General features: G+C 40.7%; 40 protein-coding genes (2 of these 40 only partly in view). 13 read left to right on the top strand and 27 right to left on the bottom strand.

Annotated elements, in window-relative coordinates:
- The 3 genes in view from FAZ15_RS11005 to FAZ15_RS10995 are tightly spaced (at most 12 nt apart) and all read right to left on the bottom strand, a layout consistent with a single transcriptional unit that may run on beyond the window.
- On the bottom strand, positions 1–229 hold the start of the coding sequence (locus FAZ15_RS11005; RefSeq protein WP_136901367.1) for a RagB/SusD family nutrient uptake outer membrane protein. 1046 nt of this gene lie to the left of the window's left edge; 229 of the gene's 1275 nt are visible here — the first part of the coding sequence; the start codon lies at positions 227–229; its stop codon lies beyond the left edge, outside the window.
- Positions 230–241: 12 nt separating this feature from the next.
- Positions 242–3448: a SusC/RagA family TonB-linked outer membrane protein gene (locus tag FAZ15_RS11000; RefSeq protein ID WP_136901366.1), complete on the bottom strand. Its 3207-nt coding sequence runs from the start codon at positions 3446–3448 to the stop codon at positions 242–244.
- Positions 3445–4299 carry a TlpA family protein disulfide reductase gene (locus tag FAZ15_RS10995; protein WP_136901365.1) on the bottom strand — a complete coding sequence of 285 codons (855 nt, stop codon included), beginning with the start codon at positions 4297–4299 and terminating at the stop codon, positions 3445–3447. The genes FAZ15_RS11000 and FAZ15_RS10995 overlap by 4 nt, the downstream gene beginning before the upstream one ends.
- Before the next feature lie 617 nt (positions 4300–4916).
- Here FAZ15_RS10995 and FAZ15_RS10990 point away from each other — a divergent pair.
- Positions 4917–5558, top strand: coding sequence for a hypothetical protein (locus FAZ15_RS10990; protein ID WP_136901364.1), 642 nt, complete (start codon positions 4917–4919; stop codon positions 5556–5558).
- Positions 5559–5837: 279 nt separating this feature from the next.
- On the opposite strand, the gene FAZ15_RS10985 is transcribed toward FAZ15_RS10990, so the two are convergent.
- Entirely contained in the window at positions 5838–6740 is a 903-nt protein-coding gene (locus tag FAZ15_RS10985) for an Rpn family recombination-promoting nuclease/putative transposase (RefSeq protein WP_136901363.1), read from the bottom strand.
- 1267 nt (positions 6741–8007) lie between these two features.
- Positions 8008–8274, bottom strand: a complete 267-nt coding sequence (locus FAZ15_RS10980; RefSeq protein ID WP_136901362.1) for a hypothetical protein — start codon at positions 8272–8274, stop codon at positions 8008–8010.
- Positions 8275–8563: 289 nt separating this feature from the next.
- Between FAZ15_RS10980 and FAZ15_RS10975 the strand changes: the two genes are divergently transcribed.
- The 4 genes from FAZ15_RS10975 (at position 8564) to tnpB (ending at position 10710) form a co-directional block, all read left to right on the top strand.
- Positions 8564–8830 (top strand): hypothetical protein, encoded by a 267-nt coding sequence (locus FAZ15_RS10975; RefSeq protein ID WP_136901361.1) that lies wholly within the window; start codon positions 8564–8566, stop codon positions 8828–8830.
- An 11-nt stretch (positions 8831–8841) separates the two neighbouring features.
- The gene (locus tag FAZ15_RS10970; protein ID WP_136901360.1) at positions 8842–9870 is read left to right on the top strand and encodes a hypothetical protein; all 1029 of its coding nucleotides are present in this window, start codon (positions 8842–8844) and stop codon (positions 9868–9870) included.
- A gap of 221 nt (positions 9871–10091) precedes the next feature.
- Positions 10092–10289 carry an IS66 family insertion sequence element accessory protein TnpA gene (tnpA, locus tag FAZ15_RS10965; RefSeq protein ID WP_238387222.1) on the top strand — a complete coding sequence of 66 codons (198 nt, stop codon included), beginning with the start codon at positions 10092–10094 and terminating at the stop codon, positions 10287–10289.
- A gap of 121 nt (positions 10290–10410) precedes the next feature.
- On the top strand, positions 10411–10710 hold the full coding sequence (tnpB, locus tag FAZ15_RS10960) for an IS66 family insertion sequence element accessory protein TnpB (RefSeq protein ID WP_136901359.1): 300 nt from the start codon (positions 10411–10413) through the stop codon (positions 10708–10710).
- A gap of 204 nt (positions 10711–10914) precedes the next feature.
- Here the strand turns inward: tnpB and FAZ15_RS10955 are convergent, their stop codons facing one another.
- Genes FAZ15_RS10955 through FAZ15_RS10945 form a run of 3 tightly spaced genes read right to left on the bottom strand, consistent with a single transcriptional unit; the run spans position 10915 to position 16700 of the window.
- Positions 10915–11826, bottom strand: coding sequence for a hypothetical protein (locus FAZ15_RS10955; protein WP_136901358.1), 912 nt, complete (start codon positions 11824–11826; stop codon positions 10915–10917).
- A gap of 8 nt (positions 11827–11834) precedes the next feature.
- Positions 11835–13514 carry a SusD/RagB family nutrient-binding outer membrane lipoprotein gene (locus FAZ15_RS10950; protein WP_202912375.1) on the bottom strand — a complete coding sequence of 560 codons (1680 nt, stop codon included), beginning with the start codon at positions 13512–13514 and terminating at the stop codon, positions 11835–11837.
- A 12-nt stretch (positions 13515–13526) separates the two neighbouring features.
- Positions 13527–16700, bottom strand: coding sequence for a SusC/RagA family TonB-linked outer membrane protein (locus tag FAZ15_RS10945; RefSeq protein WP_136901356.1), 3174 nt, complete (start codon positions 16698–16700; stop codon positions 13527–13529).
- 303 nt (positions 16701–17003) lie between these two features.
- Between FAZ15_RS10945 and trmD the strand changes: the two genes are divergently transcribed.
- Entirely contained in the window at positions 17004–17681 is a 678-nt protein-coding gene (gene trmD / locus FAZ15_RS10940; RefSeq protein ID WP_136901355.1) for a tRNA (guanosine(37)-N1)-methyltransferase TrmD, read from the top strand.
- A 540-nt stretch (positions 17682–18221) separates the two neighbouring features.
- Here the strand turns inward: trmD and trpC are convergent.
- Genes trpC through FAZ15_RS10920 form a run of 4 tightly spaced genes read right to left on the bottom strand, consistent with a single transcriptional unit; the run spans position 18222 to position 21267 of the window.
- A complete protein-coding gene (gene trpC / locus FAZ15_RS10935; RefSeq protein WP_136901354.1) occupies positions 18222–19010 on the bottom strand; it encodes an indole-3-glycerol phosphate synthase TrpC in 789 nt (262 codons plus the stop codon).
- 1 nt (position 19011) lies between these two features.
- Positions 19012–19581 (bottom strand): anthranilate synthase component II, encoded by a 570-nt coding sequence (locus FAZ15_RS10930; protein ID WP_136901353.1) that lies wholly within the window; start codon positions 19579–19581, stop codon positions 19012–19014.
- Positions 19571–19867 (bottom strand): chorismate mutase, encoded by a 297-nt coding sequence (locus FAZ15_RS10925; RefSeq protein WP_136901352.1) that lies wholly within the window; start codon positions 19865–19867, stop codon positions 19571–19573. The genes FAZ15_RS10930 and FAZ15_RS10925 overlap by 11 nt, the downstream gene beginning before the upstream one ends.
- Complete coding sequence (locus FAZ15_RS10920) at positions 19864–21267, bottom strand: anthranilate synthase component I family protein (RefSeq protein WP_136901351.1); 1404 nt, start codon at positions 21265–21267, stop codon at positions 19864–19866. The genes FAZ15_RS10925 and FAZ15_RS10920 overlap by 4 nt, the downstream gene beginning before the upstream one ends.
- Before the next feature lie 399 nt (positions 21268–21666).
- Here FAZ15_RS10920 and dusB point away from each other — a divergent pair, with 399 nt between their 5' ends.
- On the top strand, positions 21667–22662 hold the full coding sequence (gene dusB / locus FAZ15_RS10915; RefSeq protein WP_136901350.1) for a tRNA dihydrouridine synthase DusB: 996 nt from the start codon (positions 21667–21669) through the stop codon (positions 22660–22662).
- A 65-nt stretch (positions 22663–22727) separates the two neighbouring features.
- On the opposite strand, the gene FAZ15_RS10910 is transcribed toward dusB, so the two are convergent.
- The 9 genes from FAZ15_RS10910 to FAZ15_RS10870 all read right to left on the bottom strand — a co-directional run bounded on the left by FAZ15_RS10910 (position 22728) and on the right by FAZ15_RS10870 (position 40797).
- The gene (locus tag FAZ15_RS10910; protein ID WP_136901349.1) at positions 22728–25214 is read right to left on the bottom strand and encodes a sugar-binding domain-containing protein; all 2487 of its coding nucleotides are present in this window, start codon (positions 25212–25214) and stop codon (positions 22728–22730) included.
- 147 nt (positions 25215–25361) lie between these two features.
- Complete coding sequence (locus tag FAZ15_RS10905) at positions 25362–28553, bottom strand: glycoside hydrolase family 2 TIM barrel-domain containing protein (RefSeq protein ID WP_136901348.1); 3192 nt, start codon at positions 28551–28553, stop codon at positions 25362–25364.
- A 12-nt stretch (positions 28554–28565) separates the two neighbouring features.
- A complete protein-coding gene (locus FAZ15_RS10900; protein WP_136901347.1) occupies positions 28566–30458 on the bottom strand; it encodes a family 43 glycosylhydrolase in 1893 nt (630 codons plus the stop codon).
- 188 nt (positions 30459–30646) lie between these two features.
- Positions 30647–31843 (bottom strand): hypothetical protein, encoded by a 1197-nt coding sequence (locus tag FAZ15_RS10895; protein ID WP_136901346.1) that lies wholly within the window; start codon positions 31841–31843, stop codon positions 30647–30649.
- A 60-nt stretch (positions 31844–31903) separates the two neighbouring features.
- A complete protein-coding gene (locus tag FAZ15_RS10890) occupies positions 31904–33136 on the bottom strand; it encodes a DUF4998 domain-containing protein (protein ID WP_136901345.1) in 1233 nt (410 codons plus the stop codon).
- Between the two features lie 34 nt (positions 33137–33170).
- Positions 33171–34385 carry a DUF5000 domain-containing lipoprotein gene (locus FAZ15_RS10885; protein WP_136901344.1) on the bottom strand — a complete coding sequence of 405 codons (1215 nt, stop codon included), beginning with the start codon at positions 34383–34385 and terminating at the stop codon, positions 33171–33173.
- A 17-nt stretch (positions 34386–34402) separates the two neighbouring features.
- Positions 34403–36307, bottom strand: coding sequence for a RagB/SusD family nutrient uptake outer membrane protein (locus tag FAZ15_RS10880; protein WP_136901343.1), 1905 nt, complete (start codon positions 36305–36307; stop codon positions 34403–34405).
- Positions 36308–36339: 32 nt separating this feature from the next.
- A complete protein-coding gene (locus FAZ15_RS10875; protein WP_202912374.1) occupies positions 36340–39537 on the bottom strand; it encodes a SusC/RagA family TonB-linked outer membrane protein in 3198 nt (1065 codons plus the stop codon).
- Between the two features lie 126 nt (positions 39538–39663).
- Positions 39664–40797 (bottom strand): LamG domain-containing protein, encoded by a 1134-nt coding sequence (locus FAZ15_RS10870; protein WP_136901341.1) that lies wholly within the window; start codon positions 40795–40797, stop codon positions 39664–39666.
- A gap of 462 nt (positions 40798–41259) precedes the next feature.
- Here FAZ15_RS10870 and FAZ15_RS10865 point away from each other — a divergent pair, with 462 nt between their 5' ends.
- Positions 41260–45372 (top strand): hybrid sensor histidine kinase/response regulator, encoded by a 4113-nt coding sequence (locus FAZ15_RS10865; RefSeq protein ID WP_136901340.1) that lies wholly within the window; start codon positions 41260–41262, stop codon positions 45370–45372.
- A gap of 57 nt (positions 45373–45429) precedes the next feature.
- Here the strand turns inward: FAZ15_RS10865 and FAZ15_RS10860 are convergent, their stop codons facing one another.
- From FAZ15_RS10860 to FAZ15_RS10850, 3 genes are read right to left on the bottom strand one after another with little or no spacing between them, the layout of a single operon-like run.
- The gene (locus FAZ15_RS10860; protein ID WP_136901658.1) at positions 45430–46896 is read right to left on the bottom strand and encodes a lipopolysaccharide biosynthesis protein; all 1467 of its coding nucleotides are present in this window, start codon (positions 46894–46896) and stop codon (positions 45430–45432) included.
- Between the two features lie 40 nt (positions 46897–46936).
- Positions 46937–47215: an acylphosphatase gene (locus FAZ15_RS10855; RefSeq protein ID WP_136901339.1), complete on the bottom strand. Its 279-nt coding sequence runs from the start codon at positions 47213–47215 to the stop codon at positions 46937–46939.
- A gap of 27 nt (positions 47216–47242) precedes the next feature.
- The gene (locus tag FAZ15_RS10850) at positions 47243–48412 is read right to left on the bottom strand and encodes an amidohydrolase family protein (protein ID WP_136901338.1); all 1170 of its coding nucleotides are present in this window, start codon (positions 48410–48412) and stop codon (positions 47243–47245) included.
- A 322-nt stretch (positions 48413–48734) separates the two neighbouring features.
- On the opposite strand from FAZ15_RS10850, the gene FAZ15_RS10845 reads away from it, so the two are divergent.
- The 3 genes from FAZ15_RS10845 to FAZ15_RS10835 are packed head-to-tail and all read left to right on the top strand — an operon-like array spanning position 48735 to position 52013.
- Positions 48735–51188, top strand: coding sequence for a TonB-dependent receptor (locus FAZ15_RS10845; protein ID WP_136901337.1), 2454 nt, complete (start codon positions 48735–48737; stop codon positions 51186–51188).
- A 36-nt stretch (positions 51189–51224) separates the two neighbouring features.
- On the top strand, positions 51225–51683 hold the full coding sequence (gene dtd / locus FAZ15_RS10840) for a D-aminoacyl-tRNA deacylase (protein WP_136901336.1): 459 nt from the start codon (positions 51225–51227) through the stop codon (positions 51681–51683).
- Between the two features lie 3 nt (positions 51684–51686).
- Positions 51687–52013: a nucleotide pyrophosphohydrolase gene (locus FAZ15_RS10835; protein WP_136901335.1), complete on the top strand. Its 327-nt coding sequence runs from the start codon at positions 51687–51689 to the stop codon at positions 52011–52013.
- Position 52014: 1 nt separating this feature from the next.
- On the opposite strand, the gene FAZ15_RS10830 is transcribed toward FAZ15_RS10835, so the two are convergent.
- Positions 52015–52773: an endonuclease/exonuclease/phosphatase family protein gene (locus FAZ15_RS10830; RefSeq protein WP_136901334.1), complete on the bottom strand. Its 759-nt coding sequence runs from the start codon at positions 52771–52773 to the stop codon at positions 52015–52017.
- A 63-nt stretch (positions 52774–52836) separates the two neighbouring features.
- Between FAZ15_RS10830 and ggt the strand changes: the two genes are divergently transcribed.
- Positions 52837–54525 (top strand): gamma-glutamyltransferase, encoded by a 1689-nt coding sequence (ggt, locus tag FAZ15_RS10825; protein WP_136901333.1) that lies wholly within the window; start codon positions 52837–52839, stop codon positions 54523–54525.
- Positions 54526–54566: 41 nt separating this feature from the next.
- Here ggt and rmuC read toward each other — a convergent pair whose 3' ends face one another.
- Together rmuC and FAZ15_RS10815 are read right to left on the bottom strand one after the other, a co-directional pair.
- On the bottom strand, positions 54567–55889 hold the full coding sequence (gene rmuC, locus FAZ15_RS10820; protein ID WP_136901332.1) for a DNA recombination protein RmuC: 1323 nt from the start codon (positions 55887–55889) through the stop codon (positions 54567–54569).
- A 13-nt stretch (positions 55890–55902) separates the two neighbouring features.
- Positions 55903–57090: a formimidoylglutamase gene (locus tag FAZ15_RS10815; RefSeq protein ID WP_136901657.1), complete on the bottom strand. Its 1188-nt coding sequence runs from the start codon at positions 57088–57090 to the stop codon at positions 55903–55905.
- A 165-nt stretch (positions 57091–57255) separates the two neighbouring features.
- On the opposite strand from FAZ15_RS10815, the gene FAZ15_RS10810 reads away from it, so the two are divergent.
- Positions 57256–57671: the start of an NAD-dependent epimerase/dehydratase family protein gene (locus tag FAZ15_RS10810; protein ID WP_136901331.1), read on the top strand. 562 nt of this gene lie beyond the right edge of the window; only the first 416 of its 978 coding nucleotides appear in the window; its start codon is at positions 57256–57258; its stop codon lies off the right edge, out of view.

The following is a 57671-nucleotide window of genomic DNA, read 5'->3' as shown; positions in this document are numbered from 1 at the left end:
TTTCCCAGGTTTTTCCGGGTAGCGTATATTCATCAGTACCCAAACAGACCAGTTCAAAAGAACCCGCATTATTCATTACCGGATTATAATCCAATAGTGCCTGGTAATCAGATATATTTTTGGGAACAACCTGATTGGAATTTCTCTTTATATCCAGAAATTCCTTTCCACATCCTGTCAATGAAAAAAGCAATAACAGGGTTTTAAAATATCGTTTTATCGTATTCATCGTTTACTTTATTTAAAAGTCCATATTTATTCCGATAGAATAACTCCGGGGCGCCGAATATTCTACATCAACATAATCCGGGTCGATACCGAGCTTATTGGTCTTCCAGATTACGCCCAGGTTTCGTGCATAAGCATATAGCCTGATCTCTTTAATTCCCAAAGATTGTAACCTGGATGGCCGGATACGATAAGAAAGATTCACATCCTGAAGGCGCACATGGTTACCTTTGACCACCAGCGCCTCCGAATCCTTATATATACTGCTTGCATAAGCTTCCGTCTCTCCGATTTCGCGCGCGGCTGGAACATCTGTCCATATTTCATCGCCTGGAGTACGCCAACGTTTAAGGTAGTCCATGTGATATAATGAACTGTATTCATTACCGGAGCTTATCGATGATCTTCGAAAAACATATCCTCCTTTCCAGCTCAGCATCAGGTCGAGTACGACCCCCTTAAACGATACCGCATTTCGCATTGAACCGTAAAAAGGGGGGATACGGACACCGGATACCACCAGATCATCTCTAACAAGTCCGAGATAGTATGTACGGTAATCCTGACTTTCATTTCCGTCGAGAGATACCAGCGGATAGCCATTTTCAGGGCTTAGCCCCTGCCATGGAATGGAATAGACGACATCTCTACTGCTTCCCACGACGGGCGTAGCCGGTGAATCAAAATAACTGTACAATGCGGTACTTTCATTTGCCTTATAATTGGTTACCTTATTTGAGACATAGTTCACAAGCACCGTCGTATTCCAGTTGAGAGTACCTGTGAGGTTTACGCTCCGGAGCTGTATGTCCACACCCCGTGTTCTCAGATCGGCGTAATTGACGAGGTTGGAATTTATAGCTGTCCCGCCTGTAATTATCCCGGTACTGGGCGGCAGCAGGTCTGCACCGATCAGATCTGTGGATTTCTTCGTAAAATAGTCAATATTACCCGAAACGCGACCTTTCAGCATTTCAAAATCAGTCCCGATATTGACTGTATTTACCCTTTCCCAGCGCAGCGACGGGTTTCCTATTGTCCTAACATCTGCATTGTTAAAGCCGGTTATCCAATCATTCGAAAAATGGCGTATGGTCGGATAGGCACTGACGGATTTATTTACATTCCCTGCACTTCCATAGGTCGCCCTTACCCTAAGATAATCCACTTCCTGCAATGAAAACCAGTGCTCTTTGCTTATGTCCCAACTTCCACCGAGTGACCATAGGGGCGTTCCCTTTTGATTAGTCTTCACACCGAAAAGATTGGAACCGTCCCAACGTAACGAACCGGATAAGATATACCGCTCCTTAAAGGTGTAACTGGCGTTTCCAAAATAGGACAGATAGCGGTCTATATAGCGTTGTTTTACAAAAGACGGTGCTGTGATACGTGAACGGCCGCTTGGCCTTACCGTGTAATTTTGCGTATAGTTATAGTTTGCACCACCTGTCATTAACTCTGCGTCATAGCCGTACAGGGTATGGCCCGGCAATGTGTTCTGCACAAACTCACGGATCTCTCCTCCGGCCAAGCCAATAAACTGATGATCCTGACCGATATGTCGTGCATAGTTCAGTTGGGCACGTCCGGAATGACTTGCGGACAGGCTCGAATTTAACTGTTGATAAACACCTAAATGGGGAATGACCAGACTGCCGTCAGGCTGTGTAAACCTGTTGACTAAATCGCGTACGTAATAGCTGTCCTTATCATATTCTACCGTTTGCTGATTATTGCCCTTGATATATTGATATGTCGCATTTAAATTAAAGTAATGCAGAAAGTCGAATTTTAGATTTGCGTTCGCACGAAGTTCGTCCCGCCTGCCTCGTCGGTCTATCAGATCATGTTCATCCAATGGGCGGTACTCCCAATCCAATAGGCCCTCCGCTTCAGCATTATCGATATAGGTCTGCCGGTAGTCTTTAACAATGGCCAGCGCATTGCCTTCTTCATCCTGCAATCTGCTGTAGGGAGAAAGCCCTACATGTGCCCCATCGCCGCGAAGATCGTGAAGTGTCAAACCATTATTCTGTACGCGTTGCTCACTGTACCATATAGCCGTACCAATTTCAAGGTTTTTAAATGGTTTAAAGGTATTATGGATGTTCAGGTTCATCCGGCTGCCACCGTTACCAATCACGTCCTCCCTGTTCATATCGTAACCGCCAGAAAGGTAATAGGTAAACCTATCTCCCCCTCCCCTCGCATTGAGTGCATATTGCTGGTAGATGGAGGGCTCATAGAGGTATTTTAATGCTTCCTCACGCACTTCGGTCTCCTTCATGGTTGCTTCCCGCTGAGCAAATTCTTCGGGATCTAACGATCCGTTATCCAGTGCGATCAACATCTCCACATATTCTGGAAATGGCACCTGTTGCGCGTTTTGTATATAGTATCCTCCGTGCTCATACTTTTGTTTCTCGACCTCCATTACTATTGCGCTCGGCAGGCGGTTACGGCTGTACATAAAATCGGGTTTGCCTCCAATCGTCACATTACTGTTCAACGACAGCTGGCCTTTTTGGTTATAGCGACCCTGCTTCGTCGTTATAACAATTACGCCGTTCCCGGCCCTCGCACCCCAAATTGAGGATGCTGCAGCATCCTTTAATATGGTGACGTTCTGGATATCATTGGGATTGATCGAGGTAATATCGCCTTCATAGGGAAAATTATCGACCACGATCAACGGCGAAGCATCGGACTGTATTGTTGCCAGCCCCCGCACCCGGATATCCGAGGCATTGGTACCTCCGGGATTGACGAACTGCACGCCGGAGGCGATACCTTCTAAACGCTGCAGGATATTACCCCCTACCGACCGGTTGAGCAGTTCATTATCGACCTGGGTAAACGCCCCTGTAGCGCGTTCCTTCGGAATCTGATAAAAACCGGTATTGATAATTTCCACTTCCTCAATAAATCGTCCGTCCTTCTTGAGATTAATTTTTAGCATATCCCTGCCCTGGGTCAGTTCTACCGTGCGGGGATGATAGCCTAGATAACGTACCGAGAGCGAGTCTGGAAGACTGACATGATCGAATGCAAAATTTCCTTCAGCATCCGTTAGTACAGATTGCTTCCCCCGAAGTGTAGAGACCGTTACTCCAGGCAACGCCGCTCCATTTATATCCAGCACATGGCCTGAGAGTTGTGCCTGTGCTGCCGAAAGTGCAATAATAGCACAGTATAGCGTAAATAGTATTTTTTTCATCGTTTGTTGGCTTTTTGTGTATATGTCCAGTCAGATACCGTTGGGATATCTACATCTTTACCCGCTATCACGTCTCTGATGAGCTGCAGGTCATAACCCTCGGTTCCCGTAATAGCGATAAGCCGGCCGTCTTTTATCCAGACTATCCGGCTTACCGCCTGTCTGTCAAAAAAGAAACTGTTCATGATATACGCCTGCGGACCAAATACGATCGGTATCTGCCAGTTTCGGTCCTGTCCAAATCCCTGAGCCTTGTAATCGTAATCGAGCATAACACCAAAAACCATGATTTCGCTACCAATCTCTTTGAGATAGGTATTCCACTTTTCCATGGATGCCACACAGGGCGAACACCAGGTAGCCCAAAAATCCAGTATGATAAGTTTATCTTTCGGGAAGCTTGAAAGACTGGCGATATCCCTTTTCCCGACTGCGTCTACAACTGGAAAAGGCATAAGCATTACTTCCTCAGGAAGAGCAGCGCCGATCGCAACATCCGGAGTACTTGAATAATCCAGATCGTAGGCAATTAATGGAAATCTTTCCAGATCGGCCCAGGGATAAATACGCATTACCTGCTCATTGGTATATCTGTCAAACCTGAATTTATACGTAATATTTACGTCCGTCAGCTTTTGACCCGTTGCTGCAGTCCGCTCTCCAGCCGACTGCGCCTGGGCATCACTAAACATTGAAACAAAAATCGTGGTAAGCAAGAGAAACCTGCCGGGCATTACCAGTCTATGTCCTTTAGAGGCAGGCGAAAATATTCTTTGAGGTATTCGGACTATATCTGAAAGTGTCAAGATATTGGCAAAGAAGCGCCCTATGCAGCTGTAAATTAGCTTCATTGATATGTAGATTTATAACATTCATAATTTTGTTAATTGAAAAAATCTATCTATGTGCGGGCGCCACGCATTGAGATATTAGAGAGCTATAGAATAGCTGTTTTATCCTCACACAGGAGCTTTGATCACATTCTTGAACCGGTTTTTTAGGTTCTTAGGACGACCTGAAATTGAACCAATACTAAAAAATCCCTGCCGCTTGCCAAAAGGCAAGTGAACAGGGATTTTCAATATGGTTATTGTTTTGCTCATTATCGTTTTTGATAACGAGTCTCAAATAAGAAGGGGCACATCGCTCCGCCTATCCCCCCGGGCCTAACACCGTTGAACTCAGCGGAAACAATAGTGCCCACATTCTTAATGCTACGAAGGTAGCAAATTAAGAGATGCAGGCATAATCTATCGTCCTCACAGTTCTAAAACATTGTTAGGCAATGGGAGAAGTGAGACTCTTTAATTATACCTTTTTTTAATTAAAAATTACTTAACTAATATCTTGTCTAAAATTTATTCATATAAAATTTGATTATACAATAATAAAACATATAACACATAAATGCAAATTTATATAATCGTATACGATTAAATTAACAAAAAATATTGTGGTTCTTTTAAATATGGAAAGCAAACCACGAAAAATACTTCGGCCTAGAACAGTTAAATTGTTAAAAACACTTGGTCAGGCCTTTAAATCTTTAAGAAAAAAATCTGGATATGGCAATTCAACTGCTTTTGCAATAGCTAAAGATTTACCTGAAGGCAGCTACGGCAAACACGAGGCGGGCAGCGAAAATATCACACTGGATTCTATTGTTGGAATAATTGAAGCCAATGGTTTGGCTAACGACGATATATTCAACAAAGACTTCCTCGCCCTAGGCGAAGCGGGTGATGAAAATATGCTGACCGAGAAGAGTGTCAACCATTTGATTGACCAACTTCGATACCAAGTAAAATTGGTCTCGAACGAAGCGAAAGCATACAGCTTCGATGATAACGATATCAAAGACATGCATAATATGTTGATAACCGGTTGGTCGCCGGCGTCTAAACGCGAGTTGTTCAAGAAAATCGGCCTGAATTCCAAGACGCCACGCTTCGAAGACATATTGGATTTCCTGAAAAAAGCAAAGTGGATGACCATGACCAACCCAGACAACCTAAATGATCCTGGACAACAATACTACACCACTGAAGTTGGGAAGAAAGCGTTGGCCGCCAATGAACCTGCGGCGACGAGACCGGAAAAAATGTCCTAAAGAATGTCGTAGCCCAATTTGAGAAAAAGCACGGCTCCGCCTATGAGGTGAAGGTGAGTAAGGCTGCAAAGCTGAAGAGTATTGTGGGCATGTAGATAAAAAGCCCTATCCTCCGGTTTTTGGACAAGATCGACGTATTACTCTGTACAGAAACGGAATCGCACAATCGCCAAGTACTCTATACTGATCGAAAGCAAACGATCCTATTTACAAAATAAAAACAGCCGCTCGGAATATCCGAACGGCTGTTTACCTAATATCTGTAAAATAAAGTATTACCTATTTTTCCCCTTTAGCTAGATCTACACGTACTTTCTTGACAAATTCAAGAGATACCTCGGCAAAATCTACGATAGATTCATCAGACCAATCGTGTTGAATAATAAGCTTTTTGACAATCTCATAGTTCTTAGTCCCAATTCCTTTTTCAATTCCTTGTTGTATCCCCTCTTCATATCCTTTCTGACGAGCCGTCTCTCGTACGCTATACTCGTCCCATCTGCGTTTTAAACTTACATCGTACATCTCGCGTTCCTCCTTATTCAATTTACTATATTCGGCTATCTGAAATAGCTTTTCAAAAATAGACTTCCTCAGATACAGCGGAATCTTGTCCATTCTTGACATGTTCTTCAACACATACAGCCATTTGTCCAGATCGGTCTGTAAATCAGATTCATCTTTAACAAAGTTAACCAATTCAACGTAAAAAAAACCTAATTCTTCGTAAAATATTTCACCCGAATCTCTATTACATAAGCAAACATCATGCAAATATCTACCATCACTCCCTCCCGGCATCGGAAAACCATCCATCAAAACAATCACATATACCTCGCTAATGTCATAATTCCATGATGCCCGCTTTCCCTTGGGCGCCTGGTCAGAGATTAACTTACTGGAATAATAAAGCATACGTCGTTTGAGGTATATCTGCTCTGTACGTTGTACTTCTATCAGGAATTTAGACCCGTCATCCCCGGTACAGCTCAGATCAAATATGACCGAACCAATCGCTTCCCCATCCCCCACATGCTCATTTTTGTTGTAAATAAGGTCAACTATTCTCTTTCTGCCCCGGAATATCCCATTCAAAAGATCGATCAGTAAATCCTTATTTGGTTCAGAACCGAAAAGACGTTTGAAGGAAAAGTCGGTCAGTGGATCAATATATCTTATCATATTAAATTGTTTATAATTAATCAAACCTTAGTAAAAGTATTCAATCAAAAACATAAAAACTAATTTTTTTAGTAAAAAAGTGCTAATAACGATGATGTATAGCCGACATCGATAATAGTTCAAAATTTTTCATATTTCTGTCCATAATAGCTGTAAGAGTCCCCGATGAAAAAAAAATATTTTACTTGAGGCCATTAATAAAATAAATTATAGCATACCTTTTGGAAACTTTGAAATGGACTTTCAACATGGCGATATAAGATTCAAAACTGGCGTATTATGTAGAGGTATTGAATTTAATTTCATCCTCTAACCAACTGCTGGGGGTGCCTCAACAAAACAAGTTCTGCGAAGCAAATGCTTCCGGTATCCAATATTGCTTTTTAATAAAAATCTGATTATCTTAGATCGAAGAAGTTGCAGATTTTACCGCGATTTAAAAAACGATTTTTCTGACCTAAAAGGGTATTTCGAAAAAGACTTGGGACAGATACTGGCATTATCAAAACTGCCGTCAATAAGATGGGGACAACGTGAAGCGCCATTACCACTTCACGTAACCGCCAATTTTAATATCAGAGCAATGGAAACAGACAACACAAATATCTGCCTTATCTTCCGACCGAGGAAGAACTCGCAGCGGAAATAGAACGCGAGAAGAATATATTGCGCGAACGGGTTGTGGTATATGGAGAGGAGAAGTAGATTTGACGCGTTAAATAAGTGCAAAAAAAGCGATCCAATTCAAAACGATAGCAGGGCGATTTCACAAAAACTTAATCAAAGATTTTACTGGGTGTAGATGCGAATGGCTATTTTCGATAAAACTATTATATTATGCGAATTTTAACCAGCTGGTATCTTTTTACACTGACTATTCTAATTATATATAACGTTCATTCCGTTTTCGAAGTAACGGCACTATTCCCCCTGTTTTTTTTGGATAAGTCGCCAAAGCGCGTGGTTGAAAAAGATACCTGAATACCATAACATACCATTTGGGATTACATTGTACATTTCTTTTAGACTTTCAGAACTGTCTTTTAAAAACCTGATGGCTGACCATCTAAGCGAAAATTTGACGCTTATATTTATAATGATAAATATACCAATAGCTGTAATTATATTCTGGAGGGATATCCATTTGCGATTATCCAAAAAATGATAAAAAAACAGATTTTAAATGACGCCTTTCGCTCAAGAACAGCTTGCAACCTATCGTCCGTTGAGAACGCATTGCCATTATCGCGGTACTTTTGAATTTCACTTAAATACTCCTCTTCCAGTGCTTTTCTATCCATACTGCTCCAATTAAGTCTTTTTCCAACATAGTATTTAATGCCTCTTCTATAACTAATATGGCCGGTTGGTTCTGCGGTGTAACCGTCAGGTCTTCCAGCCACTCCCACACATTGTCTACCTTCTCCGGCATGTAGGTGGGGTTATCGTCGTGAACTGTGTTAACGGATGTCAGCACATTATACCCGTCACTTTGCAATTCCCTTAATACGGCGTGTGTAAGCTTAACAAACATCTGCTTAATAATTTGCTATATAAACACTAACTGAATTATTTTGTTTTACTGGCTACGATATAGTTTTTTTGTGCGTGATGGCTAAGGCTAATGCGTTTCGTCAATGGCATGTGTCTTCCGGGCGAAAATTCTTTCCGAATAACATACAATATCTGTATGAATTGCAATCCTTTTTGACACACTGTCAATCCTTTTCAAAACAAGCTAACCTGTAACATTCGTGATACTTTTTTTTATTCCAAGATATTTTTTATATATTACTAATGCAGTAAACTAACTACAAAACACTATGAAAAAACTCCTTTATTTATTCTTGGTATTGGGACTAAGCTTGAGCTCCTGCAAAAAGGAAGACTCTAACGGAAAGCCAGAAAACATCATCACCCTAGATGGAAAAGATTACGAACTGGAAGCTGTAACTCGCGAAATTTCTAGATTTACAGGAATTGCTGTAGAAGACCTTGTATTTGACAAAGAAAACCTCTCCTATACACACGTACGATATAGTGACATGGTTATAAAGATCAGCGATTACTTACCTCATTTCGAAATATAAAGCCCGCTATTATGAAAGTTTATCAATTTATTTCAACCTTCCTTTTTTTACTTATTTTTAGTGGCTGCTTATCTGCACAAACTATCACTATAGGCCAATTTGTTGTGGCGAACACCTACCTAGACAATAATAATAAAATTGAAGTTACAGATGATGCAGACGCACCAATCCTAATCGCATTATCTGCAAGTAGACCTTCATTCTTCGATAAACCTGTGCAACTCGAGGCAAAACTTGTATTTATTGGACAAAATGGAGAATACGATGCATCCTCAATTGTAACTTTTAGCACGGCCGATTTTGTAGGATCAAGTGCGTTCTCCATTAATAAAGAAAATATTTCCGCCACCATCCTTAGTACAAATAATAATGGACAGTTAAAAGTAAAATATCGTTACTATGCTCAGGGCTATTCTGGTGAACCTGATGGTTGGACAGAATGGTTTACAAAAACGGATAAACATTATACTACAGTAAATTTAACTCCAGTACCTGTAACAACATTCGTTGGTCCTGACCAAATATGTGATGAAGGCACATATACGATTACTAATCCAGGTGTGATAACACTACAAAACGCAACAAATATTGCGACATTGACGAATTTAGGAAATAATCAATGGAAAGTTACTAGAGAGGTAGGTGCAAGCGGTATAGTGAGGATCAAATCAATGGTAAGCAATAACGTATATACAAAAGATGTCATAGTTGGTACTCCACTGTCAGCAATTAGTGGTCCATCTAACATCTATGCTTTAAGAGGCGCTGGTATTCAAGACGCTATTTTTTCTGTTAGTTTGCCTATACCAGGTGTGACATATACTTGGTCAGTAGTAGGAGGTAGTCCCGGTCGCGTGATTTTCCCATCAGGCACCACCGGCACTTCCGTGATCATACATGTCAAGAATCACGACAACTTAGGAACTAATCCTTTTAACTATACTATGAGACTGACAACTACAAATACCTGTGGTACGTCAAGTTATTCGACACATAGCTTAAAAGTTCATCCTGCTCAACCTGGAGGTGGACCATTATAAAATATATAGTACAAGTGGCCGATCGTGCGCTTGTGCTATAAAACTTTTATACATGTGATTTCATCTTACGTCTAAAAAATTTCAATACTATAATAAGATACTTTTCGGATCCGGTGTTAGATGGAAATTCGTCCTATGGTTTCAATAGCTAGCGCCTATATACGTATCTGCCTTACCAAGTACATATTTTCTGAGCGTCGTATAATGCAGAGCTTTGCTAAATGAGCAAAGAAGAAAAAAGAATACAGATGTTTGCCATGATAGCAGACTGGCAACAAAGCGGTATGAGCAAGAAACGATACTGCGCGGAAAAAGGGGTAAATGAAGCTACCTTTTATTATTGGTATGCGCGCAGCAAAGAAAAACGTTTCGGCTCTGGAGAGTTTTATATCCATCGACAAGGCCCGCAAAAAAAGTGAAGTTGAGGTTATCTATCCCAATGGTGTGCGGATCAAGGTAGATATCAATCTGGGCCTTCCGTCCCAGCTGATCCTCCTTTACTGATGTTCTCACTGGGGTCCTCGCACCGATTTTATATTTATGATGGACATTGCGATGCGCAAGAGTTTTGACGGACTGTGCGGCCTGGTCATTTCGTTGATGCAGCGCCAGACCATCAGTGGCGAGGTATTTGAGTTCCTCAACCGGAGCCGTACGCATATCAAACTGTTGTACCAGGAGGATGGAGGCTTTGTACTCTACTACAAACGTTTGGAACAGGCTACTTTTGGATCACCGGAGCTGAAAAAGGGTGAACTTTCCTGGAGTGATCTGGTGCTGCTGGTCGAGGGAATACGAGTGGTAATGAGCATACAGAAAAAACATTATTCATTGCAATGATACTTCTTTCTTGCTGCGAGATATTTTTCATACATTTTAGCATTATAAATTACTCACCCAGTAAATCTAACTGCAAGCACTATGAATGATACACCGCTTTTAGGTGAAATACCAGTCGTGAGTCTGTTCCTGATGCATATAAAAAAGAGCTGTTTGTAATTAACACAAACAGCTCTCTTCTGTAAACCAACAGTTAAACTAGCCTTAGTTAACTTTTTTCAATTTTAACAAGTAAGCCCCTTGATTACCATATTTCGACAAAACATACTGAATATTAAGTTGAATTTCATTATTACATGGATTTACAAAACTTGCAGATACTGCGCCACCCGTGCTTGCGGACAGTGATCCATAAGCGCCTCCTCCTCCATAAACACTAGTTACCGCCGCTTCACTACCAAGCAACTGACTAGCAATTGTTGCGGAGTTATCAGCAGGGTTTACTTTTACAGAAAAATCAGCGAATGCTGCTGCACTTGATTCAACAGAAAAATCGTTAGCACCAGTCTTAGTAACGGAAACTACAGTCCCTGCTGCATAATCTCCCCAAGCGTCACTTATTACTTCAAACTGACCGTCGCCTAAAAAATCATCGATAATAAACCCACAAATTGCTGAATAGCTAACAATGGGAGATGCCCCAGGCTGAGAAGTTACGGTTGCCCCATAACTCTGACCTACCTCTGGAAAAACAAGATATGTTTTACCTCCTGTAACATAATTTGCTCCAATATCAAATTTATCACCACTAACAATGGTTTCTCCGAATAAATCAGTTAACATCTGACCAGTCAGTTCGACTTCCGAAGGATAGGAAGAAATATTTCCTTTAACCGTTTGAACATTCGTCTTATCACCATTTTTAACAACTACAAGATCCAAATACTGTGGCTTCTCTGAATCTTTAAAAAAAAGATCAACACTAACTTTTGCGGTAAATGCTAACGGATCTGTATCCAAAATCGCAGGGTCAGTCCCAGCAATTTTTTCAATCTGAGGCTGATTCAAATACACGATTCCATCAGGCATCGTTGCATTATCACTCTTCCTACATGCTGACACCACTACTAATGACATCAACATACATATATTTAAAAAATTTCTCATTTCAATCATTATTTTAATTATGGCATCCAAAATACTTTTGCCGATGTAAGGTCTGTTTTCTGTTGAGGAGCATTCGGATTTGTGTTTATCTCATCACTAATATATGGTAAAGAGAGTGGAAATCCTCTGCTCGAACTGACAGGAACTGCTGGTAAATCGTCTCCTCCGTTTCCTCCTGCAGGAGGAGTTACCGTCCCGTTTGGAGCAAACAAAATTGGATAACCAGTACGTCGGTAATCGTTATATTGATCTATCCAAGTTCCTACAGAAGATAACCATTTTTCTGTCATGATGTATTCCAACTTTTTAGCAGCAGATGCACTATTAAACTTAACTAAGAGAGCATCGATATAAGTTGTTTCCGCCGCAGTACCCGACAAAGCAGGTATAGTTTGCGATGATCCATTATTAGCAACAACATAGTCAACCATTTTAAAAGATTCTTTAACTGCCGCTTCCAAAACTTCATCTGCATTACCTGAAATAACACTTTCATTGATTAACTCTGCTTGTAAATACAAAATATCAGCATAAGTAATTAACCGATAAGGAGCTGCACCGGTGCCACTATTCGCATTTGCTGTGCCACCTTGACCATCATCATATCTTCCACCTACTGGATAAATACCAAATAACGATACTATGTTTTGTACATTCGAACCCCTATTTGTTCCCTGAGAACCAAAATATTTTGAAACAAATCCACCATCTCTGTATTCAACAATGGGATTTGCTGCTGCATTGGCTTTGATTTGGTTATAAAAATAATAGGGAGTACGAGGATCTTCAATACCCGTTAAAATATTCGAGTTATAACCTTTCATAATCTCGTATAACCACGGTGATGGATGCATTGTACGCTGTGTAGCGAAATACTCAGAAAACCCTGGGTTTCTATCATCAGTTGCTTCGTTTTTCCCATATCGAATCATAAATGATTGTTCTGTAGAAGAAATCAAATCAGAAGGATTAGCAAGTAGAGCGTTTACTTCCGCGGAAACATCCTTAATTTTTCGCTGCTGCACTAATAATTTTAGTTTGATAGAATTAGCGGCTCGTACCCAATTTGTGGCATTGCCTCCATAAATTACATCATCCGTGCTTGGAACACTCAAATTCGTCGCATCCGTATTCTGCAAATCAGCAATACCTTCTTCCAAGAGAGTAAACAATTGGGGATATATTTCGCTACCACTATCATATTTGGGGTACAAGATACCTCCAACCGATTGGTTGGCTTCTGAAAACGGAACATCACCATACAAATCTACTAGTACAGAATAAGTATACGCTTTCATTATCTTAGCGATACCAACATACCTTAGGTTATCATTTGACACTCCTTGTTCAATGATGGAATTCAAATTCGTTAAAACATCTCTATAGGAAATGTTCCATCCTTGACTCCAATAGTAATCATTTGCTTGAGCACCATAATCATCCGCGTTACCATAATGTGACATCTGATGCATGTATGCGGACAAATTCGTCCCAAAACCACCTTTAGAAACGTTAAGGTCATCCGTATCTCCACCCATGCCTAATGCGAAGCCTAAATATTTTTGTATTCTTGGCAACAACGCTGATTCCTGAAGAGAAGTTGGATCGTTGGGATTATCGTTTATATCGAAGTGCTTTGAACATGATGCTAGTCCTGCAAGCAAAGCAATTACTATAATATTTTTAATTTTTTTCATAATCATAAATCTTTAAAATCTTGCAACTAAATTAAATCCGTAACGACGGGTTGTAGGAGCAGCTGACAGATCAAAGCCTTGTGTTGTAGAGGAGCCATAACTGTTAACTTCCGGATCAAAGTTAGAATACTTTGGAAAATTAGGTGCAAAGAACCATAAGTTTCTTCCTGTCAAACTAACGTTAACCCCCTTAACGAATGAACCACTAAACAATCTCTTTGGTAGTTCATATCCCAGGGATACTTCACGTAAGCGGTAAACCGTAGCATCATAGATATTCCACTCAGTTGCCGTGTTTATTGCAAATGTTTGGCCCGCCGTAGCATTTGGTGAAAAATAAAGATCATTTACTGTAATCTTAGTCTGATTCTGGATCTTATTGCCGTTTGCGTCTAAAATAGCTTGTCCTGTATTAGGATCACCGTAAACACCAGGAATAATAGCATTATATTCCCTGCCTTCAGTATCCCGTGTTACACCACGGCCCAATAATGATGAGTTCGTAACAGAATACATATCTCCTCCTTTGGTAAAATCAAATAGTGCACTGAATGTAAAGCCCTTATATGAAACAGTATTATTAATACCTAATTTAAAGTCAGGATTCGGATCTCCTACCATTCCCTCTTCTGTATCCTCAATCATCGCTCCATTGGCAGGATTTATTAATAAATTGCCTTCATCATCACGTAAGGATTTTGTTCCCCTAATATAACCATAAGGTAAACCCGGCTCAAGATATGGAGAAACACCAGTTAGAACTCCTCTTAGTTGAATACGATCCGTACCTTCCAAAAGCTCTTCTACTGTGTTTACATTCCTAGTGAATACCGTGTTAATATTCCACTTCACAGAAGATTCAGGAGACAAAGGCTTAATTCCCAAAGATATCTCAACACCTCTGTTACGGATCTTGCCAAAATTTGTAAAATAATAATCATAACCAGAAGAAGTTGGCGTGGCTATACTAGCCAATAAGTCTGTGGATATTTTATTATACCAAGTGAAGTCTAAGTTGATCCTACTTTTCCAAAATGCTAATTCAGCACCTAGCTCTACTTCATTCGTAAACTCTGGTGTTAAATTTGGATTATTCGTAGTATAATCATAACGTCCTGTGGGCTGGCCCTGAAAGTTTGGAGTGATTAGAAACACATTCTGTAAGTTGTACGGATCCGTATCTCGTCCCACTTTTGCCCAAGCTGCACGAACTTTAGCATAGCTCAACACATTACTCTTAAGGGATTCTACTGCATCCGTTAGGATAAACGATGTGGAGACTCCGGGGTAAAAATATGATCTAGAATTAGATGGTAATGTTGAAGACCAATCATTACGACCGGTAGCCTGAACAAATAGATAGTCTTTATATCCAAAGGTAGCTTCCGCAAATACTCCCATAATACGACGTTGAAAATAGTCGTCAGTATCAAATATTTGTTGAGCTGTATTTTTTAAAGTATATATATCAGGCGCAATAAATCGTCGCCCCTCATTTACTACCCGATCTGTTACACGTTGGTTGTAATTATGTCCTATTGACCCACTCAAAGATATATCTTCTCCAATATTAGGTGTAAAAGTCGCTACAAACGTCGATTCTAGTTCTTTATGATCTCTGTTATCTAATATTATTGCTCCAGCACCTTCATAAGCACGTGAACTGCGCTCATAAATTTCCTGCCTATCTAGGAAACTGATATTTGTTCCTAAATTGTAGGAAAATCTTAGCCAATCTGTCGCCACATAATCCAATGCAGCAGATGCTAAAACTCTATTTTCCCGCGTTGTTCCATAATTGTTGTAAGCCGACCATGTGGGATGATCGAATTGCCCAGCACCAAGCCAATTTAAATTATCTCCGGTGGAAGTTTCCCAAGGCAAAGATCCGTCCCAGTTTCTCGCTAAAAAAAGTGATCTTGCAAATTGCGAAGCAGCTCCAGAAACCTGATTTTCACCAAAGTAACCACCTATTTGATCAGAATTCGCATACGAAACATTCGCTCTAGCATTTAATCGCTCCGAAATTTTAACCGTTCCACCTGCAGAAATATTATAGCGTTGATATCTGGAGTTAGGCACATACCCTTTATGATCCATCTGTGATGCCGTTAAATTAAATCCTGCAACATCAGATCCACCATTAATTCCTATGGAATTTTCGTAAACAACACCTGTATTAAATAAATCTTTAACATTTGTCGGATAAGCTTGATACGGAACTTTGCTTCCCGGCTCAAAAATACCGGCCCCTATATACGGATCCCAAGCGGGAATACTATCCAGATTGTTGAAATTTGGTCCCCAAGATCCATTCGAATTGGAATAACCAAACTGTGAACCTGCGCCATAGGAGTTTTGATAATCTGGTAAATTAGCAATATTTTCCGCAGAAATTGAACTCCTGAAAGTAATCGATGTCGGTGCTCCTAACCGGGCGCTCCCAGATTTTGTTGTAATTATCACCGCTCCGTTGGAGGCTCTAGAACCATATAGTGCCGCCGCTGCCGAACCTTTAAGTACTGTCATGGAAGCTATTTCATTCGGATCTAACATGGCTATACCTGAAGAATAAGCTCCACCTCCTGAAGTCTGACTACTTGTTACAGTGCTTGAATTATCAAATGGCACACCATCCACAATAATTAAAGGTTGGTTATCACCAATAAAAGAGGCATTACCGCGAACTTGAAAGCGGGTTGCCGCACCAGGAGTACCTTGCGATGTACGAATATCAACACCTGCTACTTTTCCTTGCAATGACTTCAAAAGATCCGGTTCTGAGTTCTGTAATACATCTTCTGGATTGATACTTTCCGTTCCATAAGTCAAGCTTTTAGACTTACGTTGAATCCCCAAAGCCGTTACGACAACCTCGTCCAATGAAGTCTCATCGGATTCCAATTGTACATTTAACACCGTTTGATTTCCTACAGGAACACGTTGCGACGTATAGCCGATGTAAGAAAACAGTAATGTTGAATTTGCCGGAACAGAAAGTGAGTAGTTTCCTGATCCATCCGTCTGTGTAGCGGTAGTAGCACCGATAACAGCAACTGACGCCCCTGAAACAGGGCTTCCATCAGCTGCTGATGTCACTTTACCACTCACTTGACGATTCTGTGCAAACGACACCCCTACCAGGCATGTAAACACAAGAATAAAACTGAGTAATTTTTGTTTCATATGTTTGTTGTATTTAGTTAATATATCCGAATATAATAAAATATTCGGATTGTTAAAATATGTTAAAACGTTCAAATATAACTTAGATAGGTTGTCTATGCAAATATTTTTAAAAAAAACTATGTTTGCATATTAATTTTTTATTAAATCTGTACTATTTTTCAATTTCATTCGATTAACTTATCATATTCCAAGATTCTACCAAATGGATGATAAGTATTATTTAATTTTTTGGCTGTGTTCCTTTGTAACAACTAATTCAATAAATTGTTCTTACTCGCTCCTTTTAGCTAACTTTGCACCATGCGATTTGACATCATTACCGTATTGCCTTCATTACTAGAAAGTCCTTTTGCGCATTCCATCTTACAACGCGCACAGAAAAAGGGGTTAACAGAAATACATGTTCATAATCTACGCGAATATGCGCATAACAAACAAAAATCTGTAGATGACTATCCATACGGAGGTGGGTCGGGCATGGTGATGCAAATAGAACCGTTCGCATCCTGTATCGAAAAACTGCAAAGTGAGCGTGAATATGATGAGATAATTTATATGACGCCTGATGGGGTAACTTTAAATCAGGAAATCGCCAACGACCTTTCGACAAAAGGAAATATTATCATATTGTGTGGACACTATAAAGGTATAGACCAACGTATCCGCGATATCTTTGTAACGAAGGAAATATCCGTAGGCGACTATGTGCTCTCCGGAGGTGAACTCCCCGCTGCGATAGTTGTTGACGCAATTGTTCGACTGATACCGGGCGTCTTATCTGATGAAACCTCCGCATTATCGGATTCTTTTCAAGATGGTCTCCTCGATGCGCCTATCTACACGAGACCTGCAGAGTGGCGCGGACATAAAGTACCTGCTGTATTATTAAGTGGCCATGAAGCTAAAATTGCGGAATGGCGTGATGAGCAGCAGTTATTAAGAACCAAGGAGCGTAGGCCTGATTTATTAAAGGATTAAGGTTTTTTGATTGGTATTGATTGAAATAATAGCACCTATTTTCTAATCACCTTTTTGATTAGTCCATCGCATTACCTTTCCGTCGTTACCACGACAGGGCCTTCATTTTTTTCTTAATAAAAAAACGAAGCAAAAAAATCAAGGCTTTACCGTATTTGTCGTTCCGGCGACGCGATGATGCATTGCGCAGCTCTTAGGCCTCCAACGCACGATGCCACCTCAAGGGCTGAGATCTGCTTGGACAGTACAATTTGAACCTTTCTGCAGCACACCATTCGCTGCCTGCTCGTTCAAATCCGATAAGGCCACTTTTTTAAATTCCGCTAAAACTTGTAGCTGTAGACAAGAGATGCACTATCCTTACAAATTCGGCAAATGTCGCCTTTGAATTATTTGGCAATAGTAGTGGGAAGCACTGTCCGTACAGCCAAATGATTCCAGCGACGATTTTTTGTTTCTTTTTATAAAAAAAGAAAGAGCCCTGTCCGGCGGCGAGGATAAAAGAAATTGATTAAGAAAATCCTTCTTTTATTATAAACACTACAACTCCTTTACAAATTCCTTAATAGCCTCCGCAGGATTATCTGTCTTCATAAAATTCTCGCCGATCAAAAACGCCTGATAGCCGACCTGTTTTAATGCACGAATAGTGGTTGGATCGGAGATCCCACTTTCGGAAACTTTTACAAAACGATCGGGGATCTTGTTGACCAAATCATAAGAATGATCGAGCGATACCGAAAAATCCTTCAGGTTTCTGTTATTGACACCAATAGCATCTATCGTATCAAAAATACTCCGGTTCAGTTCTTCCTCATTGTGCACTTCTAATAGCACATTCAAGCCTAGCGATTTAGCATAAGAGGAGAAATTATTAATTTCCTCGGATGTGAGACAAGTGGCTATTAAAAGAATGATATCAGCACCATAGGCTTTTGCTTCGGTGATCTGATACGGATCTACCACAAACTCCTTTCGCAGTAACGGAATAGTCAATACTTCGCGGGCAGCAGTTAAATCTGCTAAATTACCTTGAAAAAAATCAGGATCCGTTAATACCGAAACCGCAGATGCTCCAGCATCCTGATAGCCCTTTACCACCTCTTGAACGGAAGATACCGCATTGATGATGCCTTTGGATGGAGAAGCTCGTTTGTACTCTGCTATTATTCCTGTTCGATCTGCCCGTAACACCGATTCCTTCAGTGAATAGCAGGATCGGTCAAACAGTGGGTACTTCTCTAATTCTGATAAAAAAACGTTTGCTTTTGCAGTAGCAACTTCTATCTTTTTTTTAGCTACAATTTTATCTAAAATAGTTGTGTTCATGTTACTTCAACCAGTTAGCAATTAACAATTTACCATTATCCGTCAATATCGATTCAGGGTGAAATTGCATCCCTTTGACATCGTATTCCGTATGCGATAGCGCCATAATAATTCCATTGGAATCCAATGCCGTAATCTTAAGTGAAGGAGGCAGTCCTTCTTTCTCTACAGCCCACGAGTGGTAACGGCCAATCTTCGAATCCCGGGGGAAATCCTGAAATAATTTTTCATTATCATCCGTCACGATGATATCCGTTGCTACGCCATGCAATGGCTTTGGCATATTGAAAAGCTTGCCACCAAATACTTCGGCTATAGCTTGCTGACCGAGACAGATACCCAAAATACGTTTCGTGGATGAATACATACGGATGACATCCAGCAGAAGCCCCGCCTCTTCCGGAATCCCAGGGCCGGGCGACAACAAAATCTTATCGTACGCTTCCACATCTTTTAATTCGAACTTATCGTTGCGCACGACTACATAGTCTTGCTCCAACTCTTGTAAGAGATGAACTAAATTATAGGTGAAGGAGTCATAGTTATCGATGACTAATATCTTATTGTTCATGTAATAGTTCTAATTCTTTATTCTTAAAATGGTTAATGATCGTTTGAAAGACCGTATGTACAGTCTCCTTATCTAATGTCAATTGCGCCGCCCAGTTGTATCTGAGCTTTAACATTTTTTCAACTTGATCGCGGGCATCCGCTTCTGGCGGCACAGACTCAAAATGAGTCGCTTTGTCCACATAAGCCTTACGAAGGGCTATCAACTCTAAAATACGGTAGTCTATAGTGTCTATCGATTGAGCGATCTGGTCGCCGTTTTGACAATATTCTAAGGGCCTGATCATATCGTTTCGGCTATTTTTAATGCACTACGCAACGCAGCAATTTTATTATTTACTTCTTGCAATTCTTTTTCCGGGTCCGAATCCAATACAATACCTGCTCCTGCTTGATAGTGTAACAAGTTACGCTTACTCAGAAAAGACCGGATCATAATCGCGTGATTAAAATCGCCATTGAATCCCATATAACCCAGTGCACCGGAATAAAAAGAACGCTGCTGCCCTTCATACCGATCAATCAATGTAAGTGCCATATGCTTGGGAGCTCCGGACAAGGTGCCTGCAGGGTAGGTATCTCCAACCACATCAAAGGGGTTGGCTGTTTTGTTGAGTTTGCCCGAAACCTTGGAAACTAAATGGATAATATGCGAATAATATTGTGCTTCTTTATACGACTTAACCTTCACATTTGTACAATGTCGGCTTAGATCGTTGCGTGCTAAATCTACTAACATGACATGTTCGGCAGATTCTTTTGGATCATTCTTTAACTCTTCGGCTATTTTTTCATCCTGCTCCATGTCACCTGTTCGTTTAAATGTACCGGCAATAGGATAAATCGTCGCTTCCGATTTTTTAATGGTAAGCTGTGCTTCTGGAGAAGATCCAAATAATTTAAAGTCACCATAATCAAAATAAAACAGATAAGGTGATGGATTGACAGACCGCAGCGCACGGTATACGTTAAATTCATCTCCGTGAAATGGGGTAGTAAATCCCCTGGAAGGCACGATTTGAAAGACATCGCCACGTTGGATATGTTCTTTCATCTTCAAGACTAGATTTTTAAAATCTCCATCCGACATATTGGAAGTTTCTTCTCCCTGTACTTTAAAAGAATATTCGGGGAAATTTTTATTCTGTATCAGATATTCCATGCGCTCCAGATCAGATTCTTCATGATCCAGGAGGTGCTCGAAAATATACAACTGATTCCGGAAGTGATCGATGGCAATTACATATTTGTATATATGATATTGAAGATGCGGGATATCCCGTCTTTCATCCACAGGCGTTGTTAATCTGATATCTTCAAAATGTTCTATTGCATCAAACGTGAAATAACCAAAAAGCCCATTAGATATAACATTAACATCTTCCAAAAGATTCGATTCAAAAGATTTTCTAAAATCGGACACTTCATTCCGAAGTGTGATCTCAGTGGCATCTTTTTTGATTTTTTCTTTATTAGGATAAGAGATCTCTAATGTTTCTTTTTCGAGTTTGATTCCCGCAATAGGCTGGCAGCAGATATAACTAACATTATTATCTCTACTATGGTATTCTGAACTTTCCAACAGTAGACTGTTTGGAAAAGAATCTCTCAAGCGTAAATAAATACTTACAGGTGTTGTGGTATCTGCCAGTATCTTTCTATAATTCGTTTTAAATATATAAGACATACTTCTAATAATTACTCAATAATACAAACACTTTAAGAAAAAAAGCCCGACAAATTTTGTCGGGCTTAGTTTTCAAATGGTTTTGGTTGATTATGAAATTCTTTATCTATATACCAAAAAGATTGTTCCCGACGCGATTTGCTTCAGGCCACCACCATAATTGATATGTATTCATTATTGTCATTGCATTGCAAATTTAAAATAATTTTTAAATAAACAAACAAAAATTATAAAAAAAACAAAAAAGACTCTAATTTATTAGTCATTTGACAAAAAAAATAGTTCTTCCGTGTCATACAATTCCTTTCTTCAAGCGAATTTTACGTCTACATTACATCCTAATGAAAGAGGAAAGAGCACCGACTTGCATATAAACCGCAAGTTAGCTAATTTTGCATCATGTCTATAAAAATTGGAGAAAATATTGATTTAGGTGAATTCCCGCTCTTATTAGCTCCTATGGAGGATGTAAGTGATCCGCCATTTCGTTATGTATGCAAACAAAACGGTGTAGATATGATGTACACCGAGTTTATTTCTTCGGAGGGATTGATTAGAGATGCTGCTAAATCACGTCAAAAGCTCGATATTTTCGAATACGAACGTCCTATAGGCATCCAGATTTTCGGATCGGACATTGAACATATGCGCCAATCTTCTGAGATCTGTTCACAAGCCAATCCAGATTTAATTGATATCAACTACGGTTGTCCGGTAAAGAACGTAGCCTGCCGTGGGGCCGGTGCCAGTTTATTACAAGATATTGATAAAATGGTCGCTATGACGAAAGCCGTAGTGGAAGCGACTCATCTACCCGTGACGGTGAAGACACGACTCGGATGGGATGACAGCACCAAAAATGTATATGAGGTAGCAGAGCGTTTACAGGATATCGGCATCAAAGCGCTATCTATTCATGGTCGTACACGTGCCCAGATGTACAAGGGGCAGGCAGACTGGTCGATGATCCGTGACGTAAAACGTAATCCACGTATTCATATCCCCATTTTTGGGAATGGCGATATCGATTCCGTCGAAAAAGCAGCAGCTTGGCGTCAGGAATACGAAGTAGATGGTATTATGATCGGCAGGGCTTCTATCGGATATCCTTGGATTTTTAGGGAAATAAAGCACTTTTTTAATACAGGAGAAAGATTAGAAGGACCAACCATTGCAGAACGTGTGGAGGTATGCCGCACACATCTTACCAAATCCATAGAATGGAAAGGTGATAAGGTGGGAATTTTTGAAATGCGCCGACATTATGCCAATTACTTTAAGGGCATCCCTAATTTTAAGGAATACCGTATGCAATTAGTTACTTTGCAAACTTTCGAAGAGATTCAAGAGGTGTTGGATGAAATCCAGCATAGTTTTTCAGAAGTAGTTGTCTAGATAAGATCCAATAGCAATCGACATTACACGTGTTGTAAGCAAAATGCAATGTCGATTGCTCCTGGCTATTCTATCGTAAAATTTACTTCAACAGGGGTTAACCAAGTGGAAGTAAAACGTACAGATACTTTTTCTCCGGCATGACCCGAAACTTTTAGATAATTGATAATCTTCCCATGGAAAACACGTTGACGGTTATCGGTATAATCGGTCATATCCGAATTATTTCCTGCTTCCATGCCCAATAAACGTGCTGGTCCGGAAATCTGACAGACAATCTCTTCGTCGGACAACAGCACAGGCACGCCGTCCTCATCGACTACTTGTAGCTCCACTTGTACGACATCGTCCGTTTTCTTTGCAGACGCGACCGGGTTAATTAATTGAAGTGCATGGGGCCGTTTGCTGGACTGGATATGATAACGTGAAACTTCCTTATTTTGTGCATCAAGACCAACGACTTCCAACTTGCCTGCCTTGTAAGGAATATCCCAATGGATAATTCCATCTTTCTGATTATATGGTTTTAGTTCACCTACGACTTGACCATTCAATTCTAATCGAGCTTGGTCGGCATTGGTGTAACAAACGACGCGAATTTCTTGTCCATCTTGGTAGTTCCAAATTGGCCAGGCATCCATGGAGGGAGCTTGATCCTTTTTCTGTCCTTGATCGGCTTCCAATACCGACCAGACGTCTGTCGCGGCACCACCTCCCTGCAAAGGGTATGTGCCTAGGTATGCCATCGGTACATCAGACCACAGCGATTGACGAAAATACCCCCTCGGCTTAATGAAGCCTCCAAAGTCGAGAAGTCCGGAATAAAATCCTCTGGAAGGCCATCTTCCGGATTCGCCCAGGTAATCAATCCCGGTCCACAGGAACTGCCCGAAGATATGTTCTTGATCTTTCACGGCCCGCCAAGCACCGAAATCATGTCTATTTTCGCTCCCGAAAATAACCCGCTGCGGGTAGCGGGCATGATCGCTCCCGTAACGGCTCTCGGTGTAGTTATAACCGGTAATATCCAATGCCGCGGGATAGGCCGTTTCATTCGACATGGCAACGCCAGCTAACCCTGCCGTAACCGGTCTACTCGTGTCATACTTTTTGACAACAGCGACGAGGCGCTTTGCGATATCACCTAACCGCATGGCATCTGGAGCATCTTTTTTATAGCCCCCAAAAATAGGCTGGGTAAAACCTCCTTCTTTACTACCTGCTAATACCGGATGCGAATACGGATCATTCGGATAATCGACCTCATTACCTATACTCCATGCAAATATCGAAATATGGTTTCGGTCTCTTTTTACCATATCTGCCAGATCACGCTCTCCCCACTCTTCAAAAAAATCATATGTCCCCTGGAATCCAGGAGTACCTTGATTCCATCCCTGTAGCCATTTACGTTTGGGAAATTCCCATTCATCAAAAGCTTCATTCATTACGAGAAGCCCCAGCTCATCACACAACTCATACAGACTGCTTGCTTGTGGATTGTGGCTGGTACGAATCGCATTTACACCCAACGATTTTAACGTTAACAAACGGCGCCTCCACACTTCCGGATAAACCTCTGCCCCTAAGACGCCAGCATCATGATGCAAACAGACACCTTTGACTTTCATCCACTCGCCATTTAATGCAAATCCCTTATTCGCATCAAAGGTATAGGTTCTAAAACCTGTTTTTACCTCCGACGCATCAATGCGTTTCCCGTCTTGCAACACACTGGTCTTCAACGTATACAGCTGCGGATTTTTCAAGCTCCATAGCTGTGGATTTTTAACATCAAAAGACAACTTGGCCTCGTGCTGCATTCCCGGAGCAATAACGCACTTCGTCGTTTTTTTAGCAACAGTCTTCCCATTAGAGTCAACGAGTTCATTGGCTATGGATACGGTGGCTGAAACGGCAAGTTCATTTTTTAAATCGACCTGAACATGTAGTTTTGACTTATTGCCATCAACGCTCGGGTAGGCATACACACCCCACTGATCGATATGAACAGGATTGGCAGTTACCATCCATACATCGCGGTATATACCTGAACCGGTATACCAGCGCGAATCTGCATCTTGACTATGATCGACACGTACAGCGATCACATTCTCGCCACCAAATTTGATGTAGGGTGTTGCGTCGTACATAAAAGAGATGTATCCATTTGGACGTTTTCCTAACGACTGCCCATTGACGAAAACCTCGCTCCTATTATATACCCCTTCGAAGTATAGGTAGATTTTCTCTCCCTGCTTATCTGCAGCTACATCGAACTGCTTGCGATACCAACCGATCCCTCCGGGCAAATAACCCGTCGCACTTGCTAGCGACGGACTCAAGGTCTGTTTTACAGTCCAGTCATGGGGCAGGGCTACTTTTTTCCACCCACGTAAATCCAAATCAATCTTGGCTCCATCTTCGATATCGCCCAATCGGAACGCCCAATCATTGTTTATTTTTTCAGCTTTTCCAAACCCAGGTTGAGCGAGTAACGCCATAGGCGTAACAAGCACCATAAAAAGCGTATAAAGTATTGTTAGTTTCATTTTATTGTTCATTATAGATTCTTATCTTCAGTTAGGCTTATTTACAACCCTAAAATTAAAACTTTCTCCTCGGATTAACATATACAACCCCGTCTATTGTAGTCTACATACTCATCAATACGCACCGAATAGCTTGATACGACGGGATTATATGGGCCTAAGTACAAATGAAAAGGAATAGTCTTGGTAGGGAAGCAAATAATCTTTTAATGGCCAAGCTCCCCAACTGTTCACCCCACCAACGCCCATCTGTTTGAGATCAATATTTAACTGTGTCTGTTCTCTCCGTACCAAGTCGGCAGCATGTCTTTGGGCGCGTTTTGAACCATCGTCGAGGTCGCTATCAAAGTAATGCAGTGCACTCATGCTCAACAGGGTATCTGAGGTTACCAACAATCCCTTACCTTTTTTATTCATCAGCTTCCACCAGCGAACATCGGTCTTATTACCCGTTTCATTGGGCATGACATACGGAAAATATTGATCGTCGACCGTCTGCCTGTAAAGACCCACGGGCGAACCGAAATTTCTATCGCTATAGTTTTCATGTGGCCCTCTGCCATAATATTCCACCTGTTCGAACCCTCCGGGTAGAATCAACTGCATACCAAACCGAGGAAGAACATCAACCTTGTGATCGGTACTGGCCTTAAATAGTTGCGTAATACTTATTTCTCCCCGACTGTTGATGATATATTTCATCTCCAATATAGCGTATACCTGCGGAAGTTCGTAAGTTGCCGTTACATACGCTAGATTATTTATCACTTCGTACCTCATATTTTTTAATATGGTTTGGTTCGTCACTTCTTTCCACGCTTTTAATTTTTCCGGTGTATTGGCCCCAAAATCATTATCATTAGGTGCTCGCCAAAAATTAGCTTTCAAGGCATAATTTTCATCAGCAAACCATGTACCTTTATAAACGTATTTCGTTAACCAGCCCGTCTGTTTGTCAAATACCATATCTAGATCCTTACTTTGGACATGTATTCCCAGATCATCCTGGAAAGTTGCTATTCCTGCTTGCCTATCTAAAGTTGTAAATGGCGTGTAACTCCCTCCCAAGGATAATTGTTCTGTCGCAATAATATGTCCTGCAGCGAGCAATGGCTCGGCCTCTTTTAGTTTATATGTGACGTTTAAGAATGCTTCTCCTGCCGCCAGAGGCTTATACTGTATTGGCACCCGAACTGTTTCCTGTGGCCCGACAGAAATATGATCGAACATACCATTTTGTACTTTTTTACCATCTAAAATAATCTCCCACTCCATGCTGATATTGGACAGATCGGTAAAAAACTTCTCATTGTAGATGGCAAGTGTATCGTTACCGATTAAAGTGGTATGGACGTCTTGATAGACTTTCTTCATTTCCCAGGCATGCGGATAGGGTGTACGATTGGCATAAAAGATTCCTTTTGACGCATAGTTCCACCCCGTTATCGCTTCTTTTGGTTCGTAGTCGCCGCCATAGGTATACACCGTATCGCCCTTTTCATTTATTTCAATAAAACATTGATCGACAAAATCCCAGATATACCCTCCTTGAAAAAGACCTTTATTATCACGGATAATATCCCAATAGTCTTTGAAGCTTCCTAAGGAGTTTCCCATCGCATGTGCGTATTCGCACTGTATGAAAGGTTTCTCGGGTGTAGGGTTGCGTTTTGCGTAGCTTTTCATCGCATCGGGACTGGCATACATCGGTACATTTAAATCTGTATTCCAGTCAAAGCGCAATTCGCCATAATTGTTAACGGCCCGCTCGTATTGTACGGGTCGTGTTGTATCGCGCTCCTTCATTTTCACGTAACTTCTGTAAAAATTATAGCCGTTACCTGCTTCGTTGCCCATACTCCAGATAACCACACTCGCATGATTTTTGTCCCGCTCGATCAAACGCATCACACGTGAAACGTGCGATTCTTCCCATGTAGGACGATTGGCCATGGTATACGAGAGATCGTAGCCCATACCATGCGATTCGATATTTGCTTCGTCGATCACATATATACCATATTCGTCACATAGTTCCAACCAGTATTCGGAATTGGGGTAGTGACTGGTGCGAACCGAATTGATGTTAAACTGTTTCATCAACTGCACATCTTTCAGCATGGCCTGCTTGGAGATCACATGTCCGGTCAACGGATCTGTCTCATGTCTATTGATCCCTTTAATTAATATAGGTTGGCCATTGACCAAAAATTGTCCCCCTTTAATTTCAATTTTCCGAAAGCCGATCCGCTGGGGTATGATCTCTAAGGTTTCTCCTTTCTCATTCTTCAGCGTGGTAACAACCTCGTACAAATGCGGCGTCTCCGCCGACCACAAGGCAGGACTTTCGACTTGGATCACCGATTCAACGGATTGTTCCCCCTTAAATGAAACCCGATCTCGCTGGATAGTTTCGCCGCCCCTTTTTAGTTCGATCTCGGCGGTTAGATTTGTTTCAGTAGATTTGTTTAAACTGAGCGTGGTATGTAATACGCCTTTCGAAAACGTATTATCTAATAGAGGCGAGATATCCACATCATAGATATATTGTGGATGCCGTGCGATCAGGTAGCAATCTCGTGTAATTCCACTAAGACGCCACATATCCTGATCTTCTAAGTAGTTTGCTACGCCCCAACGCATAATCTTCAGGACGATGCTATTTTTACCTTTCTTCAGAAACGAGGTCACATCAAACTCGGAAGGCAATTTACTATCTTCACCGTAACCGACATAACGACCATTTACCCATACTGATAAATTAGATTTGGCGGCTCCTATGTGAAGAATAACATGCTTTCCATCCCAGTTATCATCAATAACCACCTCTCGTCTATACACTGCGGTAGGATTGAAATGCATGGGTATGATGGGAGGATTGGCACGGCCTCCATCTAACAGATACCGAAATTCAAACCCCGAAGTCGTGTACATCCGAAATCCATATCCGTTCATTTCCCAATTTCCGGGGACTTGGAAGGTAGGCCATTGACTGTCATCATAATCAGCGGCCTCAAAATTGGCAGGGAGATCCGCAGGTGCTTCTACCCATTTAAATTTCCACGAACCATTGAGACTCTGATAAAAAGAAGATTTCCTCCAATCGCTTTGTGTGACTTCTTCTTTATCTGCATAAACAATATAGTCGCTCCGCATTGGCAGCCGATTTTGCTCGACGATGGTCTCGTCAAGCCATGGAATTCCTTTGCGGTCGTCGGATTGTTTTATATTTTCCACACGCCCGTCATTGGATAATGTTACGCTGGACTGTGCAACCGCAGCTTGAATACCTAAGCCGAATAACAATAAGGAAAAGGTACTTTTATGGAGAAACTTCATATTATAATAGTTCTAATCGAAAACGCTTAAATCCCATTCTTCCTTCCAGTGAAGGCTCAATTGGTTACCGCTGAAGGTAACCGGAAGCCAGAGATACCGGCTATCAATTAAATTGCGCGGCTTCCAACGATCGGCCATAAAAATAAAGGCATCTTTCTTACCTTGCACAGGTAGTAAATGTGTTCCCTGTCCGCGAAATGTAAGATGTGCATCCTTTCCCACACAAGGATTAGGTAACAATGTCCAGTCTCCCAACATATCATCCGCAATCAGCAGACGCGCCGCATTGGGATCCCACCCTGTACAGCCGGAGGTAACCATATAATATTTACCGTCTTTTTTCAAGAGCGTAGGAGCCTCATTATGTCCGCCCGGCGCGATGCGGGTATATTTACCGGTATAGCCTAAATAATCGTGGGTTAGTTCGGCGATATGTAGTGTAAGATTTTCTTCTGAAGAATAAATATGGTAAGCGGTGCCATCGTCATCGACAAATAAGGTCATATCGCGACACATCTGACCTCCTAAGAAATCCCTTCGCACAAATAATCCCTCTTCAACCGCTTTCCGCCATTCTGGTGTCCACCAGGTACCATGATCGCGGGGATTGACATTCGACTCCCGTTGGCCTTTGGTCATATTCAACGGCCATACGCCCGCATTGACCCGGGAAGATTCCAAAAACGTAAAATTCCCAGTTGGCGAATTAGACACTGCAATACCAACTTGGGCAGCAGCATAGCCTTGACCTTTCAGCTCCAAATGAAAAAACATAACAAATTTCTTAGTCTTTTCGTTGAAGATTACTTTAGGACGCTCGATTATACATCCCCAGCTAATTGGGCTGTTTGGATCAGACGCTGGTGAGAGTGCTAAACCTTGGAATTCCCAATTGTAAAGGTCTTTGGATGAATACACGTTAACCCCCTGGGATTCACGCCCGCCTCTCTTCTCGCCATACCAATAGTAGGTACCGTCATGATGGAGAATTCCACCTCCATGTGCGTTGATATGGGCGCCATTTTTATCAAGCCAGCGATCACCAGGTGTAAACTGTGAACTGCGCGGCTGTGCCGCAGTATTTTTTTGATAAACACGTACATAGTCGATTTCATATTTTGCTGGCAGCAAACTATCATCGATTTTTCCGCCGTTGATACCCCCCAGTGCAAAGTTCAACAAGATGTAATGCGGCTGTTGGAAGGGATTGAAACCGCTTCCGTCTTTATTTACCAATCGCTGCAGTGGTACACGATTCAGCAATTGGTCGTCTACGTACAACGCAATTTCATTTTCATCCCAATCCATGCGCCACACATGAAACTGTGCCGCCCATGCTTGTCCGCCAAGCTCTTTAACAGACTTCGTGGTGCTGTGCCATTCGGCGTTCCATTGTTTGGCGGTCCCTGTCGCGATATTGGCCAGTATATTGCCTTTGTAGTATTCCATAATGTCTATCTCACCATTGGAAGGCCATTCTTTATCGACACCTAATGTCCAAAATGCTGGCCATAATCCAGACCCAATAGGAATGCGGGCCCTCATCTCAAAGCGTCCATATTTCCAGCTATGCTTACCTTGGGTATTTATCGATGAGGAAGTATATTGGATATGTGGACGTGACTCTGCCCAATGGTTGCTCCCTTTCTTAAAAGTGGGGCTGGGCTTTGTTTCTTTACGGGCTTCGATAACCAGTAAACCATCCTTGCAATAGGCATTTTCCCGTTGATACCATTGGTCTTCATTGTTTCGTTTAAAACCATCTTCGAAGGACCAGTTTTGAGGATCTACTTTTCCTTCGTTATTAAACTCGTCTGACCATACGAGCGTGTAGATGTCCATATCATCTTGTGCATCGGCGTACTGAACTAGAAGTAAGCAAAAAAAAAGCAAAAGTCGATTCATAAAAATTTATTCATACGTTGATTAAAAGGTATCCACATGGGATCCGATCACAAAAATATTTGCGGAATTGACTCGAAAAGAGGGGCAAATTCGTCTAAAAGGTCGGGTATTTAGATATTTAGGATTTAAACCTGCTACATCTTCGTTACAAAACAAGTATTACAATCCCTTGCGGCCTGACTAACCAATTATTGAATAGGAATACCATCTCTCTTAAATCCCTCCATAATGAGGGTCGTAACAATATAATCAGATTCCTTTCCCGTATCTTCATGGGCACCATTAATACCGTAGGGCCACCAATGTTGTCCATCTCCTCTTAGATAGGCTGCTGGATCATTGATTGCTTTCTGCAGGGCCAAATTAGCACTCGCTCCCGTATAAAGTCCATTTTTAAGTAGTGTACCAGTCCAATAACTGGTCGTACCAGATCCTATTGTATGTGAAAATTCATGCAGAAATGTTCCTGCCTTTTGATAAGAGATATTCGATCCCCAACGCATCCATCCGGTGAAACTCGCATCAGCCGTAGCAACGCCTGTATTATACTCAATGGTGACAGTTTTAACAATGCTTGTATGTTCTTCTAATAACTTTACCCCTTGGTCGGCCATTGCTTTCAAACGCGAAAAAACTTCAGCCGGAATACTAGCTTGATTGTGATAATTAACTGTTATTTTTCCCTTGTTAAACGTTTGAAAAGAGGCTTGGCTACCATAATAAGTCCCTTTCGCCGTCTTAACATACGATTTTGCATAGAAGGTCTTTCCTAGAACTAAATTTGTCACATCTACCTTAAATGCTCCATTGCTTATACTAGTAGCCTTTGCTATGTGGTTGTCAATAGTAGGATTTTGCGTTTCGGAGAAACAGATTCCTGCTTCTAAAACAGCTGCGCCACCATCTGTCTCGATCGTCGCGGAAGCTTGCATACTATTAAGCTTATAGAAGGTAACAGAGGTAGCCGAGACCTTTGCATCTTCGTAGCTTTCGGTAGTAAATTCTAGGGTATTGCCATAAGCTCTCCCGGCCGAGTTGGATGCAAATGATCGGGCGTAATATGTCTTTCCTCCTACGAGTCCCGTTAATTCGACTTCAAATTCACCAGATCCGGATACGGTGCTAGGCGATGCTTTAAAATCACTAACTGTAGGAGTACTATGAGTCGCCCAACAGATTCCACGCTCGGTAATAGAAGCACCTCCGTTATGCTCGATCTTAGTTTTCAACAAGGCTTTCGTAGTAGTGACCTTGTCTACTAGGGCCACAGCAAGTGTAGGAATCACAACGACCTGCTCTTCCTTTCCGGGTTGTTCGGGCGGATTTGACGGGGCTTTTCCACATCCAAACATGAATAAAAGGGAATAAAATATGTATTTAATCATAAAATGTCTTTAGTAAAGGGGCTGCCTTAAGAGATTTAGACAGCCCCGGTTTAAATATGACTACTCCACTAGGGTAAGTGACATTCCCCGCACATTAAAATACTGATTACTTGAGCTCATTAGATTGGCCACGTATCCTATCGTTACCTCCTGCGTCACTGGATTATCAAACTCAAAAGAGACAACCCTGTACGCGTCATTAATCCACGCTAAATTATAATAACCCAAGCTATTGGAAGATGGTACATCTGCAACATTCGGAATAGTACCATTGTTAGTAACAACAAAATAGATTAAGTTATTAGTGGCATCAACGTTAGCCGTAACATTGTTTCTACGGAATTCGATATCTACCTTATATTTTCCCGCAGGCAAAGTAGTAGACTGATATATCTTTCCATTGTTAATATTAGGTGTTCCCCACCCGGCTTCCGCAGCAAGCACACCAACACCGGTGTTGGTATCCCAACTACCTCTACCGCTTATAGCATTAGCAGCAGCATTGGAGTTCCAATCTTGTAATACACCCCAGCGACCGGATATATTTGTTGCAGTGAACGGATATCCCAGATTTCTATAGTAGGTTAATGAAGGATTAAAATCCGTATAGGGCGTATAGAATGTGTCCAAACATAAAGTATCTGGCAGATAGAGACTCCTAAGAACCATTTTCTCGTCGATCTTTACGTTCTCAAAAGCGACATCTTTATCATCGATAGATAACCTTTTAGTATGAGTTATACCTTCAGTATCAACATATTTGATCTCTGTTGCAAAAATTCCAAGGGTACGATCCACATTTCCAAACGTAGCCGTAAAGGTATTGTCGTAGGCTTTCAAACTATTAACTACGATTGGTCTATTAAATAGTGACTGCTGGTAACGTTCGCCGTAGACGGTTCCTGTACCATATACAGTGACTGACTTATTTCCCTCGTTGTCAAAAGTGACCACCTCGAAATTATGTACGTTTTCAGCCATATTTTCTAGCAACAAACGTAATGTATCGGTATTTTGGGTTCTTTTAATCGGTACTGAAACAGAATCTTTCCGACCGTTCCAAAATATACGACATTCCACAACTTTAGGATCCGATATAAATAGTCCTTCAATTTTTACCCGATTTTTCCCGGAATAGATCCGAAGGGAATCCAGCTTTCCTGTATACGAAATCTCACCATCTTTAACATGTTCTTTCCACTCGTCCATCTTGGAACATCCCGCTGACCCTATGATCAATAGTAGTAGGAAAACAAAGATTGCTATTCCACTATTTTTTTTATAAATGTTCATAACTCTTTTCTTAAGTATGTAATCAGTTTGTTATTTATCGAGGATCTCCATATACCTGTATTTCAGCGATACCCATATAAGACGTCCCCCCCCAATTTTTTGTGCTTCGAATACGTAAATACCGTGCTTTTGGGGCGGTTACTTCAAAGTCCCAACTAAGCCCCGCGTTCGCCGATTGATAATCCTCGTTATTCTGCTGTCCAAATGGTAAACCTGAGGGCTTAGTTGCATTATATTTACCCAACAGATGCCAGTTGTCGAAGCTTTCATCTACAGGAGGAATATCCGATCCCCATATTTCAAATTCCTTGAGATTTCCTAAATAATAATAGGTACGTGCAAATCCACCACTGCTGTAATACTCAGGATAATCCCAAATTACAATCCGGCTTAATTTAGCCAAGCGTCCAATATCAAAGGTGATCACATGGACCCCTGGGTGTGCATTCCGCGTTTGGTAGACGCGAGGCCAGTCCATTATATTATTATCCCACATACCACTCATAGACGTGGAGGGATTAAAAGGCGCATCTCCGGGCGTATTACTCATGCCCACATAATTAGACTTGGGCAGAGCAGCTTCGTATAGGGGCTTTAAATTCGCATATAGCGTATCTGTATAGTTAAGCCAACGATCGCGTACGGTAAAAGCAAATGTTTGATCAACTGTATCTAACTTGGCATCACGTAAAATATAAGCAATAGAATCTGTAGAAGTATACAAGCTATTTGGGTGAGTTAGCCATTCCCCATACTCATCCAATTGCATAACCTGTATCGCAATATCGCTTCGTTCAGGATTATCCGTACGCAGTCTCACACCGCTAAATGCTGGACTAACTTCTAAATTTCGAAACACGTCCCAAATTGGCGATTCAAGTGGATGTATTTTCACCAGTACAGGTTCTGAAGCAGTCTCACTCCGGTTTACAGCAAACAGCTGCACGTCGTATTCGCCTTCATTTGCAAATCCTTCTACAAGCAGCCAATTGTTATAATAGGAGGATTTAACTTCCATTTTCCGTCCCGTTGCTAACGTATAAACGGCTTTAACATATAGAAGATCTTGTTGTTCAGGCACCGTATAGGTGATTTTTGCCTTTCCAGCTAAATTTTCGACATGTATATTTGTTACGGGGCCTGGAGCAGTTCCATTACCCTCTAAAGGCGAACGGAGTCCGTCCTCACCGCAACCCCAGTGAATTCCGGCTAGAGTAACCATTAAAAGTAGTTTATATATATTTTTCATAACTTTTATTTATTATTTTACCATCCAGGAGATTGTACCAAGTTTTTATTTTGTATAACAGCATTCTCAGATAATGGCCAAAAATAATCTCTTGGGGTAATGAAACGCTGTTGGTAGAGTGTATTAATCTGATAATATGATATAGCATTTTCGCCCTGCATATTCCATCCGGTAATAGCTGAATTCATATATTCCGCAGCCTTCTTCCAACGTCTTATGTCCCAAAAGCGATGCCCTTCAAACGCTAGTTCAATCAAACGTTCCTGCCGTATTATTTCTCTAAATCCTTCTTTTGAGGAGAACTTTGAAGCATTAGTAGAATAATTTGTCCAAGACTCTTCTACGCCTTTTAAACCCGCACGTTCACGAACTTTGTTTATATAGGTAAACGCATCAGCATGATCTGGCCCGTATGCTTCATTTACAGCTTCAGTATATAATAAATATAGGTCTGCTAGTCTAATCTGTGGCCATGGGTATGAACGATACGATGCTCCAGATGCACTCATAGATTGGTTCCAATCCACCAATTTTTTTATGAAATATCCAGTCACGTTAAAGTGAAAGGCATGTGTACTGCCTCCATAGTCCGTTCTTTTACTACGCACAATAAAAGTATTTACATCAGAATTACCTGGGCTATCGTATTTATACCAGGTCGAGCCGTCGAAAGCTAAACTGGAATAGAAACGTGGCTCACGATCAAAATGTAAACGAGCTGTTTGGAAACCCTCTTCGATGTAAAAACGCTCTTGACGGATAGCTGTACGTAGTTGGGTGTCATCCGTAAAAGAAAGCGTCTTGTCTTCATTAATGGGCACCCCATTTCGTGTATAAAACTGCCTCGCAATCTTCAATGGTGGTGATAAGATTTTTCTCGCATTATTGTGATTGTGATCTAAATGAAGTGGTGCCATAGCCTGTAACTGTAGATCGGTCGTCGTACTATTCGGATTGGCCCAAAGGTGTTCTGGATTCCATCTCTCGCAAACAGCTTGTCGAAGGTCCAATTGAAGTATAGTCGTATCGGACAAGGAAAATGGTGTCGCAGGCATCTTGAATAGCATATGTCCCGCTTCCTCTGCTAACAAAACAGCTTCCTTGGCTGCTGTAGCAGCTATTTCCCATTTAGATATTTCAAATGTAGAATTAAATAATGCTTCGCCGTCCTTATTCTGATAGTCCGCATAATCTGGGTTACCGTTGTATAACGGACTAGCAGCGGTAATCAAAACTTTGGCTTTAACAGCTTTGGCAATAGGTCTCGTCAATCGTCCCAGTTCTAACGTTCTGTCGGTGATCAACAAAGGCAATTTATCCGCGGATGCATCTAATAGCTCGACAATATAATCTACGCATTCATCGACAGAATTTCGGGGAACAGCGACCTCCTCTTTTGTAGCGTCTATATCCAAATTTGTTTTTATCAATGGGATTGGTCCATACATCTGCAGAAGTAGAAAATGATAATAAGCCTTAAGAAATTCGGCTTCTCCTATCCACCTTCTACGTTCTACCTCTGTGATGTCACGCACTTTAGTGAGATCGTTTACATTTTCCAAAAATATATTACAATGCCGAATGGCTTGGTACATATTGGACCAAGAACTGCGGTACGTATTGGACACACTTTGGTTACCACGAGCGATCTCAAATGCATCGCTATATATACTGGTTTGATATGGTATCCAAATCTCATCGCCAGCCAACATCCCTATATTGTTAACGCTGCCGTCTTTGGGCAGGTAACTATATAAAGTGAACAAGTACTTCTCCGCCTCATTCCGCAACTTAAACGCGTGTTCTATAGTTGATACGTTATCGGGCACAACGTCCAAATAACTATCGCAGGACTGCGAAGACAACATTACGGTCATCATAGCGCCAGTAATTATTGTATTTTTTATCTTTCTAAGTTTCATCTTTTGAATCTTCCTATTTTCAAATTTTATAACTAAAAATCCAGCAACAAGCCCACATTGTACACAGATTGCACGGGATAACCTAATCCGCGGCCGCCCATTTCAACGTCCCACATCTTGAATTTACTCCACACCCACAGGTTGGAACCGCTGAGATACGCTCTCAATCTGTTGACACCAAATCGGGTGGTTTTTTCGCTCGGTAGATTATAGCCAATCTCCACGTTCTTTAGACGCAAGAAGGTTCCATTCCGCATCCACCATGTGGATTGATATTGATTGCTTCCAAAACGTAATGTATTATTCTGTACAAATTGTGGACTTAACCTCGGCCATAATGCGTAAGAATCTCTGTTCTCTTCTGACCAGTGGCTTTCCGCTACAACATCTAGCAATCCATTTTGTGCAGATCCATTAATTACAAAAGGTGCAATATTTTCTGCATTAATAAAGAAAGAAGAACGTGCTGACCCTTGAAAGAATAAACTTAAATCAAAAGCTTTATAACCGATAGTTCCACCAAAACCATAAGTAATTTCCGGTGTGGTCGGATAACCGATAGCAACCATATCATTCAGTGTAATTTGCCCATCGTCATTCATGTCGCGATATTTGATATCTCCGCCCATATAGGTACCAAACTGTTGGGGCGAATTGGCGACTTCTACATCGTCAACAAATAAACGTTCAGCAATCAGACCAAAAGTCTGCGCGACAGAATGTCCCGTTCGATATAGATAAGACATATTTTCCGAATATTCGAGTTCATCTTTCTTCAAGATTTTACTGGTAGCATATGTAAAGTTACCTCGAATTGTTGTCCACCAATTCGGCGACAAGGTCTTGTTAAAGTTAACCGAAGCGTCTAATCCCCGGCTTTCTGCCTCCGCGGTATTCGCTTGCGGAATCCCTCCCATCAATCCCATTGTAGCACTCAGAAAAGAACGGTCCTCTAATATATTATATCGTTTCTGATGAAATGCGTCCATAATAATCTCAACCGACCGATTGAATAAAGATACATCAAGCCCTAAATTGACTTGTCTTGATTTTTCCCAAGTAATACGTTCATTCGCATAACGCGATACAGAAATTCCCGGGCGTGAATAAAAATTGTTTTCTCCAAAAGTAGACCCAAAGCCCGCATTATTGAGGTTCACTTCTGACAAATAGAAGAAGCGGTCTTCCCGTCGTCCAATCTGATCATTTCCGACCCATCCAAAAGTACCTCGTAATTTTAAATCATTTATCGTATTTAATAAAGGCTCAAAAAACTTCTCATTGGATACTCTATATGCTAAGCCAAAGGACGGGAAAAATCCAAATCGATAACCGCTGGCAAACCGCTCTGTTCCGTTATAGCCAAAATTAAATTCCGCCAAGTATCGATCATCGTAACCGTATGTAAAACGCCCCGATAAACCTTGATTCCGTTGTTCCAATGAGGATTGTACACTTCCTGCGTTGCCTGTTTGATAACTAGAAAGGATCGTGATTAACATCCCTGACACGTCATGCTTGTCTCCAAATCTTTTAGCATAATTTAATGCAGCTTCCATATACAGGCGTGAATCTAAATTTTTACTGCCTTCGGAATAATTCAGGTATTCTGATCCTGTAACACCTATAGACGAAGGCCCTCCATCATTTAATACCGTTAAGTCAACATTTCCTGATACCGGATTTAAATACGAACTATAATAAAATGGATTGTATTGCCGAACTACGTTGAAATAGGAATATCTTTTTAAGTATCCCATTGCACGGGCAGAAAGCCCATCCAGTAAAAAGCCAAAATTTTGCTTAATTTCTATCTGGGGTTGTAAAGTGGAGGTTTTGTAAACTTCGTAACCTCTCACCATTTCTGCGTAGGGATTCGAAAGCAACGTAGTACTTCCTGCTCCCGTTACAGCCCCACCAAATAGGGGGTGCTCTGTATAGGGAGAAAACGAGGCGGGGTATACAGCCGGAAACATCACTGGGTTAGACCATATTGCTCGCTCGAATATATGTCTCCCGCCATGTATACGATTCCCATTATTATCGTAGCTACCTACTGGACCGGTATAATCATCAAATTGTCCATACATACGAACAGTCGCATCCGTAGTAGGCGTTAAATTAATATCTAAATTAGTACGTACAGAATAGTTTTTCAGTTTAATGTTACTATTAAAGTTGTTTCTTCCATCTACCTTTAATACACCATTGTCAATATTATATGTACCCGCAACATAGTAACGGGCTCTTTCACCACCGCCGCTAGCACTTAGATTATACCCCTGATTAACTGTAAAGTCTTTGATGAGCATATCGATCCAGTTGTTATCTGGGTATATGAGTTGATCTGCGCCTGCGGCCGTACGATCTATTTTCGTTTGCGAATAGGGAAGTATAGCAAGTGGGTTCCGGGTTAAAGCAGCCTCGTTTGCTAATGTCATATACGTCACATTATCTGCGAATTTGAAATTTCGTGTGTTGGACGACATTCTGTTTTCTGCACGAAAACTGAATTTAGTCTTACCTGCGGTACCCGATTTTGTTGTAACCAAGATCACGCCGTTCGCACCTCTTGCTCCGTAAACCGCAGCTGCAGTTGCATCCTTCAAAACCGAAAAAGCAGCAATATCATCGGCCTGCAAGCGAGCCAAATCATTTGTGGTAGATTCTGCTCCGTCGATTAATATTAGGGGATCAACCTTTCCTGCGCCGAAAGATCCTAAACCACGAATAAAAAATTCGGCATTATCAGCACCTGGTTCCCCACTCTGCTGATAAGCAATCATGCCGGAAATACGTCCAGCCATCATTGTTGTTAAATTTGATGTGGGTCCTTTTAATTCCTTTGGATTCACAGACGTAATTGAGCTGACCAGCGACGCTTTCTTCTGCGTACCAAATCCGACCACGACGGCTTCTTCTAATTCATCGCCTATCCTATCGTCAAGCTGGATTTCAATGGCATATACTCCGAGAGCATTCTGTTGATGATCCTGCAATCTCGCTTCCAAAGATTCATAAGCAATGTGCCTAAATGTAATAACGGCATTTCCGGGCACTTTGAATTCATAGTACCCTTTATCATTTGTAATGCCTAATGTTTTGCCATCCTTGATGGCAACGGTAACGCCCGATATCGGCCCTTCTCTTCCTGACACAATACCTGCTACACGGACTAAATCGTCTTGTGCAAAAGCGCTAACAGCTATCAGCATAATGCATACTGACATTGATAGTCGTTTACCTAAACATGTTCGTAAATTAAATAACACTTTCATACTGGTTAATAAACATTTTTGGTCCATCTAATAATTGTTTTCATAATTTATCTTCTTTCTAATTTAAAATTCATTATATCAAGGTATTACATCATAGGCTGCTAAATATATATTTCGTGCTTGCATTTCGGCTGATTGAGGGCCGCTGGCATGTCCGCCACTAGCGCCTTCCATCTGCATGTTAATAATCAACCAAAAAGGTTTTCCGACAAAATCTCCTGTGTGAGTGGCTTTTTTCTGTCCATCAATATAAAGTTCTGCTGCTACATGCGTTGCAGAGGTCTTATACATGATCAACTTGTAATTATGCCAAGAGCCTGCATTTTCTACTACTGTTTTCGTGGTTTGCCATGAGGTATTTTGCCAATCTGGACCGGTTACTGTATTTTGCCAATTCGTATTATTCCCTTTAAATTCCATAATATCTATTTCTGGAGGCCAAGTCCATGCACCCGTAATCCAGAATGCGGGCCAACTGCCTACCATAGTGGGCACTTTGAAGTCGCCGCTTACAACCCAATAAGGTCTTTCATCATTTACCAATATTTGCTGCTTAGCATGTATAGCTCCGGAATGATAAAAAATGCGGAGCCATGGATCGGCTGTGCTGTACCCTTCCCAAACCTCAGTCCGATCTGCTTTTATCTTCAACATGCCGGCACCATCCAAACTAACCTGACCTTCGTACATACGTGCTGAACCATTGTGATCTGTGCCCCAGGGATAGAACATCTTCCAATAAGTTTCAAATGTTTGTTGATTGAGAAAAGTCAGGGAATCTAAATATACGGTAGGCTCGGGATAACTAACCGTCTCAAACTTTTGCTGATCGCCATAGAAAAAGATTCCATTGGTTTTTTCTGCAAATGGTCTCACATAGTACGTCTTTCCTTCGGACAATCTGTCCAGTTGCACCTCGAAAGAGCCACTTCCCGTAGTGCTGGCCGCTAAAACCAACTCATCTTCCTTAGTGGGACTCTCCTTTGTACTATAAACAACTCCACGTGAGCGTATATTCTTGTTCCCTGCGGTAACGGTAAACTTTAAAACAGCGTTAAAATAACCGACCCCCTCAAGCGACTCAAGCTTAAAGGTGATCACCTCTTCTTTTGGCGTCGGTATTTCATCCGTAGGATATTCTCCACTGGGATTGCTACTCTTTCCGCAAGCAAATATTATAATACATGTAAGTAATATGATATATCTGTTCATAAAATATGCAATTGGGTTAATTATGGGGCTATTGTAAACTTGTATACTATTCCATTATTCCATAATCTGACATTATAATTTCATCCTTCTCGTCGAACTTCTTTGGTTAGTTTTTAGCAAGCCGAAACAATAACGATTTATAGTTTGACAATTTCGACTTTACAATTATAGGCACTTGATGAAATGAAATAGAGGGGGCAATTCACTAAAAAGAGGGGTAAAATTCGTCGTATTGCAGAAAATACGCACCCTATCTAGGGTTTTTAGGCGGGAATCTCTTATATGATGCCTAAAAAGCAGCTTAATCTTAAGGTATCAGAATAGCTCAAAACAACGATCATAAACTAGCTTATGCATACCACCAAAAGCAGGCAATATTAAAATTGTTAAATAGACATTTGCAAAAAACATGAGATAACTGTATCTTTATTTTGAGTTTCAATTATACCAACGTCCTCAATTATGAAATGTACAAAACTTCTCGTTGTTATATATGTGTTATGCGCCTCTTTAAATCTGTATGCACAGACAAATACGGGCTACCTCGGCATTGAGCATGGTCTTTCTAATAATTACGTCACAAAAATCTATCAGGACAAGTATGGCTTTATGTGGTTTGGCACCTATGGAGGCCTCAATAGATTCGATGGCTATACCTTTAAAGTATATAAAAATCAACCTCATAAACAAGAATCTTTACCCGACAACCGCATCACCGATATCATTGAAAATACAGAGGGAACGATCTGGGTAGCAACGAAGGTAGGGGCGGCACTTTTGGAAAAAGATGGCCTCAACTTCCAAAGACTCCAATTAAAAAAAGAAAGCGGGCAGTTAGAGCACATCGATTTTGCAATCAATCAATTTGCACGCTACGACGACAAAATACTCTTCGCAGCGAGTGAACGTGCCGGACTTCTCAAACTAAATCCGTCTGAAGAAAACAACAGTGCTTTATCGTATACCATACCGGCCCTAATAGAAGGAAATAATTCATTTTCGTACAATGTGAGTTCGCTCGCAGTACATAAGGACACGCTCTGGCTAATCATTCAGCATGTTGGTATATGTTTTTATGACGAAGGTAAGGGGATCGTCCGGGTGAAAAAAGAAGGTAACATTACAGCTTCTTCTATGGCTATTTCTGATGATGGAAATATCTGGTTTGCTAACAATCAAGGCGTAACTCGTTTTAACAAGATCGAGAACAACTTTACGTATTACACGGAAGACAACGGGCTGTCGAGTAATCGTGTAGTGAACCTGCATTTGGGCAAAGATCAGAAAATATGGGCGTGTACCGATGGTACTGGTATTACGCGGATCGATCCCCATACGGGAAAAATGGATTATATAGCTAGCCAAAAGGGCCAGAATATGCTAACGAGTGATGCCGTCTTCGCTGTTTACGAAGACCATCAATCACGAACTTGGATCGGCACCTTACGTGGAGGGATTAATATTCTTGACACCAATAAAGGAAAGTTTCAACTTGTAAGAAGTAATTTACAAACAAAAAAAATAAACCCCAGTGATTTTATACTCTCCTTTGCTGAAGGAGAAAATCAAGATGTATGGGTAGGCACCGATGGGTCTGGACTGATGAAATGGGATAGACGCAAAAACAAATTCAGTGCTTACACTAATTTTACAGCTCTGAATGCTGTGTCGACACCACTAAATAACGGTTTTATCACTGGTATTGTATTAGATGGACATAGCGACGTCTGGTTAAGTACATATGGTGATGGCATTATTAAATTAAATAAAAAAACAGGACAAACCTCTCGCTACAACTGTTTTTATCCTAACAGTACCTATCCCAATCAGGCGGTATGGCAGCTTTATAAAGATCGTCGCAACAATATTTGGGCATCTACACTTAACGGTGGATCGGTCTTTATACTAGATCGTAAAAAAGACCAGTTCATCCCATTAGGTGTGGATATATATGACGTGATTAGTATCTATGAAGAAGACGACGATACATTTTGGTTTGGAAGCTGGGCAGACCTCACTCGACTTGATTTATCAACAATGAAAACCAGTTCGTTTTCGATTGGAAGTCCGATACGATTTATACACAAAGGAAAAGACAATACGCTGTGGATAGGAACAGAAGGGGGAGGTCTTTTGAAATTTAATAAAATATCAAAAAAATACACACGATTCACGGATACAGACGGTTTGGCTAGTAATACGTTGCTCAATCTTTTGGAAGACGAAATCGGTAATTTTTGGATATCTACCTATAATGGCATATCTAAATTTGATCCGGTTCGTCAAACTTTTCAAAACTTTTATGAATCAGATGGACTCCAGAGCAACCAGTTTAGCTATAATGCTGCATTAAAATTGAAAAATGGGGAGATGATATTTGGAGGTATTAGAGGATTCAACGTTTTCCAACCTTCACAAATACAGCTCAACATTAAACCGCCTCGGATAGCAATAACGAACTTATTGATAAACAACAATTCTTTCCAACTTTATGATGAAAATAAAAAGACAGATCTGTCGGCTATCCAACGCTTAACTATACCCTATGACGAAGCTGTAGTCTCCGTTGGTTTTGCGGCATTAGAGTATTCCTTTCCAGACAAAATAAAGTATGCTTACTTTTTGGAAGGGTGGGATAAAGACTGGAATTACGTGGATAAACAGCGAAATGCATACTATTCTCATCTCAACGAAGGAAAATATACGCTTCGCATTAAATCTACAGATGCAAGCGGCATCTGGAACAACGCTGAACGCATCATTAAAATTGAAGTATTGCCCCCTTGGTGGCGTAGTTGGTGGGCATATACGGCCTATACCTTGTCGGCAATTTTTGCACTATCGCTATATTTTGTCTACGTGAAACGCCAAACAAAACTTAAATACAGAATTAGGTTGGCGAATTTGGAAACGGAAAAGGAGCGTGAACTCAATGAAAAGAAGCTTTCGTTTTTCACCCATATCGCACATGAATTCCGAACACCCCTTACATTAATCGTAAATCCAATAAAAGAGATTTTGTACAGAGGAACAACAGACGCACATGCCGACAGCAGAGAGCTGACCAATATCTATAATAACTCAAAGAGATTACTCAGTTTAGTAGACAAACTGCTGCTTTTCCGAAAGGCCGAAAGCGATTTTGATACGCTACGACTGGTTAAAATAGATATTGTTAGCTTATGCCATGAGGTGTTTCTATGTTTTAAGCAGCATGCTGTCTCTAGGCAAATAGATTATCAGTTTTTATGCGATTTTGAGCATAGTGGAATTTTGGGAGACAGGGACAAACTGGAAATCTGTCTATTCAATCTGATCAATAATGCTATCAAATTTACTCCCAGTGGAGGGAAGGTGACGATGCTAATAAAACAAACGGACGATAAACTGACCATTCAAATCATCGATACGGGATGCGGCATACCTAACACGGTAGGAGACAGCATCTTCAAACTTTTTCATCGCGATTATGCGAGTAACAGCGCCGGTAAGGAAGGATTTGGCATCGGCCTGTTTTTAGTTAAAAAGTTCGCCGAAACACACAGAGGATCGATCTCCTATAGCAGTGGAGAGGACATAGGAACCTGTTTCACACTTACATTACTAAAAGGTGAAGCACATTTTGCAGGTAATCTTATTTTTGAGGACGTTACTGAACACTCCGTATTTCTAGACGAATTGATGAGCGATGTGCAACAAGATGATTTGGACGAGATACAGACAGATATAGAACAGATAGCGGAAGCAAAAAAAGAACTCAATGACCTCGCTGAAATTGTCACGGATAAGCCGATTATGCTCGTCGTCGACGACAATCAAGATATACGTAAATATATAAGAAAGACATTTGAAAGCGAGTTTGAAGTACACGAAGCTGCTGATGGAGAAACAGCTCTCACGTACTTAAGTAAAATTGAACCACAAATTGTTATTAGTGACGTAGTCATGGGATCGATGTCTGGAATCGACCTTTGTGCTACCCTAAAAAAGGATCCTGCGTTGAATCATATCCCCGTTATCCTACTTACCGCAAGTTCCTCCCCAGAGATCAAGCTCAAAGGACTGGAGGGAGGAGCAGATGATTACATCACAAAACCTTTCGATAAGGAAATATTGGTGGCTCGGGTCACAAATCTTATTAAAAGTCGAAACAGATTGCAAACATACTTCTACAATGAGATTACCTTACAAAGTAATAACCATAAAGTCTCTGACGAGTACAAAGAATTTCTTCAACGCGCTATAGCGATTGTGGAGCAGCACCTAGATAATCCAGATTTCACCGTTAAAATGTTAGCTGAGCAGATCGGTATGAGTCATTCTAACTTGTACAAACGTATTAAGTCTATTTCGGGTAAATCGGCGAATGAATTTATTCGCTATATACGGCTAAGAAAGGTTGCTCAATTGCTTATAAACACCGACCATAACATAAATGAGGCGGCATTCGCCGCAGGATTTAGCGATATTAAATACTTTCGCGAACAATTTCAAAAGCTATTTAGACTCAAACCCTCAGAATATAAACGAAAATACGGTACGCTGCGAAATAAACACAAATTGAATATGAAATAACTGCAAAGTGCAGATTAAGTAGTTAATGTATTAGATCTACTAATTCCAGATCTATAATTATTTTTTCAGAAACCTTAAAAGTTGTTTCTTTTCCTTAAACAAGACGACAAATAAGAAGAGAAATAACAGCATATTTCCGATAAAAATACTTCGATCAAATAAGCTATATATAAGCCAGGACAAAACGACACCAGTAATCAGATAAGATAAAATCTTTTTGAGATTATAAGGTATAGGGTAATTTTTTTGTCCCCAATAATAAGATAATCCTACCATGAGGATATAGGCTACCGTAGTCCCAAAAACGGCGCCTACATAAGAATATAGCGGAATTAACCACACATTTAGAACGATGGTACACAATGCACCAATACCTGAGATATATAATGCGTAGCGAGTTTGATCGGATAGTTTATACCAAATAGAAAGGTTCATATATATACCAAGGAGCACATAGTTAAACAAAAGTATGGGTATAATAAACAAGCCTGACCAATAGATCGCCTGCTCTACTTCGGATTCCCCTTCGATAAAATATTTCAGCCATTCGATATTTGCGCAAATTCCAACCATTACGATCACCATAGCAATGACAAAATAGTCCATGATAAGTGCATAGGTCTTTCTTGCATTCTCATTTTTTGAATACGAAAAGAAAAAGGGCTCAGCACCTAAGCGGAATGCCGTAATAAACAAGTTCAGAAACACGGCAATTTTTGCTACCGCTCCATATACTCCCAAATCCCGATCGCCAGCCTCACCAATTAAAAGCTTTGGGAACAAGATCTTGTCCAAATTCTCATTAATAATAAATGAAATATTAGCAATCAAAATCGGAAAACTATACCGCAACATATTGTTTATCAGCACAGGATCTGGCTTTAGTTTGAAGTGCATCAATTGTGGAATCAATAATACCAACGTAATCACACTGGCTATTAGATTGGAGATAAACACATTTCCTATCCAATCATTCCGATACCATCCTGACGCAAAGGAATTCCAGAACAGACTTGTTTCTTTCCACGAAGGCAGCCAGTACAATAAGAATAAATTACAGCTTATCAATATGAAGATGTTGATAAGCTTTAGCATACCATACCGTATAGGCCGCCCTTGAGCGCGTAGCTTAGCAAACGGTATAACTGCCAGGGCGTCCGCCGTAAGTATAATAGCAAAGAACTTAACAAATTCAATATATTGACCGACTTCATTTCCGTCATTTAGCCATCTAGCGATAGGCTCAGACATCGAAAAAACAGTCAGAAGAAATAGTATTGCCGTTATGATGGTAATGATAAAGCTATTGTTAAACACCTTATCCTTATCCTTCTCTTCGACCTTTTGCAGGTAACGAAAGTAGGTCGTTTCCATGCCAAATGCAAGAATCGCATTGATCATCGAAGCGTAGGCATACAGGTTTGTAAAGATACCATATACCGTAGCAGGAAATTTACCAACAAAAAGTGGTGTCAAAAGAAAGTTGAGCATTCGGGAGATAATGGTACTCATACCATATATCATTGTATCACTCAGAAAACGCTTAACTACCGACACAGAAAGACTATTTAATTTTTTTCAGTACCTCAAAATTGGTGAAACCTCTAACAGCAGACTCTTCGCAAACTACATGCTCTACTTCTGCCCTATCCGGCCCCTCGCGGCAAAATTCAACTAACGATTCCAACGCAAAATCATCACCTTCGGCTTCTATATATACCTTTCCGTCAGGCTGATTCATGACAAATCCTTTTACACCCAACTGGTCGGCAACGGCTTTTGTAGTGGCTCTAAAGTATACACCCTGCACTTTGCCCGTAATGATGATATTCCAATGGTTCATTGAAACAAAAGTAATGAAATTTATGATTTACACGATACGCTCGACCTGAACATTTTTTGTAAGTCTGAGTTGATTCATGTTTTTCAGCAACACCAGTCCAGGCGCTTTGCCAACTTCTATCGATCCCAATCGAGATTCCAACCCCAGTGCTTTAGCACCGTTAAGTGTAGCCCATCGTATACTGCTATTGAAATCAATATTAGGATAATGCGTATGTATCGTTTTAAGTTCTTCTAACATATCCAATGTATCATTCGATGCTAAGGAATCCGTTCCTATGGTTATATCGCGATTATCCTGTTCAAAAACGGGAATTTTTGGTAAGGTATTCTCAATATATAAATTAGCTTTCGGACAAAGACACAGCACCACTTTTTTGTTCATGCGATTGATAAAATCGAGGTCTTTTAAAGAGGTAAACGTATTATGAACCAATATGATTCTGTTATTTGTAGGCAGATAAGGAAGATAAGATTGGAGCGAGTTTCTTGCTTGCGCCTTGAATCCCGACATGTCAATCCCCTGTTCAGCATAAAACGTTAAAAAGTCTCCTGTTTTGTACCGAAATAATTTATTTTCCTCGTCGCTTTCTTGATTATGTATACTGATAATATTATCTTCTGAAATAGCTTTCTTGAAAGCTTTAAACATCAGCTTGGTACACGAATAAGGAGCGTGAGGAGTGATAGATGAATGATTTGCGTCAAAATGGAATTCGAGATCCCTTGCATGATCTATTTTTTCCTGTAATTGTGTATTGTTAACTCCAATAATCTCTACGAAGGTGTGGTAAATAATTTTACTTTTTTCTTTTATTGGAGCAGAAATTACTGAATTAACATGGTCCCCTACGGCTTGAATACCATTCTTAAACATCATTTCATCAGCTTTCTTCATAGCCGACACCATATCTTTTTCAGTATGGTTGCGATCACGCATTACATTAGATAGAAAAGTTGGAAGACCAGTATGCTGTGGAATTTTCCCAAGCATATGCGACAATTCCAAATGACAATGTGTATTCACAAATCCGGGAATTAGAACACCAGCTAACCGCTTAACTGTCACTCCATCAGGAACAGAATGACTATCATATACGCCCTCAATAACACCCTCGTCATTAACAGCTACGACACCCTGTTTTAAAGGTGTAGAACTAACTGTTATTACAATATCAGCTGAATAATAATTAACCATTTACTTTACTTAATAGTCGTTGTGATGTATTTAATATCCACTTTCTAAACAAATCGTATAAAAAGAGAAATTGAATTTTATAGTAAACTTACAAAAATGATTCCAAAATTAAATTTTATTTTAGGAATAAAAAATAATACCTTTGCGGCATCGATTAGGGGTGCCTTGTTCAAAGAACATGAAGTAAGGCTGAGATTATACCCAGTCTCATTTAAATGAGACGTACCTGATCTGGATAATGCCAGCGTAGGGAAGGGCGGTTAAATGAAAGCTATTGTAACCCCTTGCAATAGTATGTTTAACTCAAAAATTTTAATTCTATATGTTTAAGCAACTTATTGCCACTTTGGCATTATGCCTCGTGGTATTGTTAGGCTTCTCGCAAGATCGGCTAGTTATCAAAGTCATTGATGAAAATCAAAAACCATTACCCGGAACTACCGTAACATTGGATCAAGTTAATTCCGTAACAAATGAGGCGGGGATTGCCGAGTTTCGAGTACCGACTCAAAAGAATTCCACAATAAAAGTAAGTCATGTTGGTTATACTACCGCAATACAGGCAATTCGTCCGAACACGGCTTTACAAATCACTATCCAATTGAAAATGGCTAGTATTCAAACCGGGGAAATATTTGTCTACGGCACGCGGGCCAAAGAAAACTCCGCTACAACCTATACAAATATCAGTAAAGAAGAAATCAAAAAGAAGAATCTCGGACAGGATATACCCTACTTATTGGATCAAACACCGGGCGTGGTCATTGGATCGGATGCCGGAGCGGGCATTGGTTATACCAATATGACCATACGGGGTTCGGATAACCAACGTATTAATGTTACCCTAAACGGTATTCCGCTAAATGATGCGGAAAGCATGGGCTCGTTTTTCGTCAACTTACCCGATTTTGCATCCAGTACACAGAGTATTCAAGTACAACGAGGAATCGGTACCTCCACGAATGGTGCTGGCGCCTTTGGCGCTTCACTGAATATACAGACTGATATCTTGGAATCAGAACCTTATGCCGAACTCAATAATTCTTTTGGTTCTTATAATTCATGGAAAAACACCTTAAAAGTGGGTTCGGGTTTGTTACATAATAAGTATGCTTTTAATGCCAGATTGTCCCGAATTGCATCAGATGGTTATATTGAACGTGCTTCATCAGATCTAAAATCTTTCTATGTAGACGGAGGGCTTTATACCGATAAACACATCTTGAAGGCCACCCTTTTCTCCGGAAAAGAAAAAACATACCAAGCCTGGTATGGCACTCCTGAACCTTTGATAAAGGGAGATCGCGCTTTATTAAGCGATTATGCTGGAGCGATGGAAATATACGGCGGAGCAGAATTGGACCGTCTGCTGAATGCGGATAGAAGATACAATTACTACACCTACGACAATCAGACAGATAACTACACGCAAACGCACGCGCATCTTCATTATACCAATATCATAAATGATAAGCTAAGTTTCAATTCTGCATTACACTATACAAGAGGCGCCGGCTATTACGAAGAATACAGAGATGAAGATGAACTCGCAAAATACAATATGTCGCCGGTCACCGTCGGATCAGAAACTATCGAAGAAACAGACCTTATCCGTAGAAGATGGCTGGATAATCATTTTTACGGACTGACCTATGGATTGAATTATAACCCCTCGAACAATCTAAAATTCACATTAGGAGGAGCCTACAATCAATATCGCGGAGATCATTACGGTGAAGTGATCTGGGCGAGATTTGCATCAAACAGTGAAATTAATGATAAGTATTATTTTAACGATGCACAAAAAAATGATTTCAATATCTATGCGAAAACAGATTATAGTATCGGAAACTGGCTTGTAAACCTCGACATTCAATACCGTAACCTATACTATCGTATTGAAGGAGATGATGATAAGATCAAGAATTTAGACTTTGAAGATAGGTTGAATTTTCTAAATCCAAAAGTTGGATTCACTTACTTCGTGAATCCAGAATCGAATTTTTATGCTTCTTATGCTTACGCCAATAAAGAGCCTGTACGAAAAGACTACGTTGAGAATCCATTGGATGAATTTCCAAAGCCTGAAAAAATGCAGGATATCGAAGCAGGTTATCGATTTAAGAATGAAAGCTTCAACATTGGTGCTAACGTATACGGTATGTTCTACAAAGACCAGCTCATTAATACAGGAGCGCTGAACGATGTTGGAGGTACGATCCGGCAAAATGTAGACGACAGCTACCGTATCGGTGTTGAATTCGATGGTGCATGGACAATTAGTCCGCAGTTTGTATGGCGGACAACGGCTGCCGTGAGCGACAATAAGATTAAAAACTTTGTAGAGTACAATTCTGTATATGATGACGACTGGAATTTGGTAGAGCTCAAAGCGATTACCTACGACAAGACGAATATCAGCATGTCACCATCAGCTGTATTGAGCAATGATTTTACATATAGTCCTATTAAACCATTGTCCTTTAGCTTGATCAGTAAATACGTTTCAAGAATGTACCTGGATAATACCTCCGCAGAAGAGCGCAGTATTGACCCTTCTTTTGTAAACCATGTAAGAGCGGTTTACAGTTTCTCAATAGGCGGAATAGAACGTATTGATTTAAATTTAAGCGTAAATAATATATTCAACACGAAATATCAAACAAATGGATATACTTGGGGATCGATGGATACAGCAGGTAACCGATCCTATTACAATTTCTACTATCCACAGGCCGAAACGAATTTTATGCTGGGATTAAATATCAGGTTTTAGGGGTTAGGAATTAATTTTTTTTTTACTTTTACCCTCATGCGCGCAGTTATCCAAAGAGTTACTAAAGCCTCTTGCACGGTCGACCACATCATTACAGGCCAGATCGAACAGGGGCTATTGGTTTTCTTAGGTATTGAAGAAGGAGATACTTCAACTGATATCATCTGGTTAGGTCAGAAATTAACTAATTTGCGTATCTTCTCGGATGAAAATGGATTAATGAACAAATCTGTTCAAGATGTACAAGGTAATATTTTATTAATATCACAATTTACATTGTTTGCACAAACGAAAAAAGGAAACAGACCGTCATTTATCCGTGCAGCAAAACCGCAGAAAGCAGAGCCTTTGTATGCAGAAATGGCTCAATATTTAAATAAATCTTTAGGAAAAGAAGTACAACTGGGAATATTTGGTGGCGACATGAAGATCGATCTGCTTAACGATGGCCCCGTAACAATCATCATGAACACAAAGGATAAAGATAATTTTTAGTATATGACGATAAAAGAAGCACAGGAAGTTGTCGACAAGTGGATTAATTCTACGGGCGTTCGTTACTTTAACGAATTAACCAATACAGCGATGTTGATGGAAGAAGTAGGTGAAGTGGCACGCATCATGGCAAGACAATATGGAGAACAGTCCTTTAAAAAATCCGACAAAGAGGTTAATCTTGGGGATGAGATGGCAGACGTCTTGTTCGTTTTAATTTGTCTTGCAAATCAGACAGGGATAGACTTGACAGATGCTTTAGAAAAAAATCTGGAGAAAAAGTCTATTCGTGACGCAGACAGGCATAAAAACAATGAGAAATTGAAATAGCTTACTCTATTTCAATTTCTGCAAACACAGGGAGATGATCCGAAGGATATTCTTCCTGAATGACCTGATATTTTATCCACTTAAATTTACTATGCTTTCCGACAAGTATATAGTCGATCTCATTTCTAGGCTGAATATTCGGAGACGTAGGTGCATTTGTGGTCGTGTTGCGGACAAAATACTTCTCCAATAACTGAATAGGCTCATCGTCGGGTTTCGCATTCATATCTCCTACTAAAATAAACGGTCTTGTATACCAATCGCCCAGTTCATTGATAAACTTCACCTGCTCCAATCTATTTTCTTTTTTCAGGTCAAGATGTGTGTTAGCAAAAGAAACCACCTTTCCATTGGGCAGTTCAACATCAACGACTGCTAGGGAGCGATTCTCACTTTTTACCGCCATAGGCAGATCATACCTGCGTTTGTCGATGATCTTATGTTTTGTGAGTATCAATGTACCGTATTGTCCCTCCTCCAAATCTATTCCTTTGGAAAAATAATAATTAGATTTTGTCAGTTCTGCCAGTTTTGCCGCTTGATCGATCATCTCCGATCGCGACACGTTAATATCTACTTCTTGAATTCCAATAAGATCGGCATCTGCTTCATTAATTACCTTCGCTATTGCCTCTAAATCTATCCCCTCAGGCTTACTTGGCGGATTCGCATGATGTATATTATAGGTAAGAATTTTTAGTACCTGTGCAAATGATGAACAATTTAAACCGAGAAATATGATTAAAAGTAATAGACGCATAACATAAAAATACACAACTTTCTTATATTTCCATTATAAAATTAATTTATCTAAGTTTAACGTATGAAAAATTTCTGGTACATCTTATTTATAGCCTTCTTAAGCACAAGTTGTGCTACACAACAAAGCAACAACTTAAAATCAGTAGAATATGAAAACGGAGCTGTTGTAACTGCACATCCGCTGGCTTCACAAGTTGGTGTTGAGATCCTCAAAAAAGGGGGAAATGCGATTGATGCAGCAATAGCCGTAAAATTTGCTTTAGCTGTAGTATACCCCAATGCTGGAAATCTTGGCGGTGGAGGATTTTTGGTCTACCGAAGTAAGGACGGTGCAGTAGCCTCTCTAGATTTCAGAGAGAAAGCTCCAGAGAATGCTTCACGGGATATGTATCTGAATAAAGATGGGAATCCTATTACAATGTTGAGCCTCGATGGGCACCTTGCCGCAGGAGTACCTGGGGCGGTCGCAGGGATGGATGAAGCACATAAAAAATATGGAACACTGCCCTGGCAAGAACTTGTACGTCCGGCTATCGATCTCGCAGAAAAAGGATTCCACATCACAGCGAGACAGGCACGGGAATTCAACAGTCATAAAAAAAGATTTGAGCAATTTAATCCCAATGGAGCGGCTATTATCAAAGAAAGTAATTGGCAAGAGGACGATGTATTTGTACAGCTTGAACTGGCGAAAACATTAAAAAGAATTGCTAGTGGAGGACGAGATGGTTTTTACAAAGGCGAAACAGCAGACTTCATCGTGGCCGAAATGAAACGTGGAAATGGTATCATTACACATCGCGATCTAGCGAATTACAAGGCCATATGGCGTGATCCAATCGTAGGCCATTATAAAAACAACAAAATCATATCCATGCCCCCTCCTTCCAGTGGAGGCATAGCTTTGATGGCTTTATTACAATCTGTGGAGAAATACCCGCTAACCAAATGGGGCTTTCAGTCGGACAGTACGATACGCGTAATGGTAGAGGCCGAGAGACGCATTTATGCCGACAGGGCAACACACCTCGGCGATCCTGATTTTTATAATGTCCCGGTCGAATATTTAACCAACAAAGAACTCAATCAGAGGCGCATGTCGGAAGTTAGTTTACACAAAGCCACTCCGAGCAGCGAAATAAAAGCCGCGAAATTCCCCGGCTATGAATCCGAAGAGACTACCCATTACAGCATTGTAGATAAGGAGGGGAATGCTGTTTCCCTCACTACTACAATCAATGGTTCCTACGGTTCGGGTGTATTTGTGAAAGGTGCCGGCTTTCTATTGAATAATGAAATGGACGATTTTTCGGTTAAACCCGGAGTTCCGAATATGTATGGTTTATTGGGTGGGAAGGCCAACTCCATAGAACCAGAAAAACGAATGCTAAGTGCCATGTCTCCCACGATCGTAGAACGGGAGGGCGAGTTGCTGATGGTTGTGGGGACGCCGGGGGGATCAACGATTATTACCTCTGTGTTTCAGACTATTTTAAATGTACTGGAATTCGGAATGTCTGCTCAGGAATCGGTAAGTGCTCCGCGTTTTCACCACCAGTGGATGCCGGATTATATTGACGTAGAAGAAAAAGCAATTTCTACCGAAGTACGCATGAATCTAGAAAAAGATGGGTATAAAATCAACAAACGTGGATCTATCGGACGAGTGGAAAACATAGTAAAACTGCCAAACGGTAAACTTCAAGCAGGAGCCGATCACCGGGGGGATGATACAGCAGCGGGCTACTAATTCCCCAATAGCATAAAGAGATTCTCTTCAATCTCTTTATGCTATTCGCCTAAAAAGCTATCATCTATTTTCTTCGTTGTCTTGGCACCTAGGGTTTTTAGATTCTCCACTTTACGGATAACATTTCCCGGACCTGAGGAAAGCTTTTTCATAGCGTCAGCATGCTTTTCAGTGGCTTTGTGCAGGTACGCTTCGAGTTGTTGCATGTCGGTTAAGAATCCAACAAACTTATCGTACAGTGCTCCTGCTTCGCGTGCAATTTCAAGCACATTTCGGGTTTGTCTTTCTTGTTTCCACATACTCGCAATTGTACGAAGAGTGGCCAATAACGTAGAAGGACTAACAATCACCACCCTCCTGTCCCATGCATCCGAAAACAATTCGGGTTTACTCGTCACGGCAGTACTCAATGCCGATTCGATGGGCATAAAAAGCAAAACAAAATCCGGAGAATGAATGCCGTAAATCTCCTGATAGTTCTTTACAGAAAGATCCCTAACATGATTTTCAATTGAATAAATATGCTGCTTCAAATAGATCAGTTTCTCCTCATCCGTTTCCGCATTTACCCATCGTTCGTAGGCTATCAAAGAAATTTTGGAATCTACCACCAAGTGTTTGCTATCCGGTAGATCGATAATAGCATCTGGCTGCAACCTTTTACCCTTTTCGTCGGTAAAAGACGCCTGTAGTCTATATTCCTGATCTTTAGTCAATCCGGATCTTTCGAGTACACGCTCTAAAATAACTTCTCCCCAATTCCCCTGCTTTTTATTGTCGCCACGTAAAGCCCTCGTTAGATTATTAGCCTCGTTTTTTATTTCGTTGCTCTGTAACATTAATTGTTCCACCACGCCTTTCAAAACATTTCGTTCTGCAGCCTCATGATTATAGGTTTTCTCGACCCGTTCTTCAAAACTTTTAATCTTTTCTTTTAATGGGTCCAACAACAACGCTAAATGCCGCTGATTGACTTCAGTAAATTTCAAGGTTTTTTCTTCTAAAATCTTATTGGCCAAGACCTGAAACTCTACATTAAATTGCTGTTTAATTGTAGTTATCTCCTCCTTTTGCTCTTGAAATTTTTCTTGTTGCGCTTGCAGGTAAGCGTTCGTACCTTCTAATGTACGCTCTAACGCTTGTCGCTCTTGTCTTTCTTTTTCCAATGACTGTGCCATTGCTGCATTTTCCCGGGAAAGCAATTCTTCTCTTTGTTGCATCTTGGCCAATACAATTTCAACAGCCTGCTTTTCGTCGATCAATGTTGCGTGCTTTTCCCGTGAAACATGTTTTCCACTTCGCCAAAGGAGATAAGCACAAAGCGTTCCTAAAACAAATAGGACAATAAAATATAAAATATCCATAGTTACATCGAAATTATTGTAACTTTTGGTGTGTTCTCCACCACAAATCGGGCATCTCCCCCGATACGGCGATTTGATAATCCTCGTACCGGCATGGGACAAGATAAAAACGTTCGTTTACGGATTTCGATCCAAAATAAGGCACCTGCATCCACCACCGATCCGACTTCTTACTTTTTACAAACACCAGTTCGTGCTCTTCATTTTCTAACGTTGTACGGTAAATAATATAGGCGGATTTCGGAATCAATGGCGCATCATTCTTTCTATTGTAATACCCATCTATAAAACACCAGATCATCTGAGACACCAACATAGCTGTTTGCTCCATCGGATCAAATGTTGGGTTGAATTCATAAAAACCAACAGAACTACATTTATCCGACATTCCTGCATACCGAGCCAACTGACACGCTTCATCACCAAATAACCCATTTGGAATCGCATTTGCGTTTCCAGGCGCTTCTGAAGCACGAATTGCACCAATATCAAAACTCACCAGATCAGCTGCACGAATAATCGGCTCAGCTTGATCTAACTTACCAGAGATCATGCCGACACGTTGTGCGTTAAAATACAACTTGTCATACATACTAATCGACTCCTTACTAACTAGATACGTCTGATAAGCTACATTATTCAGATTGAATAAATAATCTGGTTGATGGAGAATGATATGGTTCAGATACGTCTGCGAATTTAACGGTGTATTTTCTGCATGTTCCTGATCCAAATCAAATTTAGCATCAACTATAGCTACCTCAACACGCTGTTCTAATTCCTCATAGCCCCTATATTGTGCGTAAGTCAAATCCTGCCCCCCACCAATGATTATTGGCAAAATACCTAATTTTATTAATTCCTCGACGACCAATTTTAAAGCGGCATACGTATCATTTATTGTCGAACCCGCTCTGATATTTCCAAGATCAACAATCTTCACTTTATAATCACCTTGATATAGGCTATATAGATGCTTGCGGACGGCATCCGGAGCCTTGGCTGTCCCTTTATTATCGATAGCCGACCGGTCTTCTTCTACTCCTAGAATAGCCAGTTGCGGGCGCTCTTCCTCCGATTCTAGATTAGGAAAGGAAAATTCATGTTTTTGAATAATTTTTCCAAATTGCGAGTTATAATATTCCTTGTCGGATAAAAAATCTGAAAGGGATATGGGAGAAAAAAAATCTGCTAATGATATCATGTTAATACGATTTTGTCCAACCTAACTGGACTTCTATAAGTAAGTAATTCGCAAATATGCGTTTATTACCTTACGCATTTATATTCCATGCGATTATAATTGCAAATAAATGCAAATTTATCTAAGTTTGAAAAGATTAAGTTTTCAACATTAAGTTAGCAAGTGATATTAGTAACTGGGGGTACAGGTTTTTTAGGATCTACATTAATTAAGCAATTAATTAATGATGGCAGAGCTGTCGTAGCTATAAAACGAGCTAATTCAATCATTCCAGAAGATTTTCGGGGTTCTTCTTTAATACAGTGGGTTGATGCAGATTTGACAGATTATTTTGCTTTGGAAGATCTGTTTGTAAATATTCAACAGGTGTACCACTGTGCGGCAAAGATTTCGTACCAGAAAAACGATGCCGCAGAAATGCTCCATGCCAATATTGAAGGGACGCGTTATATCGTCAATTTATGCCTGCAGCATGGTGCCCGACTTATCCATGTAAGTTCTATTGCAGCCTTAGGAACCAACAAAAAAGGTCTTCCTGTGAATGAAGCCGACAAATGGGAAAGGGATCCACATATTTC

The sequence above is a fragment of the Sphingobacterium olei genome, from assembly GCF_005048855.1.
GTDB lineage: Bacteria > Bacteroidota > Bacteroidia > Sphingobacteriales > Sphingobacteriaceae > Sphingobacterium > Sphingobacterium olei.
This window is presented reverse-complemented; position numbering and strand designations above follow the sequence as displayed.

Excerpts from the sequence above, each read along its gene's own strand:
- FAZ15_RS11000 (WP_136901366.1), bottom strand. The coding sequence starts at position 3,448 with ATGAAAAAAATACTATTTACGCTATACTGTGCTATTATTGCACTTTCG.
- FAZ15_RS10995 (WP_136901365.1), bottom strand. The coding sequence starts at position 4,299 with ATGAAGCTAATTTACAGCTGCATAGGGCGCTTCTTTGCCAATATCTTG.
- FAZ15_RS10990 (WP_136901364.1), top strand. The coding sequence starts at position 4,917 with ATGGAAAGCAAACCACGAAAAATACTTCGGCCTAGAACAGTTAAATTG.
- FAZ15_RS10985 (WP_136901363.1), bottom strand. The coding sequence starts at position 6,740 with ATGATAAGATATATTGATCCACTGACCGACTTTTCCTTCAAACGTCTT.
- FAZ15_RS10980 (WP_136901362.1), bottom strand. The coding sequence starts at position 8,274 with ATGTTTGTTAAGCTTACACACGCCGTATTAAGGGAATTGCAAAGTGAC.
- FAZ15_RS10975 (WP_136901361.1), top strand. The coding sequence starts at position 8,564 with ATGAAAAAACTCCTTTATTTATTCTTGGTATTGGGACTAAGCTTGAGC.
- FAZ15_RS10970 (WP_136901360.1), top strand. The coding sequence starts at position 8,842 with ATGAAAGTTTATCAATTTATTTCAACCTTCCTTTTTTTACTTATTTTT.
- tnpA (WP_238387222.1), top strand. The coding sequence starts at position 10,092 with ATGAGCAAAGAAGAAAAAAGAATACAGATGTTTGCCATGATAGCAGAC.
- tnpB (WP_136901359.1), top strand. The coding sequence starts at position 10,411 with ATGATGGACATTGCGATGCGCAAGAGTTTTGACGGACTGTGCGGCCTG.
- FAZ15_RS10955 (WP_136901358.1), bottom strand. The coding sequence starts at position 11,826 with ATGATTGAAATGAGAAATTTTTTAAATATATGTATGTTGATGTCATTA.
- FAZ15_RS10950 (WP_202912375.1), bottom strand. The coding sequence starts at position 13,514 with ATGAAAAAAATTAAAAATATTATAGTAATTGCTTTGCTTGCAGGACTA.
- FAZ15_RS10945 (WP_136901356.1), bottom strand. The coding sequence starts at position 16,700 with ATGAAACAAAAATTACTCAGTTTTATTCTTGTGTTTACATGCCTGGTA.
- trmD (WP_136901355.1), top strand. The coding sequence starts at position 17,004 with ATGCGATTTGACATCATTACCGTATTGCCTTCATTACTAGAAAGTCCT.
- trpC (WP_136901354.1), bottom strand. The coding sequence starts at position 19,010 with ATGAACACAACTATTTTAGATAAAATTGTAGCTAAAAAAAAGATAGAA.
- FAZ15_RS10930 (WP_136901353.1), bottom strand. The coding sequence starts at position 19,581 with ATGAACAATAAGATATTAGTCATCGATAACTATGACTCCTTCACCTAT.
- FAZ15_RS10925 (WP_136901352.1), bottom strand. The coding sequence starts at position 19,867 with ATGATCAGGCCCTTAGAATATTGTCAAAACGGCGACCAGATCGCTCAA.
- FAZ15_RS10920 (WP_136901351.1), bottom strand. The coding sequence starts at position 21,267 with ATGTCTTATATATTTAAAACGAATTATAGAAAGATACTGGCAGATACC.
- dusB (WP_136901350.1), top strand. The coding sequence starts at position 21,667 with ATGTCTATAAAAATTGGAGAAAATATTGATTTAGGTGAATTCCCGCTC.
- FAZ15_RS10910 (WP_136901349.1), bottom strand. The coding sequence starts at position 25,214 with ATGAAACTAACAATACTTTATACGCTTTTTATGGTGCTTGTTACGCCT.
- FAZ15_RS10905 (WP_136901348.1), bottom strand. The coding sequence starts at position 28,553 with ATGAAGTTTCTCCATAAAAGTACCTTTTCCTTATTGTTATTCGGCTTA.
- FAZ15_RS10900 (WP_136901347.1), bottom strand. The coding sequence starts at position 30,458 with ATGAATCGACTTTTGCTTTTTTTTTGCTTACTTCTAGTTCAGTACGCC.
- FAZ15_RS10895 (WP_136901346.1), bottom strand. The coding sequence starts at position 31,843 with ATGATTAAATACATATTTTATTCCCTTTTATTCATGTTTGGATGTGGA.
- FAZ15_RS10890 (WP_136901345.1), bottom strand. The coding sequence starts at position 33,136 with ATGAACATTTATAAAAAAAATAGTGGAATAGCAATCTTTGTTTTCCTA.
- FAZ15_RS10885 (WP_136901344.1), bottom strand. The coding sequence starts at position 34,385 with ATGAAAAATATATATAAACTACTTTTAATGGTTACTCTAGCCGGAATT.
- FAZ15_RS10880 (WP_136901343.1), bottom strand. The coding sequence starts at position 36,307 with ATGAAACTTAGAAAGATAAAAAATACAATAATTACTGGCGCTATGATG.
- FAZ15_RS10875 (WP_202912374.1), bottom strand. The coding sequence starts at position 39,537 with ATGTCAGTATGCATTATGCTGATAGCTGTTAGCGCTTTTGCACAAGAC.
- FAZ15_RS10870 (WP_136901341.1), bottom strand. The coding sequence starts at position 40,797 with ATGAACAGATATATCATATTACTTACATGTATTATAATATTTGCTTGC.
- FAZ15_RS10865 (WP_136901340.1), top strand. The coding sequence starts at position 41,260 with ATGAAATGTACAAAACTTCTCGTTGTTATATATGTGTTATGCGCCTCT.
- FAZ15_RS10860 (WP_136901658.1), bottom strand. The coding sequence starts at position 46,896 with ATGATATATGGTATGAGTACCATTATCTCCCGAATGCTCAACTTTCTT.
- FAZ15_RS10855 (WP_136901339.1), bottom strand. The coding sequence starts at position 47,215 with ATGAACCATTGGAATATCATCATTACGGGCAAAGTGCAGGGTGTATAC.
- FAZ15_RS10850 (WP_136901338.1), bottom strand. The coding sequence starts at position 48,412 with ATGGTTAATTATTATTCAGCTGATATTGTAATAACAGTTAGTTCTACA.
- FAZ15_RS10845 (WP_136901337.1), top strand. The coding sequence starts at position 48,735 with ATGTTTAAGCAACTTATTGCCACTTTGGCATTATGCCTCGTGGTATTG.
- dtd (WP_136901336.1), top strand. The coding sequence starts at position 51,225 with ATGCGCGCAGTTATCCAAAGAGTTACTAAAGCCTCTTGCACGGTCGAC.
- FAZ15_RS10835 (WP_136901335.1), top strand. The coding sequence starts at position 51,687 with ATGACGATAAAAGAAGCACAGGAAGTTGTCGACAAGTGGATTAATTCT.
- FAZ15_RS10830 (WP_136901334.1), bottom strand. The coding sequence starts at position 52,773 with ATGCGTCTATTACTTTTAATCATATTTCTCGGTTTAAATTGTTCATCA.
- ggt (WP_136901333.1), top strand. The coding sequence starts at position 52,837 with ATGAAAAATTTCTGGTACATCTTATTTATAGCCTTCTTAAGCACAAGT.
- rmuC (WP_136901332.1), bottom strand. The coding sequence starts at position 55,889 with ATGGATATTTTATATTTTATTGTCCTATTTGTTTTAGGAACGCTTTGT.